The following is a 56814-nucleotide window of genomic DNA, read 5'->3' as shown; positions in this document are numbered from 1 at the left end:
GGATCTCGGACGGCCGCCGTTGCACGAGGGCGCGCTGCGGCGCGCGCTCGTCCGGGAGGGCGGGCTGTGGCGGGAGATCGGGATCGTGGACGAGACCGGCTCCACCAACGCCGACCTCGCGGCGCGGGCCCGGGAGGGCGCCCCGGAGGGGACCGTGCTGGTCACCGAGTGGCAGACGGCCGGCCGGGGCCGCAAGGGCCGGGTGTGGACGGCGCCGCCGCGCTCCGGGCTGGCGTTCTCGATGCTGGTGCGGCCGGCGGTGCCGGTGGAGCGGCTGGGCTGGGCGTCGCTGCTGACGGGCGTCGCCGTCGCCACCGCGATCCGGCGGATGACCGCCTGGTCGCAGAAGGGGGAGCGGTTCCTCGGCGCCGACGCCGCTGCCGACGCGGCCGTGGACGCCCGCCTCAAATGGCCGAACGACGTGCTCGTCGGCGACCGCAAGCTCGCCGGGATCCTCGCCGAGAAGGTCGACGACGGCCTGGTGATCGGGGTCGGGCTGAACGTGGGCCTGCGGGCCGAGGAGCTGCCGGTGCCGACCGCGACGTCGCTGGCGATCGAGGGCGCGCCGCTCAGCGACCGGGCGCCGCTGCTGCGCGCGATCCTGCGCGAGTTCGAGACCTGGTACCGGGAGTGGACGGCGCTCGGCGGCGACCCGGAGACCAGCGGCCTGCGCACCGCCTACCGGGACCTGTGCGTGACGCTCGGCCGCGACGTCCGGGTGGAGCTGCCCGGCGACCAGCGGCTGACCGGACGGGCCCGGGACGTGGACGCGACGGGCCGCCTCGTCGTCGCGGGGCCGGGCGGGGACAGCGCGGTCAGCGCCGGAGATGTGGTGCACGTCCGTTGAACGGGGAACGAGGATCCGCGGTCCGGGCGTTGATCCGAGTGCTGATCTGCAACGATGTGCACGGCGAGTTCCAACTCTTGGGGTTGCTGGTGAGCTGCACCGATATGTCCGGAGATCACATCATGACGCCGTCGCCGCGGCCCCTGGCGGCGGCGGGCTGAGGGGCGGGAGATGGCGGCCGCATTGCCCGATCCGAAGGAGATCGAGGAGCTCCTGCTCGGCGGCGAGCTGCGGTACACCCGCGTCCAGGCCGTCCGGCTGGCCGGGGTCACCCGCGACTTCGCGGGCCGGATCTGGCGGGCCTTCGGGTACCCGTCCATGCCGGACGAGACGATCGCCTACACCCAGGGCGACGTCGCGGCGCTGGACCGGCTCCGCCGGCTGGTCGACGACGGGATCCTGGACGAGGACGGCGTGATCCGGCTGGTCCGCGCGTACGGGCAGACGATGACCCGGCTCGCGGAATGGCAGGTCAACCTGCTGCGCAGCATGCTGACCGGCGACCCGCACGAGACGCCGTCCGCGGAGTCGGTCGACACGGTCGTGGACATCGCCGAGAAGCACATCGACGAGTTCGAGCCGCTGGTCGTGCACGCCTGGCGGCGGCAGCTCGCGGCGGCCGGCACCCGGGCGCTGGCGGCGGCGGCGAGCCGCGACAACGGCGACCCGGTGGGCCGTCCGATGACCACCGTCGGGTTCGCCGACATGGTGTCCTTCACCCAGGTCAGCCGGGAGCTGGAGGAGATCGAGCTGGCCCGGGTGGTGGAGTGGTTCGAGGAGACCGCCGCCGACATCATCGCCTCCTGCGGCGGCCGGCTGGTGAAGACGCTCGGCGACGAGGTGCTGTTCAGCGCGGAGGCGCCGGAGGTCGGCGCGGAGATCGCGCTGACCGTCGCGGCGGCCATCCAGGACGAGACCGAGGTCCCGGACGTCCGGGTCGGCGTGGCCCACGGTCCCGTCCTGCCGCTGATGGGCGACGTGTTCGGGACGACGGTGAACCTCGCCGCCCGGCTCACCTCGCTGGCCCGCCCCGGCTCGGTCGTGATCGACAGCGAGCTGGCGGCGTGCCTGGAGGGCTCGTCCCGGTACGAGGTGACGCGGATCGTGCGGCGCCCGGTCCGGGGCCTCGGCATCGTCCAGCCGTTCGTGCTGCGCCGGAAGGCGGCGTCCGCGGAGACGCCGCGCGGGTAGGCGCGGTCAGTAGGCGCTGGAGCCGCTCTCGGTGGGCGAGTCGGTGAGGCGCTGCAGGTAGTTCTGCTCGCCCAGCGCCTCGACGAGGCTCAGCTCGGTCTCCAGGTAGTCGATGTGCTCCTCCTCGTCGGCGAGGATGTCCTCGAAGATCCGGGCGGACGTGACGTCGCCGCGCGAGCGCATCAGCTCGATGCCGGGGCGGAGCCGGTTCACGGCCTCCATCTCGACCTCGAGGTCGGCCTTGAGCTGCTCGAAGATCGTCTGGCCGATCCGCAGCGTGCCGAGCTTCTGGTAGTTCGGCAGCCCCTCCAGGAACAGGATCCGGTTGGTGAGCCGCTCCGCGTGCCGCATCTCGTCGAACGACTCGTCGCGGGTGTGCTTGGCCATGCGGAGGAAGCCCCAGTTCTCCTGCATCTTGGAGTGCAGGAAGTACTGGTTGATCGCCGTGAGCTCCGCGGTGAGCTGCTCGTTGAGCAGCGCGATGATCTCTCTGTCGCCTTCCATGGCCCCCATGCTTCCATGACCGCCAGGTTGGGGACAGCACTCACCCCCGCACAGCGCGTGTCCGCCTCCTCTGCGGGCCGTGCGGGGCCGCGGGATCTCGCTCAGGCTGCGGTCGGCGGGGCGGCTCCTTCGACGGTCGGCTCGGTGGCGAGTTCCGCGGCGTACTCGGGGGCGAGCTCCGCGGCGATCTCGGCCGGGGCCGGGTCGGCCTGCTCCGGGACGGCGGTGAGGGCGAGCGGGCCGCCGGTCAGGGCGTCCGCCAGCTCGTTGGCCGTCCGGTACTGGCTGACCATGGTGTGGATGCGCTTGGTGCACATGCCGCAGCCGGGCTTGAAGCCGCACGCGGCCTTGACCGCCTTGGCGGTCGTGCAGCCGCTCGCCATGCAGCCGTTGACGTCGTCCTCGGTGACGGCGTTGCAGATGCAGACGTACATGCCGGTGGGAGACCTTCCGTGCGGCTGGAGCTGGCCCGACGCGCCTCACCCCGGGCACTTAGGGCGCCCTTATTGAGGTTAGGCTCCCCTAACGTAGCTCAGGTATGTCCGTTCTGGCCAGTGGACTCCCGATCGGTGTGATCCAAGCCTCAGCGGGAAGGGCTTCCGGCGTGCGCCGCCGGGCCCGCGCGGCAGCCGTGCAGTCGCCATGGCACCGGGGCCCGTCGCGGTCTGGACGGGAGGCTGGGACAAGTGGCACAGGTTTGGCCGGGCGACGCGTATCCCCTCGGCGCCCGGTTCGACGGCGCGGGGACCAACTTCGCCGTGTTCTCCGAGGCCGCCGACCGGGTGGAGCTGTGCCTGTTCGACGGCCCCGCGGGCGACGGCGAGGAGACGCGGCTCACGCTCCCCGAGGTGGACGCGTTCGTCTGGCACGGCTACCTGCCGGGCGTGATGCCGGGCCGGCGGTACGGCTACCGGGTGCACGGGCCCTTCGATCCGCGCCGCGGGCAGCGCTGCAACCCGGCGAAGCTGCTCCTCGACCCGTACGCGCAGGCCGTCGAGGGGGCGATCGACTGGGACGAGTCGTGCTTCGGCTACGAGTTCGGCGACCCGTGGTCGCGCAACGACGCCGACTCGGCCGGCCACACGATGCGGTCGGTGGTGGTCAGCCCGTACTTCGACTGGGGCGACGACCGGCCGCCGCGCATCCCCTACCACGAGACCGTGATCTACGAGGCGCACGTCAAGGGCCTCACCGCCCGGCACCCGGAGATCCCGCCGGCGCTGCGCGGCACCTACGCGGGCCTCGCCCATCCGGTGATCACCGATCATCTGCGCTCGATCGGGGTGACAGCGGTGGAGCTGATGCCCGTCCACCAGTTCGTCCACGACGACGTGCTGGTGCGGCGCGGCCTGCGCAACTACTGGGGCTACAACACGATCGGGTTCTTCGCGCCGCACAACGAGTACTCCTCGTCCGGGCGGCGGGGCGAGCAGGTGCTGGAGTTCAAGGCGATGGTGAAGGCCCTGCACCAGGCCGGGATCGAGGTGATCCTGGACGTCGTCTACAACCACACCGCCGAGGGCAACCACCTGGGGCCGACGCTGTCGTTCCGGGGCATCGACAACGCGTCCTACTACCGGCTCGCCGACGACGACCCGCGCTACTACACCGACACGACGGGCACCGGGAACAGCCTGCTGATGCGCAGCCCGCACGTGCTGCAGATGATCATGGATTCGCTGCGGTACTGGGTGACCGAGATGCACGTGGACGGGTTCCGGTTCGACCTCGCGGCGACGCTGGCCCGTGAGCTGCACGCGGTCGACCGGCTGTCGGCGTTCTTCGACCTCGTCCAGCAGGACCCGGTCGTCTCCCAGGTGAAGCTGATCGCCGAGCCGTGGGACGTCGGCGAGGGCGGCTACCAGGTCGGCAACTTCCCGCCGCTGTGGACGGAGTGGAACGGCCAGTACCGCGACACGATGCGCGACTACTGGCGCGGGCAGCCGGGCGCCATGCCCGACTTCGCGTCCCGGCTGACGGGCTCGTCCGACCTGTACGCCGACGACGGCCGCCGCCCGATCGCCTCGATCAACTTCGTGACCTGCCACGACGGGTTCACGCTGCACGACCTCGTCTCCTACGACCACAAGCACAACGAGGCGAACGGCGAGAACAACCGGGACGGCAGCGACGACAACCGCTCGTGGAACTGCGGCCACGAGGGCCCGACCGACGACCTCGACATCGTCGCGCTGCGCGAACGGCAGAAACGCAACCATCTCACCGCGCTGTTCCTGTCGCAGGGCGTCCCGATGCTGCTGCACGGCGACGAGATAGGCCGCACCCAGGGCGGCAACAACAACGCCTACTGCCAGGACACCAAGATCTCCTGGGTCGACTGGACGGGCCTGCGCGACGACACCTTCTTCGACGAGCGCGGCCCGATGCTCGACTTCGTCCGGCGGCTGTCCAGGCTGCGCACCGCGCATCCCGTCTTCCGGCGCCGCCGGTTCTTCCTCGGCGACCAGCGGACGAAGCGCGCCCGCAAGGCGGCGCGGCGGATGGGCGAGGCCGAGGCGGAGTCCGAGGAGCTGCCCGACCTGGTGTGGTTCACGCCGGGCGGCCGGGAGATGGCCGACCGGGACTGGTCCGCGGGCTTCAACAAGTCGCTGAACGTGTTCCTGAACGGCGACGCGATCAGCGAGCCCGACCCGCGCGGGCGGCCGGTGCGGGACGACTCGTTCCTGCTGCTGTTCAACGCGCACGACGGCGACCTGACGTTCACGCTGCCGCCCGCCGTCTACGGGCAGATGTGGATCAAGATGCTCGACACCGCCGACCCGCTGCTCGCCGAGGAGGAGTCGCCCGTCGTGAAGGCCCGCGAGAACGTCCCGGTCGGGGCCCGCTCCATCCAGGTCCTGCGCCGCGTCTGACCCATGCGCCCCACCGACCCCCCAGAGGAAGCCGTGTCCGAGGACCACAGCACCGAGAAGGACCAGGCCGAAGCCCCTGCCCTCGACCCGCTGACCGCGCCGCCGTCCGGCACCTACCGCCTCCAGCTCCGCGGAACGCCCGAGGAGCGCTTCGGCTTCGCCGAGGCCGCCGCGCTCGCGCCCTACCTGGCGTCCCTCGGCGTGTCCCACGTCTACCTGTCCCCGATCCTGCAGGCCGCGCCGGGCTCCGCGCACGGCTACGACGTCGTCGACCACTCGCGGCTGTCCGAGGAGCTGGGCGGCGCCGAGGCGTTCGGCGCGATGGCGACCCGGTTCCGCGCGCACGGCCTGCGGGTGCTGGTCGACGTCGTCCCGAACCACATGGCTTTCCCGGACCACAGGGCGATCCCGGAGCGCCGCGACCTGAACCTGCCGCTCGCGCAGGTCCTGGAGGACGGGCCGGGCTCGCCGTTCGCGCGGTGGTTCGACGTCGACTGGGACGCGGGCGGCGGCCGGATCGTGCCGCCCGGCGAGGGCGAGCCCAACTACCGGCGCTTCTTCGACATCTCCGGGCTGATCGCACTCCGCCAGGAGGACCCGGAGGTCTTCCAGCGCACGCACGCGCTGCTGCTCGGCCTGGTCGAGCAGGGCCTGGTGGACGGCCTGCGCGTCGACCATCCGGACGGGCTCGCCGACCCGCGCGGCTACCTGCGCCGGCTGGCGGAGGCCGCGCCGGACCGCTGGCTGCTCGTCGAGAAGATCACCGAGGGCGAGGAGCGGCTGCCGCCGGACTGGCCGTGCGCGGGCACCACCGGCTACGACTCGCTCGGCATGGTCGGCGGGCTGTTCGTCGACCCGGCGGGGGAGAAGCCGCTCACCGACTACTACGTGTCGCTGACGGGCAACCCGGCCGACTTCGAGGAGGTCGAGCACGATGCCCGCCTGCACGCCGCCACACACGGGCTCAAGCCGGAGATGGACCGGCTTCTGCGCGTCCTGCACCGGGTCGTGGGCGAGCGTCGTCCCGGCATGGAGCGGGCCCTGGTCGAACTGCTCGTCGCCATGCCGGTGTACCGCGCCTACGTCGTCCCTGGGGAGGACGCTCCACAGCAGGCTGTGGACGTGTTGACAGAGGCCGCAGACCGCGCGAGCACCCACCTCCCGGAGAGCCTCCACGGCGACTTGGAGGCCGTCGTAGACCTCGCTCTGGGACGGGGTGAGCGCACCGATGCCGAGTTCATCGTGCGGTTCCAGCAGACGTCCGCGCCGCTCGCCGCCAAGGGCGTCGAGGACACCGCGTTCTACCGGTGGAACCGGATGGCCGCGCTGAACGAGGTGGGCGGCGCCCCAGGGCGGTTCTCCGTCAGCCCGGAGGACTTCCACGCCTACTGCATCAGGCTCGCCCGCGACTGGCCGCAGACGATGACGACCCTGTCCACGCACGACACCAAGCGCGAGGAGGACGTACGGGCGTGGCTGTCGGTCGTGGCGGAGATCCCGGCGGAGTGGAAGGAGGCCGTGGAGCGCTGGCGGACGTGGGGGCCGACCCCGTCGCCGCTGGAGCCCGACCTTGAATACCTGCTCTGGCAGACCCTCGTCGGCGCCTGGCCCATCACCCAAGGCCGCCTGGAGGAGTTCCTCACCAAGGCGATGCGCGAGGCCAAGACCCGCACGTCCTGGGTCGAGCAGGACGCCGACTACGAGAAGGCCGTGCTCGCTTACGCGCGGGGCGTCCTGTCCGATCCCGACCTCATCACCGACATGACGTCGTTCGTCGCCAGGCTGGCCTCCTACGCGCGCGTGAACACGCTGGGGCAGAAGCTCGTCCAGCTGGCCATGCCGGGCGTCCCGGACGTGTACCAGGGCTGCGAGCTGACCGGCCTGGCGCTGGTCGACCCCGACAACCGGCGCCCGGTCGACTACGGGCGGCGCCGCGAGCACCTCGCCCGGCTCGACACCGGCCGCCGGCCGAAGGAGGTCGACGATGAGAAGCTGCTGGTCACGTCGCGGACGCTGCGGCTGCGCCGTGCCCACCCCGAGTGGTTCGGGCCCGGCTCGCGGCACGAGCCGGTGGCGGCGCGCGGGCCGGCGGCCGAGCATCTGATCGGGTTCGCGCGGGGCGGCGCGGTCGCGCTCGCCACCCGGCTGCCCGTGGGCCTGGAACGGCGCGGCGGCTGGAGCGGGACGCGGGTGGACGTCCGGCACCAGGGCTGGCGGGACGTCCTGACCGGCTGCACGCACATGGGCCCCTTCCTGGACGCGGACCGCGTCTTCGAGCACCTGCCCGTCGCGCTGCTCGTCCCCAGGGAGTTCGGTAGTTGAGCACCAGATTCACCGTGTGGGCACCGGCCGCCGACCGCGTCGAAGTCGTGGTCGGCGGCACCCGCCATCCGATGGAGCCACGGCTGGAGGCCCGGCTGGAGGCACGCCTGGAAGCACGGCCCTCCGGCTGGTGGGAGGCCCGTGTCGCCGAGGCCGGCCATGGGACGGACTACGGCTTCGTCTTGGACGGCTCAGACGAAGTGCTGCCCGACCCTCGCTCGCCCTGGCAGCCCAACGGCGTGCACGGTCAGAGCCGTGTCTACGACCACGGACGGTTCGCATGGACCGACCAGCATTGGCATGGCCGTCCGCTCCCTGGGAGCGTCCTGTACGAGATGCACGTCGGCACGTTCACACCGGAGGGGACGTTCGACGCCGCGACCGACCGCCTCGACCATCTGGTGGCCCTCGGCGTAGACGCGGTGGAGCTGCTGCCCGTCGCGTCCTTCCCCGGCCGTCACGGATGGGGATACGACGGTGTGCACCTCTGGGCGCCCCACGAGCCCTACGGCGGCCCAGACGGCTTGAAGCGCTTCGTAGACGCCGCCCACGCGCGCGGCCTGGCCGTCGTCTTGGACGTCGTCTACAACCACCTGGGCCCGGACGGCAACCGCCTGGGCAGCTTCGGCCCGTACTTCACCAGCGCCCATGCCACGCCCTGGGGCGACGCGGTGAACTTCGACCAGGAGGGCTCGGACGAGGTCCGCGCATTCGTCGTGCAGAACGCGCTGATGTGGCTGCGCGACTACCACTTCGACGGGCTGCGGATCGACGCCGTCCACGCCATCACCGACCACAGCGCCACGCACGTCCTCGAAGAGCTGGGGCGCGCGGTGGCGGCGGAATCCGCCCACCTGGGGCGGCAGCTCTTCCTCATCGCCGAATCCGACCTGAACGACCCGCGCCTGGTGACGTCCAGGGAGGCCGGCGGATACGGCCTGGACGCGCAGTGGAGCGACGACTTCCACCACGCGCTGCACGCCGCGCTCACTGGTGAACGGCAGGGCTACTACTGCGACTTCGGCTCTCTGGAAACGCTGAAGAAGGCCCTTACCAGAGTCTTCGTCCATGACGGGACCATGTCGACCTACCGGGGGCGGCACCACGGGCGGCCGGTGAACGTCCGGGAAACGCCCGCACACCGTTTCCTCGGCTTTCTGCAGAACCACGACCAAGTCGGCAACCGCGCGTCCGGCGACCGCATCGGCGCGCTCTTGCCGTCCCCAGGCCTGCTCAAAGTGGGCGCGGCACTGCTTTTGCTCGCGCCCTTCACGCCGATGCTGTTCATGGGTGAGGAGTGGGGCGCGTCCACCCCCTGGTGCTACTTCACCGACCACCGCGAGCCGGAGCTGGCCCGCGCCGTCAGCGAAGGGCGCCGGCGGGAGTTCGCGCGGCACGGCTGGGCGGGCGGGATTCCCGATCCACAGGCTGTGGACACCTTTCGCCGATCCGTCCTCGACTGGACCGAGCCGGACGACCCGTACCACGCTGACCTGCTCGAATGGCATCGAAGCCTGATCGCGCTGCGCCGCTCCGAACCCGACCTGAACGACCCCCGGCTGACCGCGGTGCAGGTCGAGACGGACGAGAACGGGGCGCGCTGGCTGGTGATGCGGCGCGGCCGGATCGGGGTGGCGGCGAACCTCGGGGACGTGCCCGTCGTCCTGCCGGCGGGGCCGTCCGGCGGGCTCCCGCGGCTGCTGCTCGCGTCGGATCCGGCGATTCACCTGGACCCCGGCGCTCTCGGCGATTCCGGAAGTGCCGCCGTGGAGCTGCCCGCGGCCTCCATCGCGATTTTTCGCTGACCCGTGGACGCGTCTATTGCGGCGAAGATACGGGTACCGCCGGAAATGTCGTGTTCGACAATGTACTACGAGTGGCAAACCGCAGGTCAAGAGCGCGGCGGCAGCCCGGTAATGGTCAAGAATGGTCATACGATCGGTTCATGACCTCAGTACTGCTCGCCGAGGACGACACGTCCATCTCCGAGCCTCTCGCCCGCGCGCTGCGTCGCGAGGGGTACACCGTCGAAGTAAGCCCGGACGGCCCGCAGGCGCTGGAGCGGGCGCTCGGCGGCGGGGTTGACCTGATCGTCCTCGATCTCGGCCTGCCCGAACTGGACGGCCTTGAGGTGGCCCGCAGGGTGCGGGCCGAGGGGCACGGCGTGCCCATCCTGATCCTGACCGCCCGCGCCGACGAGGTCGACACCGTCGTCGGGCTCGACGCGGGCGCCGACGACTACGTGACCAAGCCGTTCCGGCTGGCCGAGCTGCTCGCGCGGGTGCGCGCGCTGCTGCGCCGGGGCAGCACCGAGACCCCGATCGTCCAGGGGGTGCGGATCGACGCCGAGTCGCGCCGCGCCTGGATGGGCGACCAGGAGCTCCAGCTGACCACCAAGGAGTTCGACCTGCTGCGCGTGCTCGTCCGCGACGCCGGCAAGGTCGTGACCCGCGAACAGATCATGCGCGAGGTGTGGGACACCAACTGGTGGGGTTCCACGAAGACCCTCGACATGCACATTTCCTGGCTGCGCCGCAAGCTCGGCGACGACGCCGGCAGTCCCCGCTACATCACCACGGTGCGGGGCGTCGGCTTCCGGTTCGAGCGCGGCGACTAGCACCGGCCGCCGCGGCCGGGCGGGACGACCGGGGGCCTTCCCGAGAGGCCCCCGGCAGCGTGCTGTGCCGTCCGCGGCCCCACCCCTAAGGAGCCCTGATGAGGCGCCGACTCCTCCTGTCGACGCTCGCGGTGGCGGTGGTCGCGATCCTCCTGCTCGGCATACCCCTCGCCTACGCGGCCCACAAGCTCGTCTACGAGGAGGCCGGCCGGTCGCTCGACCGGGAGGCGTCCTCCATCGCGGGCGGCGTCGGCTACAGCCTGCAGAAACCGCAGCCCGTCACCGGCGCGATCATCGCCCGCGAGTACCCCGGCCGGCAGATCACCGTCACGCTGCCGGACGGCCGCACCCTGAACGCCGGGCCGCCGCGCCGCGGCCCCGCCCTCAGCGCCACCGCCTCGCACGGCGCGGTCCGGGTCCGGGTGTCGCGCCCGGAGGCGGAGGTCCGCGACGCCGCGCTCCGGCTGATCCTGCTGATCGGCAGCCTGGCGCTGCTCGGCGTCGCCGTCACCGTCGGGCTGGCGATGGTGCAGGCCCGCAAGTTCATGCTGCCGCTGCGCGAGCTGGCCGAGACCGCCGACCGGCTCGGCAGCGGCAACGCCCGGCCCCGGCCCCGCCGCTACGGCATCCCGGAGATCGACCAGGTCGCCGAGGTGCTGGACCGCAGCGCCGTCCGCATCACCGACCTCGTCGTCGCCGGCCGCCAGTTCGCCACCGACGCCAGCCACCAGCTCCGCACGCCGCTCACCGCGCTGTCGATGCGGCTGGAGGAGATGATCGAGGCCGCCGAGTACCCCGACGTCGTCCGCGAGGAGGGCGCCGCGGCGGTCGCGCAGGCCGAGCGGCTCGTCGCGGTCGTCGAGCAGCTGCTCGCCCGCGCCCGGCACGACCCGACCGGTGGCGCCGTCCCGTCCCCGATCGACGAGATCATCACCCAGCAGGTCAAGGAGTGGCGGCCGAGCTTCCGCAAGGCGGGCCGGGACGTGCGGATCGTCGGCGAGCAGGGCCTCGTCGGCCTGACCAACCCCGAGGGCCTCTCGCAGATCCTCGCGACCCTGCTGGAGAACTCGCTCACCCACGGCGCCGGGACCGTCACCATCCACACCAAGCCGGGCGCCGGGTCGGTGATGGTCGAGATCGGCGACGAGGGCCCCGGGATCCCGGCCGAGCTGGAGCCCCGCATCTTCGACCGCAGCGTCAGCGGCGGCCACGGCACCGGCCTCGGCCTCTACCTGGCCCGCTCGCTCGCCGTGGTGGACGGCGGCCGCCTCGAACTGATCCAGTCGCGCCCCGCCGTCTTCGGGGTCTTCCTCCGCCAGCCCGCCGAGGCCCGGCTGGCCGCCGAGCGGGTGGTCATGGGCCCCGCCTGACCGGCAGGGGCCTGGGACGGCCCCGCTCAGATCTCGGCGTAGTCCTCGGTGTGGGCGTCGAGGGGGTGGCCCAGGCGGGGCGCGCGGTGGACGCCCGGCGCCTCCGGGCCGGCGGGGCCCTCGGAGTCGGCGGCGGGGGCCTCCGGCAGGCCGGACGCGGGGTCGACCGCCGGCGCGCTCGACGGCAGGAACACCCACTTCTTGTACGACCAGAAGCGGAACAGCGTCGCCACACCGGTGCCGACGACCAGCGCGATGTTGTAGAAGACGGCCCCGTCCAGCTTCAGGACGTAGTGCGAGAAGCCGATGAACAGCTCGGTGATGACCAGCCCGACGCCGTTCAGCGCGAAGAACAGCACGTACTCGCGGCCGAGCCCGGTGCGGTCGCGGTGCCGGAACGTCCAGTACCGGTTCGCCAGGTAGGAGAACGTCGTCGCGATGATCGTCGCGACGCCGTTGGAGGTCAGCGGGCCGACGCCCATCCCCGTGTGCAGGCCGTTGCCGATCGCGACCGTGATGACGAACGCGATCGCGCCCACACTGCCGAACTTGGCGAGCTCGTGCACGAGGTGCGCGAACCGCCGATGGAGTTTGGCGACCAGGCTCACGAAGGGGAACCGTCCTTCCGGACTTCGTCGAACGCCACGGCCGACGGCGCGGCGGCTGATGCGGAGGCACCACGAGAATAGACGCCTGTTGCCCCGGAGACGTCGGAACATGAACGTTTCACGCTGTCCAGGCGTTCCCTGCCCATTGTCGCGACCTCCACACACCTGTGACGCCCGCCGCCGGGGATTCGTTCGCCCCGAGCGCCCGATAGCCTTCTGACGTGAGTGTTCCACCGCATTCCTCGAGGGGGGACGACCCCCCGCGCCCCCCGGCCCGGCTCCGCCGGGGTGATATGCCCATAGTGGGCATGGCGGGCGGCGGGCAGCTCGCCCGGATGACCCAGCAGGCCGCGATCGCGCTCGGCGTGTCGCTGCGCGTCCTCGCCGGGGCGCCGGACGAGTCGGCGGCCAAGGCCGTGTCCGACGTCCGGGTGGGCGACGACCGGTCCCGCGACGACCTGCTGGCGTTCGCCAAGGGCTGCGACGTGGTCACGTTCGACCACGAGCACGTCCCGGGCCCGCACATCCGGGCGGTGGAGGAGACGGGCGTCCCGTGCCGGCCGGGCGCGGCGGCCCTCGCCCACGCCCAGGACAAGCTCGTCATGCGCGAGCGGCTCAGCGCCCTCGGCGTCCCGTGCCCCGCGTACGCGCCGGTGCCGGCGTCGGAGCCCGCCGCGTTCCTGGCGGAGTTCGGCCGCGAGCACGGCTGGCCGCTGGTCCTCAAGGCGACCCGCGGCGGCTACGACGGCAAGGGCGTCTGGGTCGTGGACGAGCCGTCCGGCCAGGTGGAGCGGCTGCTCGCGGAGGGCGTCGACCTGATGGTCGAGCAGCACGTCCCGTTCCGGCGGGAGCTGGCCGCCCTCGTCGCGCGCTCCGCCTACGGGCAGGGCGCCGCGTACCCGATCGTGGAGACCGTCCAGGAGGGCGGCATCTGCACCGAGGTGATCGCGCCCGCCCCGGGCCTGTCCGACGACCTGGCCGCCGAGGCGCAGCGCCTCGCCCTGCGCGTCGCCGACGAGCTCGGCGTCGTCGGGCTGCTCGCGGTCGAGCTGTTCGAGACGGGCGCCGGGCTGCTGGTGAACGAGCTGGCCATGCGCCCGCACAACTCCGGCCACTGGACGATCGAGGGCGCCCGGACATCGCAGTTCGAGCAGCACCTGCGGGCCGTCCTCGACCTGCCGCTCGGCTCCACCGAGCCGACCGCGCCGTACACGGTCATGGCGAACGTGCTCGGCGGCGACGACCCGGACGTCTACTCCCGCTACATCCACGTGATGGCCCACGACCCGGCCGTCAAGGTGCACATGTACGGCAAGGAGTCGCGTCCCGGCCGCAAGATCGGCCATGTGACGGCGCTCGGCGCCGATCTCGACGACGTCCGGGAACGGGCCCGGCACGCCGCCGACTACCTGCGGTGGGGGACCAAGATGGGGGAAAAGCGGAAATGAGCGAGCCGGTCGTCGGGGTGGTGATGGGCAGCGACTCCGACTGGCCCGTCATGGAGGGCGCCGCGCAGGCGCTGGCGGAGTTCGGCGTCCCCTACGAGGCCGACGTCGTGTCCGCGCACCGGATGCCGCACGACATGATCGCCTACGGCGAGCAGGCCGCCGGCCGCGGCCTCCGCGTGATCATCGCGGGGGCGGGCGGGGCCGCGCACCTGCCCGGCATGCTGGCGTCGGTGACGCCGCTGCCGGTGATCGGCGTCCCGGTGCCGCTGAAGTACCTCGACGGCATGGACTCGCTGCTGTCGATCGTGCAGATGCCCGCGGGCGTCCCCGTCGCGACGGTCGCGGTGGGCGCGGCGCGCAACGCCGGGCTGCTGGCCGTCCGCATCCTGGCCGCGTCCGACGAGGGGCTGCGGGCCAAGATGGAGGTCTTCCAGCAGGACCTCTACGGCCAGGCCAAGGCGAAGGGCGCGCGGCTCCGCGAGAGGATCTAGCGGCGCAGCGCCCACTCCACGGCGGGGCAGCGGTTCATGACGACGTCGAGCCCGGCGTCCTTCGCGCGCCGGGCCGCCGCCTCGTCGATCACGTCGAGCGGCAGCCACACGGCCTTCGCGCCCGCCGCGATCGCCGCGTCCACGGCCTCCCCGGCGTGCTCGGCGCGCCGGTAGACGCCGACCACGTCCACCTTCTCCGGGACGTCGGCGAGCGACGCGTAGCCCCGCTCGCCGAGCACCTCCCGCCCCGCCGGGTGGACGGGGACGATCCGCTTCCCGCGCTCCTGCATCAGCCGCGCCTGGGTGTAGACCTCGCGGTCGGGGTTGTCGCCGAGCCCGACGAAGGCCCACGTCCCGGTCTCGTTCAGCAGCCGCCGGATCACGTCCTGGTCGGCGAATTCGTCTGCCATGTCCACGACAACAGCGCCCGCGATCCTTTGCTTCCCCGCGGCGTTCAGGGGCGTCCGAGGGCGCGGTAGTTCCAGCCCGCCGCGCGCCACCGCTCGGGGTCGAGGGCGTTGCGGCCGTCCACGATGTTGCGTTCGGCGACGGCCTCGGCGAGCGCGTGCGGGTCCATGCCGCGGAACTCCGGCCACTCGGTCAGCAGCAGGACGACGTGCGCGTCCCGGGCCGCCGACAGGGCCGAGTCGCCGTACTCCAGGGTCGGCTGGGCGCGGCGCGCGTTCCGCATGGCCTGCGGGTCGTACACGGTCACCTTGGCGCCCTGCGCCCGGATGGACGCGGCCACGTCCAGCGCGGGGGAGTCGCGGACGTCGTCGGAGTTCGGTTTGAACGCGGCGCCGAGGACGCCGACCGTCCGGCCGGCGAACGAGCCGCCGAGCAGCTGCCGGGCGAGGTCCACCATCCGGATCCGGCGCCGGATGTTGATCTCGTCGACCTCGCGCAGGAACGTCAGCGCCTGGTCGGCGCCCAGTTCGCCCGCGCGGGCCATGAACGCCCGGATGTCCTTGGGCAGGCAGCCGCCGCCGAAGCCGAGCCCGGGGCCGAGGAACTTGCCGCCGATCCGGTCGTCGTAGGACAGCGCCTCGGAGAGCTTCGTCACATCGGCGTGCGCGGCCTCGCAGACCTCCGCCATCGCGTTGATGAACGAGATCTTGGTGGCGAGGAAGGCGTTGGCGGACACCTTCACGAGTTCGGCCGTGGGGAAGTCGGCGGTGATGAACGGGGTGCCCTCGGCGATCATCGTGCGGTAGACCTCGCGGAGTACCTTCTCGGCGTGCTCGGCCGCGCCCTGCTCGCCGGGCAGCCCCGCCACGATCCGGTCGGGGTGCAGGGTGTCCTGGACGGCGAACCCCTCGCGCAGGAACTCGGGGTTCCACGCCAGCACGGCGTCACCGCCGACCGGCGCGACCCGGGCGAGCGTCTCGGCCAGCCGCGCGGCCGTCCCGACCGGCACGGTCGACTTGCCGACGATCAGGCAGGGCCGGTTCAGCAGCGGCGCGAGCGACGCGACGGCGTCGTCCACGTAGCTCATGTCGGCGGCGTACTCGCCGGCCTTCTGCGGGGTCCCTACGCACAGGAAGTGGACGTCCCCGAACTCGGCGGCCTCCTGGTAGGACGTCGTGAACCGCAGCCGCCCGGTCTCCAGGCCGCGGCGCAGCACCGGTTCCAGGCCGGGTTCGTAGAACGGCAGGTCACCGGCGGCGAGCCGGGCGATCCGCTCGGCGTCCACGTCCAGCCCGAGGACCTCGAAGCCCAGGTCGGCCATGCAGGCCGCGTGGGTGGCGCCCAGATAGCCCGTTCCGATGACCGTCAGCCGGTGGGTCAAGACCCGCTCCCTTCGATTCGCCGTCGCCGACTAGCGGCCTCTCCTGACACGTGCCCACTGCGGGCCCGTACCTGCCTTCCCCGCCAGTCCCTACTGGCGGGTAGCATCTGCGGCATGAGTTCTGACTTTCCCACGTATGCGCCGTCGGAGGAGCATGAGCTGCTGCGGCGCACGGTGCGTGAGCTGGCCGAGGCCAAGATCGCTCCTTTCGCGGCGGAGGTGGACGAGGAGTCCCGGTTCCCGCAGGAGGCCTTGGACGCGCTGGTCGCCAACGATCTGCATGCGGTGCACGTGCCCGAATCGTACGGGGGTGCGGGAGCGGACGCGCTGGCCACGGTGATCGTGATCGAGGAGGTCGCGCGGGTGTGCGGCTCGTCGTCGCTGATCCCGGCGGTGAACAAGCTGGGCACGGTCCCGGTGCTGCTGGCCGGCGGCGAGGAGCTCAAGAAGAAGTACCTGGCGCCGGTGGCGCGTGGTGAGGGGATGTTCTCCTACGCGCTGTCGGAGGCGGACGCGGGGTCGGACGCGGCGGGGATGAAGACCCGCGCGGTGCGCGAGGGCGACACCTGGGTGCTCAACGGCGCGAAGATGTGGATCACCAACGCGGGGGTGTCGGAGTTCTACACGGTGATGGCGGTCACCGACCCGGCGGCGGGCGCGCGGGGGATCTCGGCGTTCGTGGTGGAGAAGTCGGATCCGGGGGTGTCGTTCGGTCCGAAGGAGCGCAAGCTGGGGATCAAGGGGTCGCCGACCCGGCAGGTGCTCTTGGAGGACACCCGCATCCCCGCCGACCGGCTGATCGGCGCGGAGGGCACGGGTTTCAAGACGGCGCTGGCCACGCTGGACCACACCCGCATCACTATCGCCGCCCAAGCGCTGGGCATCGCGCAGGGGGCGCTGGACTTCGCGTTGAACTACGTCAAGGAGCGGCGGCAGTTCGGCAAGCCGGTCGCCGATTTCCAGGGTGTGCAGTTCATGCTGGCCGACATGGCGATGCGGCTGGAGGGTGCGCGGCAGCTGACCTACCACGCGGCGATCAAGTCCGAGCGGGCGATGAGCGGGGAGAAGGTCCCGGATCTGACGTTCGTCTCCTCGGCGTGCAAGGCGCTGGCCTCGGATGTGGCGATGGACGTCACCACTGACGCCGTCCAGCTGCTGGGGGGCTACGGCTACACGCGCGATTTCCCGGTGGAGCGGATGATGCGCGACGCCAAGATCACCCAGATCTACGAGGGCACCAACCAGATCCAGCGCATGGTGATGGCCCGCCAGCTCCTCAAGTAGCCGGGTCACGCGACCCACGACGGGACGATCCGCGCCAGCCGGGCCGGATCGGTCAGGCCGCGGATCGCGGTGACGGCACCGTCCACGACTGTGAAGGCGAGGACGGTGACCGGCCGTCCGTTGACCGTGATGAGCACGCCGGGGACGCCGTCCAGGAGAGCCGGATGTGCCTGCGCGCCCGGCGTCGAGAAACTCGCGGCCTGGGCGGCGACCTTCTGCGCACCGTGAACGAGGACGGTCCCCTGTGGCCCCTGGCCTCGCAGCTCGACGTCGGGGGCGAGGACGGCGAGCAGCCGACCCACGTCCCCCTCGCCGACCGCCGTCAGGAACGCGTCGATGACGTCCCGCGCCGCAGCATGGGCGTCGGCCGCCGGAGGACCGAGCCGCAGCCGACCCCGGGCGCGGCTGGCGAGCATCTTGGCGGCCGGTGTGCTCCGCCCGAGGATCGCCGCGATCCCGTCGAACGGCACCTCGAAGACATCGTGAAGCACGAAGGCCACCCGCTCGGCCGGGGTGAGCGCGTCCATGACGACGTACAAGGCGAGCCCGACGGAGTCGGCGAGCAGAACGTCCTGCTCGGGGTCGCCCTCGCCGGCCAGGCCGACGTCGAGTTCGAGCGGCTGCTCGCCCCGCACCTTGCGCCTGCGGAGCAGGTCCAGGCAGATCCGCCCGGTCACCGTGGTCAGCCAGCCGCGCAGGTCGTCGATGCCGCCGCCGGCCCGCGCGAGCCGCAGCCACGCCTCCTGAACGGCGTCGTCCGCGTCGGCATGGGAGCCGAGCACACGAAACGCGATCGCATGCAGGTAGGCCCTCTGCGCCTCGAACTCCGCGGCGAACTGCTCTTCTTCGGTCACGATCCTCCTCGGCGTACAACGGTGTCACCACCAGGACGCACCGAACACCGCTGAGGTAACGCGTTACCTTGCCCCGCTCCCGGACGTCGTAGTGCCGTCCAACAACCCTTGGAGGGGAAATGACGGCACGCATCCAGAACACGGCGAACCAGCCCGGCATCATGACGGGCGTCGAGCATCTGTTCAAGGAGGTGTACAGCGGCGGCGTACCGAGCCAGACGCTCGAACTGGTCCATCTGCGGGCCAGCCAGATCAACGGCTGCAGCGCCTGCGTCGACGCCGGCGGCAAGAGCGGGGCCAAGGCGGGCGTCAGTCCCGAGAAGCTGCTCGCAGTGGCCGCCTGGTACGAGAACCCGCTCTTCGACGACGCCGAGCGCGCGGCCCTGGCACTGACCGAGGCCGCGACCCGCCTCGCCGACCGACCGGGCGCGGTCACCGACGAGATCTGGGCCGAAGCAGCCCGCCACTACAACGAGCGCCAACTGGGCGCCCTGGTCTTGATGGTGGCCATCACCAACTTCTTTAACCGCATCAACACGACCTTCCGCATCCCCGCCGGCGCCACCTGGGACTAACCCGCAACCCACCGGCCGACGCGCCCCCGCGAGTCACTCCGGGGCGCCCCGGCCAGTGCTGAAGACCAGGGCGGCGGCGCGGTCGAGGACGGCCGCCCGGTCGCGGCCCTCGTGGTCGGCCGCGAGGGAGTGGTGTCCGATCGCCACGCAGAAGGCGATGAGGGAGCGGGCCTCGATCTCGTCCGGATCGGAGCAGAAGGTGCCGATCACTTCGCGCAGGAGGCCCATGCGCCGGTTGTCCACCCGCCGCAGGCGTTCGGCCACCGCCGCGTCCCGCCGGGCCCAGTCCCGGACGGCGAGGTCGATGGGGAGCAGCCGCTCGCTGGAGAAGGTGAGCATGCCCGCCCGCCGCGCCTTGGCCGCCGGGGCGCCGCCCTCCTTCTCGACGCGGTCGAGCACTTCGTCGACGCTCTCCCGCTCCCAGGCGTCCAGCATGGCCTCCAGCAGCGCGTCGCGATCGGCGAAGTAGCCGTAGAACCCGCCCTTGGTGACGCCGAGCCGCTTGGCCAGCGCCTCGACGCGCACGGCGTCCGGGCCGCCCGTGGCCAGCACCCGCAGCCCCTCCTCGACCCAGTGCTCCCGCGGTGTCCGAGGAACGCCCATCGTGTGCCTCACCTCACATATACGCCACCGTATAAACAAGTTACGTTGCTATACGTCACCGTATAAGACGACCGCCGGCGCCAATGCCCGCACCCCCGACGAGGTGAAGATGCGGCTTTCCAAGTCAGCCCACATGCAGCAGCCCTGGCGAATCCACGCCATCGCGCCCGACTTCCAACTGCTGGATGTGTGGTCCTACCGCGCCCCCGGCGCCGGACCGGACGACTTCCCCGTGATCCTTGAGCTGTTGCGGAACGCCGGCGGATTCAGCAAGCAGCCCGCTCCGGTCAAGTTCCTGTTCGCGGTGCGCTGGAAACTCGGCCGCCTCCTCGGATGGGACGAGCCCGGCACGGGACTCGGTGCGAGAGTCGAATCGGTGCGCGACCGCCTACCGGACGACCTCGCAGAGACCACCGTCCCGGATCCGGGCGACTCACCGTTCTCACCCGTGTACCGGCTCGCCAACGAGGACGTCCGCGAACTGGCGAACAAGACCGTCCACGGCATCATGCACCTGGGCTGGGCCCCGGCCGCGACCGGTGACTACGAGCTGCGAATGGCCGTCCTGGTCAAGACAAACGGCTTGTTGGGCCGCCTCTACATGGCCCTCATCGCACCCTTCCGCCACCTGATCGTCTACCCACTACTGACCCGCCAATGGGAACACGCCTGGCAAACCCGCCCCCCGACCACCAAGGCCCCCGGCCTTGATGCCGAGGCCGCCTGTAGATGAAACTGCCGCAGCAAATCAGAGGTCGTGGCGGCCCCGCTTGATGGCGTCGATCAAGGTCTGTGCCGTGGCGGCGCTGACGACGAGGTGAGGTCCGGCCGGGTCCTTGGAGTCGCGGATGGCGATGGCGGGGAGCATGGCTGCCATCTCCACGCAGTCGCCGCCCTGGCCGGTGCTGCGGCTGCTCTTACGCCACGAGGCTGCGGACGGGTGGTCCGTGGTGCTCACGTGTAGCTCTCCTGAATCCTCTTGATCGTCTTGTGGGAATCCTCCGTCGGGAGAGATTCTCCCATGACCAAGTCGAAACGTACTCTGTACTCCGCGACGGCTGTTCCGTTTTCGATCAGATGGCTGATCTCGGGACCCTCGTGGTAGGCGAGGTCGACTCCTCCGGGAAGGCTGAGGACCTTGAACGAACCGTCCAAAGCGGCGTAGGTGACGGATGTGAAGGGCAGTACCCGGATTTCTACTCGTGGGTTTGTCGTCGCCGCCTCGATCAGCTTGGTGAGCTGCTCGTCCATCACCTTGGGGCCGCCGACGGGGCGACGGAGCGCGGATTCGTCCAGGACGAACCACATGCGGGGTGCGTTGTCGCGGGTGAGGAGTTCCTGGCGTGCCATGCGGGCGGCGACGCGCTCTTCAAGCGCGTCCAGGGGAAGGCCGGAGCTCATGACGGCACGTGCGTAGGCCGGAGTCTGGAGCAGGCCGGGCACTGTCGAGGCCTCGAAGGAGCGCATCGCGACGCATCCTGTCTCGATCTCGGTGTACCGGGAGAAGCCGGGTGGCGCGGCCAGGTGCTTGCCCTCCCGCTTGATCTCTCGCCACATGTGCCAGAACGCGCGGGCCGACGTCTCGAAGAAGACGTCCAAGTCCTCGGCCGTCTGCTCGGAAGGCGGCTTCTGGGCGGTCTCCAGTTTCTCGATCCAGCCCGCCTGGCATCCGAGCGCTTGAGCCAGCCGAGCGCGGGACAGGCCGGCGGCCTCTCGGTGGGCGCGCAGGACCGCGCCGAAGCTGCGAAGGAGCGGGTCCCGCGTGTAACCGTCTTGGTCGTTGGGCATTGGGGGGCCTCTACCTGGGGGTGGGGGTGACTTCTGGGATGTATTGGGGTCGTAGCACAGAGTAACTCTGCCTGTGATGGTGGTCACCGGAATTCGGTCATCGAACCTTTCGGCTCTCCGAGATGGGCAGGCGTTCGCGGGGCAATTCGTGGCGCATGTTCTGATTCGCCCGGATGGTGTGGCGGCTCGTCGGGGTCCGATTCGTTCGCGGCGAAGATACGTGCATGTCGCGCATCTGTGGTCGGTGACTTAGCCCCCGGAAACGAAGGAGACGATGATGTCGGTGTCTGTTGGCGCCGTGGTTGGGGCGCGGCCGCCGGTGGGTGGTGGGGCGGTTCGGGTGGAGGCGCTCGGTGTGGCCTCCCTACCGTCCGCGGTGCCCGTCGCGCGGTACTTCGCTCGTGCGCTGCTCGGGTCGTGGGAGGTGGACGAAGCCCGCCGGTGGGCCTGCCAGCAGGTTCTCTCCGAGTTGGTCAGCAATGCGCTGGAGGCGACGGGCGAGCCGGGCGGGACGGACATCGAGGCGCGCGGTATCGCGATGATGCTCGTGCGGTTCCGGTTGTGCGCCGCGCATCTCGTCGTCGAGGTGCGGGATGACAGTGCGGCGCTGCCTCAGGTCGGTGACGCCGCTCTGCTCGACGAGGGCGGGCGGGGCCTCATGCTGGCGGAGTCGCTCGCGTCCGGCTGGGGGCTGTACACGCTCGCCGTCGGCAAGGTGGTGTGGGCGGCGTGGGACGTCGCGTAATGGTTTTCAGGCGCGTTCTGTCGCGGGCGGCCTCTGGTGAGCGGCGGGCGGTTGCTGCTGCTCTGGTCGAGTTGCGGGACGAGTTGGCCTGCCAGTCGCGGTACTGGACGAGTCTCGCCGGGGTGGAAGGGCGGGACCTGCTTCCCCGGACGTGCATGGCGGCCAAAGCCCATGCGTTCGCCCAGGCCGCCGCACGGGCGGATGAAGCCCTTGGCCGGGTGGCGCGATCGGCCTCTTGACTTTCGCACATTGGGGATGTTCGATCTCACGTGTGGAGAGTTCGGAGCGGGTGGCTGTGCTCATTGAGCGGTTGCGGACCACCGAGCGGGTGTCGGTGGGGGAGTTGGCCGAGGAGACCGGGGCGTCCGAGATGACGATCCGGCGCGACCTCGACCAGCTCGCCGAGCGCGGGGTGCTGCGGCGGGTGCGGGGCGGGGCGGTGAGCCTGCTGCTGCGCGGTGAGGCGATGCCGTTCGCCGTCCGGGAGCAGGAGGCGGTCGACGCCAAGGAGCGGATCGCCGCCGAGGTGGACGGGCTGCTCGCCGATGGGGAGGCCGTCATCCTGGACGGGGGCACCACCACCCTTACCGTCGCCCGTGCGATCGTCGGGCGGCGGCTCACCGTCGTGCCGCTCGATCTGCACGCGGCCAACGCGCTCAGTGGCGCGCCGCAGGTGCGGTTGCTGGTCCCCGGTGGGCGGACCGCGCCGGGTGCGCTGGCGTTCACCGGACCGCTGACCGAGGCATCGCTGGGCTCGCTGCGTGTCGACACCGCCGTCCTCGGGGTCTGCGGGCTGTCGGCCGAGCACGGGCTCACCGCGCACGAACTCGACGAGGTGCCGGTCAAGCGGGCCGCGATCGCCTCCGCCCGGCGCGTCGTCGCCGTGTGCGACGGGGCCAAGTTCGGACGCACCGGCCTCGGGCTCGTCTGCCCCGCCGCCACGCTCGACATGGTGGTGACAGACCGCTCGGCACCCGCGGCGGCGGTGTCCCGGCTTCGCGACGCCGGTGTGGACGTCCGCCTTGTCTGACGAGCGGAGGAAGTTGCGGGCGGGACGGGCGGCCACCTTCGCCTACTTCGGGCTGAACGGTTTCGTGCTCGGCATGTGGATCGTCCACATCCCGGTCATCGAGGACCGGGTGGGAGTGGGGCACGCCGTCTTCGGCTGGCTCCTGCTGCTGCTCGGCGCGGGGGCCGTTGCCGGGATGCAGGGCGCCGGTCGGTTCATCGATCGTGTCGGTGCCCGCGTCATGGTGCCGCTGAGTGCGGTGTTGTGCAGCGCTGCGTTGATCCTGCCTGCCCTTGCCGTGAACGCCTGGACGCTGGGTGCGGCGCTACTGGTGCTCGGCGTCGGCAACGGCACCCTGGACGTCTCCATGAACTCCCACGCCGTGCAGGTGGAGCGGGGTTATCGGCGGCCCGTCATGTCCGCGTTCCATGCGACGTTCTCGCTCGGGGGCGTTCTGGCTGCGTTGGTCGGTGCTCGCACACTCGGGTGGGGCTGGTCTCCGGCGGTGTCCCTGGGGGCAGCGGCGGTGTTCGGGGTTGTTGCGGCTGTGCTGACCGCTCCGGCGCTGCTGCCTGGTGATGCCACTCACGGGACCGCTGCCGGGGGTAAGGCACGCACCCGGACGCCCAGGCGGATTTGGATGATGGCCGCCCTCGCACTGATGGTCATGTTGTCGGAGGGCGTGGCCAACGACTGGAGCACCCTGCATCTGCGTGACGCCTTGGACGCTTCCGCCGCTACGGCCGCCTTTGCTTATGGGGCCTTCTCCACTGCCATGACCATCGGCCGTCTGCTGGCCGATCGGGTGGCGGCGCGTTTCGGGCCGGTCGCCGTCCTGCGGTACGGCGCTGCTCTGGGTGCGTTCGGGCTGGCGGTGGCGGCGCTGTCGCCGTGGGTCCCGTCGGCGCTCGTGGGCTGGGCCTTGGCCGGGGCCGGGTTGTCCGGGTGCGTGCCTCAGTTGTTCAGCGCAGCCGGTCACCACGATCCGGACGCCATCGGCGCCAACGTTTCGCGTGTCGCCGGGCTGGGTTATCTGGGCATGCTCGCCGGGCCCGCCGTCATCGGCCCGCTGACGCACGTTATGCCGCTGAATCTGACGTTCTTCCTGCCGGTGGTGCTGTGCGCCGTTGCCGCCGCCACAGCGGGCATCTTGCGCACGCCCCAGAGGGCGCCGGACGCCGTCCACCCCGTGGAGGAGGCACCGAACAGACTCGGCTGACATTTCCGGTGAACTCCGAAGTGACCGATAGCGTCACAGCGGCTGGTGATCAAGCACTGGTGACGTGACGGACGGAGTGATCGGATGCCGGATCCGCTGGAGCCGGGGGACCCCGAACGGATCGGGGAGTTCTGGCCGGCCGGGCGGTTGGGCGCCGGCGGGCAGGGGGTCGTCTACGACGCCTACGCCCCCGACGGGACACGGGTGGCGGTCAAGGTGCTGCACGGGGCGCAGGAGTCGCCCAAGGAGCTGCAGGCGATGGCGGCCGAGGCCCGGGCGGCGCAGCGGGTCGCCTCGTTCTGCACGGCGCGGATCCTTCAGGTGCGGCTGGAGCCGCCGCGTCCCTACATCGTCAGCGAGTACATCGACGGGCTGAGCCTCCAGGCGGTCGTGCGGGGGACCGCCGACCGGGACGGGCGGCTGTTCGCCGGGGACGACCTGCACCGGCTCGGCATCGGGATCGCGACCGCGCTGACCGCCATCCACCGGGCCAAGGTCGTCCACCGGGACCTGAAGCCGGGCAACGTGCTGCTCGGCCCGGACGGGCCCCGGCTGATCGACTTCGGGATCGCGCGGGTGCTGGACACCCGCTCGGCCGACGCCGGCACGTTCGCCGGGACGCTGCCCTACATGGCCCCCGAGGTGTACGCGGGACGGCAGGCCGGGGCGGAGGCCGACGTGTTCGCCTGGGGCGCGATCATGCTGTTCGCCGCGACCGGCGAGCACGCCTTCAAGGGCCTCGCGCTGCCGGAGATCGCGCACCGCGTGCGCACGCACGAGCCCGACCTGGACGTGCTGCCCGAGACGCTGCGCCCGCTGGTCGGGGCCGCGCTGGCGAAGGAGCCGCTGGCCAGGCCGTCCGCGGCGGAGATCCTCACCGCGCTGACCGGCGACCCGCGCGACGGCTCCGACCTGGTCGCCGCAGGTGCCGCGCAAGCCGTCCTGGAGGCCCGGTGGGAGCCGGGCGACCCCGCCCTCGGCAAGGTCGCCGAGGACGCCTACGCCGCCCTGCACCCCGCAGCGCAGCGGCTCGTCCCCGAGCTGTTCCTGCGGTTCGTGGTGCCGGGCGAGGACGGCGGCCTGACCACGCGCCCGATCCCGGAAGACGAGCTGTTCGACCGCCAGGACGACGCCGAGGCGCAGGCGCTGCGCCAGGTGGTGCAGGCGTTCGGGCGGCTGCTGCTGGTGTCCGGCGGCCAGTTCGTGCTGACCCGCCCGGCGCTGCTGCGGGCCTGGCCTCGGCTGCGGGGCTGGGTCGAGGCCGAGCGCGACGGCCTGCGCACGCACCACCGCATCCGGCAGGCCGCCCGCACCTGGGCCGAGCACGGCCGCCGCCGCGCCGACGTCCTGACCGGGGCGCACATGGACGAGGCCGTCCGCTGGGCCACCTCGGGCGCGCGGCGGCCCGCGCTGAGCCGGCTCGAACGGGCCCTCATGGACGCCAGCGCCCGCGCCCGGTACGCCCACAAGCGCCGCAACCGGGTGATCGCCGGCGTCCTGGCCGTGGCCGCGGTGGCGGCGCTGGGCGCGACGGGGTGGGCGATCCAGGCGCAGCGGTCGGGGAGCGAGGAGCGCGACATCGCGGCCTCGCAGCAGCTCGCCGCGCAGAGCCGCCAGTTCGCGGGCACCCCGGAGACGGCGGCGCTGCTGGCCGTCGCCGCGCAGCGCGTCCACGAGACGCCGGAGAGCCGCGCCGCCCTCCTCGACGTCGTCACGCGGTCCGGCCGGGGCGCCGTCAGCGGGTACGGGCCGAACCCGATCACGGTCTCGGCGGGCGGCGGGCGGCTCGCGTTCGGCAACGACGACGGCACGGTCGCGGTCTGGGACGTGAAGGCCCGCAAGCAGCTCGGACCGCCGCTGCGCCTGCTGCCCGACGCCGACTACCGCGACGATCTCACCCTCCCCGTGGCGCTGAGCCCCGACGGCCGGGTGCTGGCCGCCGCCGGCAGCAGGGGCAACCCCTCGGAGAAGCCCGGGGCGGCCGGGGACGTGATCAAGGGCACCGTCCGGCTGTGGGACGTGGCCACGAGCAAGCCGCTCGGCGACCTGCCCATCGCCCACGCCTCCTCGGTGGCCTTCTCCCCGGACGGCAGGACACTGACCGTCATCGGCGCCGACGGAGTCACCGTCTGGGACGCGCAGACCCGGCAGCGCACCCGCAGCATGCCCTTCCCTTCGTCCTTCAGCTACCTGCCCCGCTCCTACCAAGGCAGCAAGGCGGTGCTAAGCGCGGACACGGCAACAGCCGTCTTCGCCCTGCCAGGCGCACTGGAGGTATGGGACGTGCCTACGGGCCGCCGCAAAGGGACCATCCCCGGCGCGGTCGACGAGGTCGCGCTAAGCCGGGACGGCCAGACCATCGCTGCACGGCACGACAAGACCATCCGCCTGCTGGACTCAGGCAGCGGCAGGACGCTCGGCACGCGCATCCCGATGAAGACGGAGTACGTCCAGAGGCCCCTGTTCACGCCCGACGGCAAGACCCTGCTCGTCGGCGCCGACATGTGGGACGTCGCGCGGGGCGTGCGCGCAGGGGCCATCAGCGACACCGGCCAGGAGCAGGTCCTCGCCGGGGCCTTCACCGACGAGCGGACGCTGGTCACCGTCAGCGGTGTGCCCGGCCTGTCCGACAGGAAGAACGCCGTGCGGATGTGGGACGTGAAGGTCCACCAGCCGCTCCCCGGCCCCTTCGTCCCCGTCAAGAAGGCCGACGAGGTGGTCCTGCCCGCGACGAGCGGCGATGGGCGGGCCCTCGCCGTGGCCCACGCGCCCGGCAGGGTCGGCGTCGCCTACTCGTCCTACAGCACCGCGACCAACGGGCGCCTGGCCGGGCCCATCGGCCCGCCGCCGAACCTCGCCGACAACCTGGCGACGGCCCTGGCCGTCAGCGCCGACGGGAAGAGCATCGCCTCGGGCAACACCTACGGCCAGATCTCCGTGTGGTCCGGCGGGCGCTGGGCGGGGCCGTTCGAGGGCGGCCCGGGGTCCATGCTCAACGCGATGGCGCTCAGCCCGGACGGCCGGATGCTCGCCACCGGAGGCGGCGCGCAGACCCAGATCGCGACGCCGGTCGTCGACGGCAAGGTGCAGCTCTGGGACGCCCGGACCGGCCGCATGCTCGCCGTGCTGGGCGATTCGTCCCAGCAGGTGGCCTCGCTGGCCTTCAGCCCGGACGGCCGCACGCTGGCGGCCGGGATGGGGGCGGCGGTGCACCTGTTCGACATCGCGAGCCGCCGCGACCTCGGCGTGCTCGACAACCCCTCCGGCTCGGCCACCGCGCTCGCCTTCAGCCCCGACGGCCGGACCCTCGCCACCGGCGGGAACGGGGCGGTCTCGCTCTGGGACGTCCGCACCCGGCAGTCGCGCGGCGCCCCCGTCAGCGGCCACAAGGGCCAGGTCACCGCGGTGGCCTTCGACGCCTCCGGCCGGACCCTCGCCACCGGCGGCGCCGACGGCAGCGCCCTGCTCTGGGACGTCGCCAGCCACCGCCAGCTGGGCTCGCCCCTCACCGGCCACACCGAAGCGGTGACCGCCGTGGCCTTCGACGCCGGGGACAAGACCCTCACGACGACCGACGGCGCCGCCGTCCTCCGCCGCTGGAACATCGCCATGCCCGCGAACGCCACCGGCGCCGCCTGCGCCATTGCCGGCCGCTCCCTGACTCGCAAGGAATGGACGAAGTACGTCCCCTCCGGCGTCCCCTACCGAACCATCTGCCCGGACCCGCAGTAGTGAGCGCTGGGGGACGGGCGCGTTGCCCGTCCCCCAGTGGCGCAGGTCAGTCGTCGTGGGAGACCTTCATGGTGATCGAGCCGTCCCTGTTCAGCCTGGGGCTGAACGTGATGCCGTTGTAGGTCACGCTGGAGCTGGAGCGCGTGGCGTTCATCGTGCTCTCCATCGCGGTGCCCTGGCCCCGGCTGGTGAAGGTGATCCGGTTTCCCTCGACCCTGATGCGGATCGGGGCCATGTTGTACTTCTTGGCGAACTTGATCACCTGGCCGTCGCGGATCTTCACTTCGCAGTCGGCGTCCGCGCACTCCTTGAGTTCCTTGCCCTTCTTGGTGTCCTCGGCGTCCTTGGTGGACGGCTTGGACTCCGGCTGGGCGGCCTGCGGCGGTTGCTCCGCGGCGGGCGGGGCCGCCTGCGACGGCGCCTCCGCCTCGGACGGCTTGTCCGCGGCGGGCTTGTCCGCGGCGGGCTGATCCGCCGCCGGTGGTTGGGCCGCCGGTGGTTGGGCCACCGCGGGCGGGGCCGGATCGGGTGCGGGCGGCGGCGCCGCGGCCGCGGCGGCGGCGATGCCGGCGGTGAGCGCCACCGAGGCGGCGGCGGTCGTGGTGAGCAGGCCGAGAATCCTTGTCGACATCCTCTGGTCTCCTGGATAGGTGACTTCGATCTGTCACTGATCCACTACCCAGAGTGATCAAGAGCGGAAACCTGGTCAGCGGCGCTCGTCCACCAGGAGGGTCTGCAGGGCCCGGCCGATCTCGCCGGAGCGGTCCGCGAGGGTGGCCTGGCAGAGGGCGCTGCCGCCGGCGCTGGCGTCCAGGGACGCGGCCATGCACAGCCACTCGCCGACCGGGTCGCGGTGCAGTGCGACGGTCAGGTCCGTGTTGATGATCAGCCACTTGGCGAGGTCGAGCTGGCTGCCGATGCCGGACGCGCTGTCGGCCAGCGTGAGCGCCCGGACGAGCGGCGTGTCGGGCTCGCCGGCGACCAGCGGGACGCGGGCGCGGGCCCACGTCGTGCCGGGGCCCGGCTGCCCGAAGTTGCCGTCGACCGGCCGCCACTCCATCGCGGACAGGTAGCCGCCCATGTGCAGGTCGCGCCATGGCTCGAACGGCGGCGTCGTGCCGGGGAGGGGCGGCGGGGCGGGGGCGTGCGCGACCGAGTCCAGGTGGGCCGGGGCCGCCATGATCCGCCAGGCGGCGGCGCGGACGACCGTCCGCCCCTCGTGCGCGATCTCGCCTTCGAGCAGGGTGATCCGCTTACCGGGCCGGACGGTCCGGACGCGCACGTCCAGTTCGGCGACCGGCACGGGGCTCAGGATCTCGACCGTCACGCGGGCCACCCGGGTGCCGGGGACGGGGTCGTGCCGCTCGAACGCCCGGCCGATCAGGCCCGACACCGGCCCGCCGTGCTGGAGGCCCGGCGACCATGGGCCGGCCGTGGCGACCGTGCCGGCGAACCGGCCCTCGCCCAGCGGCTCGTAGAACGCCTCGGCGGGCACGTCCTCGGTCATGCGGCTCCCTCCCACGTCCACTAGAATATTATTCTAGTGACGGGGGCGTCAGGCGCAAAGCTTGGAGGTGGCCGTACCCGTCTCCACCTCGGGGGATGCCGACGGCGACGTGCTCGGCGACACCTTCACCTTCTCCACGCCGTCCCAGTCCGCGCCGACCATGACCTGCACGCGGGAGCCGAGCGAGCTCACCTTCTTCAGCTTGGCGCCCGGGATCGCCGCGGCCAGCGTCTTCGCCGAGTCGGCCCGGTCGGGGCCGTACTGGATCTGCGTCGTCTGCAGCCCGCGCCGCGCGACGCCCGGCGCGACCGTCACCTTGAAGCCGACGTCGCGCAGCTGCCCGCCCGCCTTCGTCGCCAGGCCCCGGGTGCCGATCGCGTTCAGCACGCGGACGGAGATCTCCTCCGGCGGCACCGTCAGCTCCTCCTCGGGCTTCTTCGTCGGCGTGGCGCTCGGCTTCGGGGTCTCCTTGGCCAGCGGCTGGTCGCGCCTGATCCGGGTGAACAGGTCCTGCGCCTCGCCCCGGTCCCACTGGACGGTCGACTGGGTGGTCGGCGCGTTCCACAGGACGGTGTTGTAGTCCGGGTTGGCGAGCGGCACCTTCGCGAACGTGAGGTCGTCGGTCGACAGGTTCTTCATCTGGTCGGCGAGCTTCGGCAGGTCGTCGGCCAGCTTCTCGTCCACGCGCAGCGACTTCAGCGCCGCGTTCAGGAACTTCGTCGACTTCACCGGGTCGCCGAGCGTCTTCGTCGACAGCGCCTGCTTCATCATCGCGGCCATGAACTGCTGCTGCCGCTCGATGCGGCCGAGGTCGCTGCCACCGGTCAGCGTGTAGCGGGCGCGGGCGAACGCGAGCGCCTTCAGGCCGTCCACGTGGGACTTGCCGGCGGGCAGCTTCAGCCCGCTCTTCGGGTCGTTCACGGCCTCCTCGGTGCACACGTCCACGCCGCCGAGCGCGTCCACCATGTGCACGAAGCCGAAGAAGTTCACCTCGACGTAGTGGTCGATGGACACGCCCGTCGCCTGCTTGATCGTGCTGACCGTGAGGTCGGGCCCGCCGAACTGGTACGCCCAGGTCAGCTTGCCCGGACGGGCCGGCACCCGCGCCCCCTTCGCGCCCTCCGCCCCGTTCGACTTGTGCGCCGGGATCGTGACGTAGGAGTCGCGCGGCAGGCTGACGACCGACACCCGGTCGTGGTCGCGGGACACGTGCACCAGCAGCATCGTGTCGGAGCGCTCGCCCTGGTCGTGCCCGAGCTTGGCCGCCTTCTGCTGCTCCTTCGTCAGCCCCTCGCGCCGGTCGACGCCCGCGACGAGGATCGTCATCGCGCCCTTGGGGCCGTCCGCGCCCTTGCCGAGCCCGTTCACCGACACCTTGTCGATCATGCCGGTGACGTAGTTCTGGAACGCCCACGCGCCGCCCGAGGTCAGCAGCACGAACACCGACATCGTGCCGGTCAGGGTGAGGAAGCGCTTCTGCCGGCGGGCGCTCATCGCGGCGCGCGGGCTCAGCCCCCGGCCGGGCCGGCGCGGGCCGCGCGGGCCGTCGACCGCCACCCGCGGCGCGGGCATCCCGTCGATCGTGACGCCCTCGATGTCGTCGCCGCCGTCGCCGTCCGGCGCCGCGTGGGAGCCCGGCCGCGGCCGGAAGTAGCGCTCCAGCGGGTCGGGCTCCGGCGAGCGAGGGCCGCCGCGACCCGAATCGTGCCCGTCTGCCATGCCGGCCGCCGCCTCCCGAAGATCACGTTCCGCCGTGCGTCCCCACCACTCTAAAGTGGGCGACACCCGTCCGTTCGCTACCTGGACCTCGTGTCCTTGCAGTAACGTGGCGCCGTCTTGACCACACCCCGGCGGCCCGCACGCGAACCTGGGTGGCGTGGGCTGCGTCAGGCAAGCGAGCAAGAGAGAGGAAGGGGCGCCCGCCTCCGGCTTCCGGACGGCGCGCGTCCGCGAGCCCACATGAATTCGTCTCCCCGTGCACATCGCGCCACGAACCAGGAAACCCGCTACGCCGTGAAGACCCGTCCCGACTCCGGTGAACGCACCTGGCCCGCGGTATCGGTGGTGATGCCCGTCCTCAACGAGGAGCGGCATCTCGCCGACGCCGTGGGCGGCATCCTGACCCAGGAGTACCCCGGCGAGCTGGAGCTCGTGCTCGCGATCGGGCCGTCCCGCGACCGCACCGAGGAGATCGCCCGGAAGCTGGCCGCCGAGGACCCGCGGGTGCTCGTCGTCGCCAACCCGACCGGGCGCACCCCGCAGGGCCTCAACATCGCGATCAAGGCCTCGCAGTACTCGATCATCGTCCGGGTGGACGGGCACTCGCTGCTGCCCGCCGACTACGTCCGCGCCGCCGTCGAGACGATGGAGGAGACCGGCGCCGACAACGTCGGCGGCATCATGGCGGCGGAGGGCGTCACGCCCTTCGAGAAGGCCGTGGCGCGCGCGATGACGTCCAAGCTCGGCGTCGGCAACGCCCGGTTCCACACCGGCGGCGAGGCCGGCGAGGTCGAGACCGTCTACCTCGGCACGTTCCGCCGCAGCGCGCTGGAGCGGGTCGGCGGCTACGACGAGACGTTCGTCCGCGCGCAGGACTGGGAGATGAACCACCGCATCCGGGAGACCGGCGGCCGGATCTTCTTCACCCCGCGGATGCGGGTCACCTACCGGCCCCGCCCGAACCTGCGGGCCCTCGCCAAGCAGTACTTCCACACCGGGCGCTGGCGGCGCGTCGTCGGGCGCGAGCACCAGGGGACGCTGAACCTGCGCTACCTCGCGCCGCCGATCGCGGTGGTCGCGATGGCGGCGGGCGTGATCGCCGGCGCCTTCGGGTTCTGGCCCGGCTGGCTGCTGCCCGGCGGCTACGCGGCCGCGATGATCGCGGGTGCGGCCGTGGAGGGGCGCGGGCTGCCGCTCGCGGCCTGGGTGCGGCTGCCGCTGGTGTTCGCGACGATGCACGTGACCTGGGGCGTCGGGTTCCTGACGAGCCCGCCGCGGCTCGGCCAGCCCGCCCCGGTGAAACCCGGCGAAAGCGTCCAGTAGCGGGCAGAAGGTATATCCACCACCGAACTGACGTGCAATGCTGTGCGTCTCAGGGTTAGGTTCGACGGGATCTCGCCCGCGAACCTCGGGCCCTGGAGGGTGGACATGTCCAACGGAGCACGCCACGGCCTCGGCGTGTTGGTCGGCCTCATCGTGGCACCGGCGGTCGCCGCGTGCCTGATGTACGGGGCGAACAAGCTGCGCCTGGTCCTCACCTTCGGCTTCGCGAGGTTCCAGAGCTACCACGGCAAGGAGATGTGGATCGGCGCCGGGCTGGTCCTGCTGGTCGGCATCATGCTCGGCCTGGTGACCGGCAGCCGGCTGTCGCCGCTCGCCTCGCTCATCCCCGGCGCCGTCTTCACAGCCATCGGCCTGGTCTGGTTCGCGTCCCCCCGCTGGGCCGTGGACCACCCCGGCCGAGACGTGCTGCCGCGCGACATGGACCTCGGCTACACGACGCTCGGCTCGCTCGGCATCTTCTTCCTGCTCGGCGTGATGCTCCTCGTGGCGTCGCTGGCGCCGTCCCGCTGGAAGGCCCGCACCCCCGCGGGCGCCGCGCCGCGCTTCGCCGGCCCGCCGCCCGCGCCGATGGGCCCGCCCCCCATGCCGGGCGCCGCGCACCCCATGCCCGGCGCTCCGGCGCCCCTGGGGGCACCGGCGCCGATGGGCGCCCCGGCGCAGAGCCCGTCCTGGCAGGGGACGCCTCAGCCCCAGTACGGCCAGCCGCCCGCGCAGCCCGCCTCGTCCGGCCCGCCGCCGCTCCCGCCGTCGTCCCCGACGCCGCCCGCGCAGGAGAAGAAGGCGGAGCCGTCCGCCGACGACGAGGACGACGGCCCCGGCGAGTGGACCCGCATGTACGGCGGCAACCGCCCGAAGTGATCGAGACCGGGACGTGATCATCCCGGTATGCGGCCTCTGTACCGTGAGCGGGCCCTGACACCCCCACGGAACGGGAGCCGGCGATGAACAACGCCGCCCGGCACGGAATCGGCGCGCTCGCCGGGGTCGTCGCCACCCCGCTGATCGTCGGCTGCCTGGCGTACAGCGTCGACAGGCTGCGCCTGACGGTGGCCCTCGGCCTCAACGCGAGCCTCGACGGCACGTCGGTGCCGTCCGACTGGACGTCGTTCGGCGTCCTGCTGGCGGGCGCCGTGGTGATCGGCCTGGTGGTGTACGCGCGGCTGTCCGCGCTCGCCTCGCTCATCCCCGGCGCGCTCATGGCCGCCGTCGGGCTCCTGTGGGTCCTGGAGCCGCGCTGGATGGTGGACCAGTCCACACCGGAGCTCGTGCCGGAGGACTTCTTCATGGGCTACACGAACATGGCCGCCAACGGGACCTTCCTGCTCATCGGCGCCGCTCTCATCGTGGCGTCGGTGTCGCCCCAGCGGTGGCGCGGCGCCCGCGCCGAGCCGTCCGCGCCTCCGGCGGCCGAGCCGCCCGCGCCCCCGGTGGCCAAGATGCCCGGACCGGACGACGACGTGATCGCGTCCTAGTCAGACGGCCGCGAGGACGCCGGGGATGTCGTTGACGACCATCGCGTCGAACCCGGCCTCCGCGTAGGTCGGCGCCGCCTCGGCGGACGGGCACCAGGCGACCGTCTCCAGGCCCGCCTTGTGCGCGACGTCCACGCAGTGCTCCAGCGGGCGCAGGCGCGTGTCCGGGTGCTCGATCCCGCACGACCCGGTGTGGACGGCGACGACGTCCAGCCCGAGCCCCGCGGCGGCCGGGACGGCGTGCCACAGCGGGAAGCGCAGCCACGTCAGCAGCCCCAGCGGGACGCCCGGCAGCTCCTCCCGCAGGAACATCAGCAGCGACGGGTCGAACGAGGTGACGAGCAGCCGCCGCCGCTTGGCCTCCCGGCGCAGGACCGGGGCCAGCAGCGCGCCGGTGCGGCGGGACGGCTCGTCCAGCGCGTCCTCCAGGACGGTCTTGACGTCCACGTCCACCGCGACGTCGGCCGGGAGGGCGTCGAGGATCTCGGTGAGCAGCGGCAGCCCGCTGTCCGTGGCGGGCAGGTCGACCAGGTGGTCGCCCTCCACGGTCGTCGGGTCGTGCCGCAGCACGAGGTGGTCGTCGGCGGTGCGGGTCACGTCGATCTCGACCCAGGCCCCGCCGGGCGTGTCGCGGAGCGCGTCCGCGGCGGCGAGCAGCGACGGCAGCGTGTTCTCGGCGACCGGCATGGCCGCGCCGGGCGGGAGCAGGTCGCCCGACCCGTAGCCGCGGTGCCCGATGACGGTGGGGGATTTCTCGAAGATCAAGAGTTCACCTGCCTTCTGGGGTGGAGGCCCCGTCTTTGGGGGTGAGGAGGCGACATTTGCAGACGGCCATGTTCTGTCGGCCCTCCCCGCTAGCTTGGTGCGCATGCCTCGTTACCATCTGCAGCCGACGCCAGCCCAGGAGGCCGGGCTGCTGGAGCATTGCGGGCATGCCAGGTTCGTGTGGAACCTCGCCGTCGAGCAGCATGCCTGCTGGCGGCGGGGTCGCGGGGGTGCGCCGGGGTTCGCCGAGCAGTGCCGCCAGCTCACCGAGGCCCGCGCCGCGTTCGCGTGGTTGCGGGCCGGGTCGGTGATCGTCCAGCAGCAGGCCCTCAAGGACTTCGCTCAGGCCATGGCGAACTTCTTCGCCAGTACCCACCGCCGGCCGACCTGGCGCAAGGCCGGGCGGCACGAAGGGTTCCGGATCGTCGGGGAGCGCGGCCGACACTGGGACGTGCGGCGCATGTCGCGCAAGACCGGTGAGGTGCGGATCCCGAAGGTGGGGTGGGTGCGGTTCCGCTGGTCCCGGCCCGTCCCCAGCGGGGTCAAGTCGTTCCGGGTGACCCGTGACCGTGCCGGCCGCTGGCATGTGGCGTTCGCGCACGTCCCCGCCCCGATCCCGGCACCGGGCAATGGGCAGGCGGTGGGTGTGGACCGGGGCGTGACCGTGTCGGCGGCGCTGTCCACCGGCGAACTCCTGCACGGTCCTTCCCTCACCGCCGGGGAGGCAGAGCGGTTGCGTCGGCTGCAGCGCAAGCTCGCGCGCGCGAAACGGGGTTCGAACCGACGCGCGCACCTCAGAGCCCTCATTGCGCGGCTCAGAGCGCGGGAGGCCGACCGGCGCCGCGACTGGGTGGAGAAGACCACCACCGGCCTGGCCGCCGGCTTCGATCTGATCGCGGTCGAGGACTTGGACGTGCGCGGGATGACCCGGTCCGCCAAGGGCACCGTCGATGCGCCCGGCACGGGCGTGCGGGCCAAGGCCGGTCTCAACCGGGCGATCCTTGCCGCCGGGTGGGGGCGGCTCGTCCAGCGGCTGGAGCACAAAGCCCCCGGCCGCCTCATCAAGGTCGATCCACGCTACACCTCGCAGACCTGCCACGCCTGCGGGCACCGCGCCCCGGAAAACCGCGAGAGCCAAGCGGTGTTCCGGTGCGTGGCCTGCGGGCACCGGGCCAACTCCGACATCAACGCCGCCCGCAACATCCAGACCATCGCACGCAACATCCAAGACACCGCCGTGGGACGCACGGTGGCAGCGCGGGGAGCCCTCCAGCCACCAGGCGGGGCAACGAACCGCGAACCTCAACCCGACCTCCTCTCAGCGTGAGGAACGGTTGGAATCCTCCGCCTTCCGGCTGGAGGAGGACGTCAACTCGGTGGCGAGATGTTCGGCGACGACGGCGTCGAGGGGCTGGGTGACCTTGAGGTTGCGCTCGCTGCCCGCGACCACGCGGATGGGGACGTCCGGCAGGTAGCGGTGCACGATGCCGCAGTCGTCGGTGGCGCGCAGCGCGGGGTCGGCGAGCGCCAGCTCGTACGCCTTGCGGATGGTGCCGAGCCGGAAGCCCTGCGGGGTCTGGAACCGGCTCAGCGTCTCGCGGGGCGGCATGGAGGCGACCACGCCGTCCGCCACCACCACGACCGTGTCGGACGACGGCACCCCGACGGCGACGGCCTCGTGGTCGTCCAGGGCGGCCAGGACGCGGTCGATGACGGGAGGGTCGACGAACGGGCGGGCGGCGTCGTGGAACAGCACACGGACGTCGCCGGGGCGGCCGTCCAGCACGCGCAGCGCCGCGACCGTCGACGCGGTGCGGGTGTCGCCGCCCTCGATCACGGCGGCGGTCTTGCGGAACGGCGCGGCGATCGCGGCGGCGTCGCGCAGGTGGCCGGCCGCCATCACGACGACGACCTCGTCGACGCCGGGATGGGCGTCGAAGGCGCCGACCGCGTGCGCCAGGATGGGCCGCCCGCCGACCTCGATGAGCTGCTTGGGGCGCCCCGCGCCCATGCGCTCGCCGACCCCGCCGGCGAGCACCACCGCAACCGTCCGCGCCGCCATGTCCTTCGATCCTCCGACAGCTCTCCCCGGCACCCGTTCCCGGCATCGCCGGCCATGCTCAACGTACCGGACGGCCCACGGGGGCAGGGCGGAAGAAGCGGCCCGCCCTCCCGCTCGCGCCGGATCGAGTATGGTTACCTCGCCGTGCAGGGCTCAGTGCAGGCGGTACCGGCACCGCCGCTCCGCCACGGCGGCGCCCGCGCGCCGCGCTCCCGCCGAGGGCCCGGCCCCGTTCGCGCACGCCGCGCCGACCGCCTACTTTGGCGTCCTGACCCGGCGGCGGGAACGCCGCCGCGCGCGGACCCGTTCGACCTGTGAGGAAAGAGGAAGCATGATCGGCATGGTGCTGGCGGCGGGTGCGGGCCGGAGGCTGCGGCCCTACACCGACACCCTCCCCAAGGCCCTGGTCCCGGTGGACGGCGAGACCACCATCCTGGACATCGCCCTCCGCAACCTCGCCGAGGTCGGGCTGACGGACGTCGTCATCGTCGTGGGCTACTGCGCGAGCGCCGTCGAGGAGCGCAAGGCGGCTCTCGAGGAGCGGTACGGCGTGAGCATCACGCTGGTTCACAACGACAAGGCCGAGGAGTGGAACAACGCCTACTCCATGTGGCTGGCTCGGGAGCACTTCTCCAAGGGCGTCCTCATGGTCAACGGCGACACGGTCCATCCGGTGAGCGTCGAGAAGACGCTACTGGCGAACCGCGGCCCGGACATCCTCCTCGCGGTGGACGATGTGAAAACTCTCGCCGACGAGGAGATGAAGGTCATCCTCGACGGTGCGGGCCACCTGAAGACCATCACCAAGCTGATGGACCCGTCCGCCGCCGGCGGCGAGTACATCGGCGCCACCCTGATCGAGCCGGCCGCCGCCGAGCCGCTGGCCGACGCGCTCAAGGCCACCTGGGAGCGCGACCCCGACCTCTACTACGAGGACGGCTACCAGGAGCACGTGAACCGCGGCGGCGTCATCGGCGTCGCGCCGATCGGCGAGGTCGCGTGGGTCGAGGTCGACAACCACGACGACCTGGAGAAGGCCCGCCGCATCGCCAAGGGCTACTGACCCGCGCCACCCCGGACGCGGAACAAGGCGCCCACCCCGAGCGAGGAGGCTCATGCCCCTGCTGACGCGGATGCTCAACGCGCCGCTCTCCATCGACGTGCGGCGCGGTGCCGTCGCGGCCCTCGGCGAACTGCTCGCCGACCGGCGGATCGCCACCGAGGGACGGGTGGCGATCGCCGTCGGCCCCGGCCAGGGCGACCAGATCGCCGAGCAGGTCCGGCCGTCCCTGTCGTCCTGCGACGTGTTCCAGGTCGAGGGCGGCACGGTGGACGCGGCGGTCGCGCTGGCGTCCAAGCTGCGCGCCGGCTCCTACGAGGCCGTCGTCGGCATCGGCGGCGGCCGGACGATCGACGCCACCAAGTACGCGGCGACGCTGTCGGGCATCCCGATGGTGTCGGTCGCGACGAACCTGTCCCACGACGGCATCTGCTCGCCGGTCGCCTCGCTCGTCCACGACGGCGGCAAGGGCTCGTTCGGCGTGGTGATGCCGCTCGCGATGGTCGTCGACCTCGACTACGTGCACGCCGCGCCCGCCCGGCTGATCCGCGCCGGGATCGGCGACGTGGTGAGCAACTTCTCCGCGGTGGACGACTGGCTGCTCGCCGCCGAGCAGTGCGGCGAGCGGGTCGACCGGATGGCGCTGACCGTGGCGCGCACCGCCGCCGAGGCGCTGCTGCACCAGCCCGGCTCGATCGAGGACGACCGGTTCCTCACCGTCCTCGCCGAGAGCCTGGTCCTGTCCGGGATGTCGATGGCGTTCGCCGGCGACTCCCGGCCGGCGAGCGGCGGCGACCACGAGATCCTGCACGCCGTCGACCAGTTGTTCCCCGACACCGCGAACCACGGGGAGCTCGCCGGGATCGGCACGGCGTTCTGCTACCACCTGCGCTCCACCCGCCTCGGCATGGGCGGGGAGCGGCTGCACGAGATCCTCGACTGCCTCGGCCGGCACGGGCTGCCCCGGGTGCCGGGCGACATCGGGCTGAGCGTCGAGCAGTTCAGCGAGGCCGTGCGGCTCGCGCCGCAGACCCGGCCCGGCCGCTACACCATCTTGGAATACCTCGATCTCGACGAGGGCGAGACCCGCAAGGCGGTGGAAGAGTATGTCGAGGCCCATGGAGGCTGAGCTCCCGGGGCAGCACGACTCCGCGGCCCCGCCCGGCGACGGCGACCAGCGGCCGCACCGCAAAGGAGCCAGGGTCGCCGACGTCCGCCGGTACGGGCAGCCTCCCGGCCTGAAGGACCGGCGCAACGAGGAGCACTGGGCGGGCCGCCTCTACATGCGGGACGTGTCGCCCTACTTCGGGTGGCTCGCGCTGCGGCTCGGCTTCAGCCCGAACCAGCTCACGTACATGATGATGGCGAGCGGCGTCATCGCCGGCGCCGTCGTGTCGCTGCCCGCGCCCGAGCTGTGGACGGCGATCGGCGGCGCCGTCCTCATCCAGGTGTACCTGCTGCTCGACTGCGTGGACGGCGAGGTCGCCCGCTACCTGCGGCAGACCTCGGTCGCCGGGGTGTTCCTCGACCGCATCGGGCACTACCTGTCGGAGATCTCGCTGCTCGTCGGGCTCGGCTTCATGGCGCAGGGCGGCTGGAAGAACGGCGGCTGGGTGGAGCTCGGCCTCGTCGCCGCGCTCGGCGCCGCGCTGATCAAGGCCGAGACCGACAACGTCGTCGTCGCGCGGGCGAAGTCGGGCCTGGCCGCCGACCCGACCGGCGGCGACCGGGCGCTGCGGCCCCGCTCCACCGGCATCGCGCTCGCCCGGCAGGCCGCGTCGATGCTGCGCTTCCACCGGATCATCGGGGCGGTCGAGCTGTCGCTGCTGATCCTCGCGGCGGCCGTGCTCGACACCGTGCTCGGCACCGAGACCCCCGCCGCGGTGCGCGTCCTCACGGTCGCGGTGGCCGCCGTCGCGGTGCTGCAGACCCTGCTCCACCTCGTCAGCATCCTGGCCTCCCGGAGGCTGAAGTGAAACTCAGCGTCGTCGTCCTGACGATGGGCAACCGGCCGGTGGAGCTGGCCCGCGCCATCAGCAGCGCCCTGGAGCAGGAGCACGTGGACGTCGAGGTCGTCCTCGTCGGCAACGGCGTCGACCCGGTCGGCGACCGCGCGGGCGAGGCGCCGTTCGACGACGAGCGCGTCAAGACCCTCACCCTCCCGACGAACCTCGGCATCCCGGGCGGACGCAACCGGGGCGTGGAGGCGTCTTGCGGCGACGTCGTCCTGTTCCTGGACGACGACGGCTGGTACCGCTCCACCCGCCTCGGCGCGCACCTGCGCGACCGGTTCTCCGCCGAGCCCGACCTCGGCGTGGTGTCGTTCCGGGTCCGCGACCCGGAGGGCGGGCGCGGCGAGCGGCGGCACGTGCCGCGGCTGCGCGCCGGCGACCCGGAGCGCTCGTCCCCGGTCACGACGTTCCTCGGCGGCGCCTGCGCGATCCGGCGGGCGGCGTTCGACGCGGGCGGCGGCCTCCCCGAGGACTTCTTCTACGCCCACGAGGAGACCGACCTCGCCTGGCAGATCCTCAACGCGGGCTACCGCATCGTCTACGACGCGTCCGCGGTGATGTTCCACCCGGCGGTGCTGCCGACGCGGCACGACATGTTCTACCGGTACAACGCCCGCAACCGGGTCTGGCTGGCCCGGCGCAACCTGCCGTGGCCGCTGGCGCTCACCTACCTGTCCGTGTGGGTCGGAATGACCGTGCTGCGCGAGCGCAAGCCGAGCGCGCTCAAGCCGTGGTTCAAGGGCTTCCTGGAGGGCTGGCGCAAGTCCGCCGGGCCGCGCCGGCCGATCTCCTACCGCACCGCCTGGCGGATGACGAGGACGGGCCGCCCGCCCATCATCTAGGCGCGGCTCATCTGGGCGCGGCTCATCTGGGGGCCGTGACCGCGGCCAGGATCAGGTGCGTGAGTTCGGCGGTGACGGCGTCGAGCGGGACGTCCTGGTCGCGGGCCGACCAGTGGTGGACGAGGTTGTTGACCGCCCCGATCACGGCGATCATCGTGAGCCGGTGGTCGCGGTCGGCGGCCTCGCCGCGCTCGGCCGCCTCCCGGGCCATCGTGAGCAGGGTGTCCTCCCACCGGCCGCGCCAGCCGAAGCGGTGCCGCTCCAGGTCCGCCCTGACGCCGATGACCTCGACGAACGCGATGCGGGCCCAGCGCGGGTCGCTGGCGGTGACGGTGACGAACGCGCGGACGGCCCGCTCGACCCGGGTGGCGAGGTCGGCTCCGGCCGCGGCGGCGTAGGCGTCGGCGAGGGCCCGCGCGGCACGCTCGTTGATGGCGGTGTGCAGCGCGGTGAGGAGTTCCTCGCGCCCGGAGAACTCCTCGTAGAAGTTGCGGGTCGACACGCTCGCGGTCGCGCACAGCCGCTCGATGGAGGTCGCCGCGTAGCCGCGGCTGCCGAACAGTTCGAGCCCGGCGGCGAGCAGGCGCTCCCGCCGCTCGGCGCGGCGCTCCTCCGCCGACCGGCCGCCGTAGCTTCGCCTGGGTGCGGGATTCCGGCCGCTCATTGGTCTCCGTTCACCCGTGCGTGCGAAAGGGGGCAGCGTCAGCCTAACCCGCACGCACGGGCCGATATCACCATCGCGCGGGCCCGGTGCGGGCCTGCTGAGCGGGTCAGCCGCTCAGCAGGGTGTCGCGCCATTCCGGGTCGGCGGTGAGGACGGTCAGCCGCTGCGTCGCACGGGACACCGCCACATACAGGACGCGCAGGCCGCGCGGCGACTGGGCGGCGACGGTCTCCGGCGCCACGATCACGGCGGCGTCGAACTCCAGGCCCTTGGCCTCCAGGACGTCCAGCACCTGCACCCGCTCGGGGAGGCCGTCGCCGAGCCGCTCCCGGTCGGCCTCCGTCCAGGCCACCGCACCAGCGGCGCGAGCGGGCTCGGCCGGGGCGTCGAAGAGGGACGCCTGCGCGGGTTCGGGGGCGGGTTCCGGGGCGGGGGCCGCGCGGTCGGCGTCGCCGGCGGGCATGGGGACGATCACGCCGATCGTGCCCTCGACCTGGCCGAGGAGTTCCTCGGTGGCGGCGCGGGCGGCGGCGGGCAGGCCGGGCTCGGGCACGACCTCCACGACCGGGTCGATCCCGGACGTGCGGACGGCGCGGGCCGGACGGGCGTCGGGCAGCGCGCGCGCCAGCACCCGCGCGGACACCGCCGCGATCTCGGTGGAGTTGCGGTAGTTCGTCGTCAGCTCGTACTCGTGCCGCGTGCGCGGCGCGGGCTTGCGCGGGCGACGGCGGCCCCGCGCGGGCTTCTCGCCGCCGAGCGCGGCCTCCATGGCGCGGCGGGCGGCGTCGAGGTCCTCCCAGGCGCTCTGGGCCGGGTCCTCCACGATGGTCCAGCTGGCCTGGCGGCCGCGCCTGCCGAGCATCCGCCACTGCATGGGGGACAGGTCCTGCGCCTCGTCCACGACGATGTGCGCGTACTCGGGACGCTCCTCCACCACGCCGTCGTCGACGCGGCGGGACCGTTCGAGCCGCTCCATGGACGTGGTCAGCTCCTGCATCTCCGGCTCCCACGTCTCGTCCGCGACCTCCTCGCCGGTGAGGATGTTGACGCCGTCCACCACGAACGGGTCGTCCTCGGACGGGGCCTTGCGGCGGCGGGACGGGCGGGGCGGCGAGCCGAGCAGCGCGTCGAGCTCGTCCAGCAGCGCGACGTCCTGGTAGCTGAGCGGGGCGCCCTCCCCGGCCCAGGACGCGGCGAGCGGCTCGACGTCGGCGCGGTCGAGGTCGCGGCCGGCGGCGCGGCGCAGCCGCTCGGGGTCGCCGAGGGAGCGCAGCACGTCCAGCGGGCGGCGGAGCGGCCACCAGGCGACGAGGAAGTCGGTGAACGTGCGCTGCTCGCGGACGCGGGCGTCGAACTGGGCGCGCTTGGGGTCGCCGTTCTGCCGGCCCCGGGCCGCCGGCTCGTCGTCGAGGGAGGCGAGGCCGTCGGCGGCCAGGATGGCGTTCCACAGGCCGGTCTCGGCGTCCTCCTCGGCCTCGGCCGCCTCCGGCCCGCCGAGGTCGGTGAAGCGGCGCCACAGGGCGTCCAGGAGCGCCTCGGCGGCCCGGCCGCGCGCCGCGTTGACGCTGCCGCGGCTGCGCCGGTGGAGGTCGTTGCGGAGCCGGTCGAGCCGGGCCCGGTCGAGGGTGACGACGATGCCCTTGAACACGACGCGCAGCTCGTCCGGCGCGCCGGGGGCGTGGTCGGCGACGGCGCGGCGCAGCACGGCCCCCATCGCGTCGCCGCCCTTGACGCGGGCGAGGCGCGGCGGGTCGTGGACGGTCGCGGCGGCCCCCTCGACGAGGTCGCCGAGCGAGCGCAGCGTCGCCGAGCCCTCGCCGAGCGACGGCAGCACCCGCTCGATGTAGGCGGTGAAGCGGCGGTTCGGGCCGATCACGAGGACGCCCCGCGACCCGAACCGGCGCCGGTGGCGGAACAGCAGATAGGCGACGCGGTGCAGGGCGACGGCCGTCTTGCCGGTGCCGGGGGCGCCGCGCACCAGCACGGTGCCGTCGGCGGGCGCGCGGATGACCTCGTCCTGCTCGCGCTGGATCGTCGCGACGATGTCGCGCATCGCGCCCTCGCGGGCGCGGGCGAGCGAGGCGAGGAACGCGCCGTCGCCGACGATCGTCATGCCGTCGGCCGCGTCCGGGTCGAGGAGGTCGTCCTCCAGGTCGACGACGGTGTGGCCGCGCGAGTGCAGGACGCGGCGGCGGACGACGCCGCGCGGGTCCTCGGGGGTGGCGCGGTAGAAGTCCTCGGCGGCGGGCGCCCGCCAGTCGATCACCAGGGAGTCGTGCTCGCCGGTGCGCACCCCGATGCGGCCGATGTAGCGGACCTCGCGGTCCCCCTGCTCGGCGGGGGCGAGGTCGAGCCGGCCGAACACCAGGCCGTCGTCGGCGATGTCGAGGGCCTGGGCGCGCAGCGACGCCTGGTGGACCATGGCGTCCCGGTCCACGAGCGAGCCCTTGGTGCCGGCCAGCGACTGCCGGTAGCCCTCGCGGATCATGGCCTGGGCGGCGGCGCGCATCTCCTCCAGCCGGGTGTAGGCGATGTCGACATAGCGCTGCTCGGCGGCGATCTCTTGATCCTTGACCGTGCCGCCGGGACCGGTCGGCCGCCCGGTGACCTGGGACGACATGCAGGCTGCTCCTCGCACGTGTGTCGTGCCGGGGACGTCCCCCGGCCCGCCTAAGGGGCGAAGGAGACAGCTTATTCGGTCGGCCCTCGGTTCAGTGCGGAGCGGGCGTCCGGGTGCGGACCGGGCGGCGTGCCGCGCGGCCCCGCCCGAGCAGTGCCGCACGGCCCTGACCAGGCCGCACGTGCAGGTCGCCGGGCGGGCGCGCGAACGAGCGGTCCAGCGCGTCGAGGACGCGGCGCGGCGCCGTCTCGCCGTCCAGCCGGACGCACCGGAACACCACGCCCTGCCCGCCGTACTCGTGGTACAGCGTCTCGGTGTAGGCGGCCACCGCCCCGGACGCGGCGGCGGTCGCGCCGGCCGCCGGGGGCGGCGCGCAGAGGACCAGCTCGCCGGAGCCGCGCTCCAGCATGCCCGGCAGCGTGGCCCGCGCGATGTGCACCGCGCCGAGCACATCGGTGCGGAGAACGTGTTCTACCTCGGTGAGCGGCTGGGTCAGCGGGGGCGCGGCGGGGGAGAGGGCGGCGGCGTGCACGACCCGGTGGACGGGACCGGTCACCGCCAGCAGGTCGGCGACGGCGCCGGAGTCGCCGACGTCGCAGGCCCGCACGTGCATGTTGGGGGAGCGCAGCGCCGTCTTCGCCAGGCCGACCTCGTCGACGTCGACCGCGACGACGTCCCAGGCCGCCGCCGCGAGCCGCCGCGCGGCCAGCGCGCCGAGGCCGTGGGCCGCGCCGGTGACCAGTGCCGTCCGCCTCATGCGCGCACCTCCTCGGCGCCGTCGAAGACCATCTCCAGGTGGCCGACGCTGCTGGTGCTCAGCGCGCGCGCCCGATCCAGCCCGAGACCGCGCAGTTCCTCCGCCACCGGGTGGTCGCCCAGGACGAGCTTGGCCCCGCCCGGACGGGTCCGGACCTCGGACGGTGTGAGCGTCCACGGCGTGCGGCGCGTGACCCCGTCCAGGCACGAGTACGCGTCGACCTTGGGCGCGGCGGTGCTCCCCGGCATCGGCACGCCGGGCTTCACGGCCAGCTCGATCGCCGTGCGTCCGCCGAACCGCACCGCGCACCGCTTGATACGCCCGGACAGGTCCATGGGCATGTCGGCGATCTCCTTGGGGAAGCCCCAGATCGTCCGTCCGGCCTCCAGGGTGAACTCCTGGTTGACCGGCAGCCAGTGGATGAACGCGCCGATGCCGCGCAGCCCGCCGAGGAGCCCGGGCGCGGGCGCGCCGGGCGGGCGCACCAGGAACGCGACGGCGAACTCGTGGTAGGGCCCGAGGTCGCCGTCGGCGTACCGGACGAACGCCAGCGAGCAGATCGCCCGGCCGGGCAGCGGCTCGGCGACCTCCAGCCCGGAGTAGGCGATGACGGCCTGGGCGGCGCGGGCGGGCACGGCGAACATCGCCGACGCCACCGCGGCGTCGCGGATCCGCACCGGGAGGGTGACCCGCTCGCCCTGGATGGCATGCGCTTGCACGGTGCTTGTCACACCGCTTAGTAGAACAGGTTCTCGTTTTGCTGCCAAGGACCGGCCGGGGCCTCAACCCCGCTCGACGGCCGTCCGGATGCGGTCGAGCGTGGCACGCATGCCCGCGCGGTTCACGGCGGCGCGCCGCTCCGCCGGGACGCCGGTGAAGACCTTGCCGAGCAGCGAGACGAACGCCGCGCCCCGGCCGTCGCGGCGCAGATCCTCCCAGTACTCGGTGAGCCGGGTCCGGGGCTCCGCCGCGTCGCCGGAGACGTCCTCGAAGCGGTATCCCCACAGCGCGACCGGCATGCCGAAGCTCGACACGCGGAACGCGAACGCCTCGCCTGGCACCGCCGCCGTCACCTGGCATGTGGTGAACCACACACGCCACCCGATCCGGTTGAACCCGACGAACCGCGCGCCCGGCGCGATCGACCGCCCGCGCAGCCAGACGGCGAACACCTCGGGGCTCCAGTCGCCCATGCGGCGCAGGTCGGCGACGGCCGCGTAGACGTCCCGGACCCCGGCCGCGACGGCCGTGCTCTCCTCGACCACCCACTCGCGTTCCATGGCGGAATCCTCCCACCTCATGACCATCTGGTCATAGGGGCGCGGTCGCAGCGGTGGTCACAGCAGGTGGGCGTACGCGGTCCGCCAGGAGGCGTACCAGCTCTTGAACCACGGCTCGGCCTCGGCCAGCGGGACGATGTAGGTGATCGTCTCGGCGTAGTAGCGGCGCTGGAAGTCGGGCGGCATCCGGTCGAGGGTCTGGACGTTGCTGACCCGGTCGGCGAGCTTCACCCGGACGGCCTCGGGCGGGGCGTCACCGAGGCGGCGCAGGTAGGCGGCCTTGGCGGCGCGCTTGGCCTGCCGTCCGGCCCCGCCCGCCGGCGGCTTGGTGACCCAGTCGACCAGCTCGGTGACCTCCGGGCCGAACTCGTCCTCCACGTCCCGCAGCGTCGCCGGAGTGTCCTCGACGACGTCGTGCAGCACCGCGGCCGACAGCACCGGCGGCGCGGTCACCCGGGCCCCGCGCACGAGCACTTCGAGGGCTTCGAGCAGATGCTCGACATAGGGTGCGCCCGTGGGGCGCTTCTGGTCGCCGTGCCAGCGCTCCGCGGCGGACACGGCCTTCCCCAGGGCGTCCACGTCGATCGGGGCGCCGGACGCCTCGATGTCCGCACGGGCCGTGTCCCAGGTGTGCCAGCGAGTGAAGACCTCCATGGTTCAACTCCGTTCTGTCGCGCCGGACGCCCTGCACACGGCATGGTGGGTGTCGTCCCAAGACACAGTAATCAGCAGTGGGGGGAGGCGGCGCGGTCGTGGTCGGGAGCCGGCAGCGGCCTGGTGGCCGACCGGAGACCGTGGGCAGGCTCCGCGTCGCGCTCGGCCTGGTCTCCGCCGCGGTCTCCGTCGTGCTGTGCGTCGTGCTCGTCGAGAAGTACGTGCTGCGCGCCGAGTGGTGGCAGGTGCGGCACACGGTGACCGGCGAGCCCGTCACGCCGCAGCGCGAGGTCGGGCCGCCGCCGGGGCCGCTCGCGGTGAGCTGGGAGCGGACGACCCCGACGCACCACGGCGCCGTCGCGGGCTACGACGGCGTCTCCTACCAGGTCGCGCTCGGCCAGGTCGTGACCGCGTCCGGGAACGGGATCGAGGTGCGGGACGCGCGGACCGGCGCCGACCGCTGGAGCTACCGCCGGTCCGGCTGGACGATGCTCGGCTGGACGTCCACCCGGTCCCGGCTGGTCGCCTACTTCGAGCGCGACGGCGAGCGCGCCGACCGGGTGATGGTGGCGTTCGACGCGCTGTCGGGCGGGCTGCTGTGGCGGCGGGAGGGCGAGCGCCCCGCCGCGGTGTCCCGCTCGACGCTGCGCTGGCCCGGCGGCTCGGACATCGTGCTGACCACCGACGACGCGGACCGCACGCTGTTCGGCGTCTCGGCCGTGACCGGCAAGCGGGTGTGGCGGCTGGCGCTGCCGCGCGGCTGCCGGCTGTTCGAGGGCGGCGCGCACCCCGCCGACGGCCGGGAGGCCCTCGCCGCGTTCGGCCTGGACTGCCGGGAGGACGGGCGGCGGCGCAGCCGGCTGCTCGCGGTCGACCCGGCGAAGGGCACCGTCGCCTGGGACGAGCGGCTCGGCTCCAAGGAGTCGCCCGAGGTCTCCATGCTGGACGGGATCACGCTCGTCTCGGACGGCACGGCGCTGCGCGCGTTCGACGGCGAGGGCGACCAGTTCGGGATGTGGAAGGGCGACGGGGTCTGCGGCGACCTGATGTGCCCGGGGGTGCTGGCGGCGGGCCGGCTCCTGGTCGTCTACCACCCGGAGGGGTCCCGGTCCGACGCGACCCGCATGGAGGCGGTGGACGTGCCGTCCGGGCGGGTCGCCTGGGGCCGCGACGTCCCCGCGTACGTGGCGCTCGCGCAGGCCGGCGGGCAGGTCTTCGCGCTGCGCCCGCGGCTGTCGGAGGGGCTGCTGCCCGCCGGGGTCGACATCGTCGAGCCGTCCGGCGGCGGGACGGCCACCGCACCGGCGCCGTTCTCGATGGACCCGGACCTGCCCGGCGCGCGGCCGTGGCTGGCGGCGGCGGGCGGGCTGCTGTACGCGGCCGTCCCGCAGGCGGCGCCGCGCCCGGACGGCGCGGCGCGGCTGGTCGCGCTGCGCGGCGGGCTCACCGGCGCCGGCCCGGCCGAGCTCGGCGGCGTCCCGGCGGCGGACTGGCCGGACGCGTGCTCGCTGCTGACCGCGCCCGACCTGGCGGCGGCGCGGATGACCGGCTACGCCGCCGAGCCGCACCGCGAGTCGGCCGGGACCGTCCGGCTGCCGCGCCCGGTGTCGTGCAGCTACGAGCGGCGCGGCGACGGGCGGCGCGGCGACGGGCGCGACGAGCCCAAGTCGAAGGGCGACCGGAAGGGCGAGAAGAGCGCCTCGCCGACGACGAAGCCGGAACCGAAGCCGACGTCGAGCCCGAGCCCGAGCGCGTCGGGATCGAGCCGGCCGAAGCCGTCCGCGAGCACGAGCGAGGACGCCGAGCCGCCGGTGCGGGGCCTCACCGTGAGCGTCCGCTGGGTGGGCGAGACCGACGAGGCCGCCGCGCGGATGCTGGACGCGCTGCAGGCCGCGCAGTCGCAGGCCAGGAAGCGCCGCGACATCGGCGGGGACGAGGCGTACGAGATCGGCCCGACCGCCGGGATGATCGCGCTGCGCGTCGGCCGGTACGTCGTGGTGGTGGAGGCGAGCCGGCCGCCGGGTGCGGCGGCGCGCATCGCCCGGTCGGTCGCGTACCGCCTGCACCACCCGGCCTGACCCCGGCGCCGCGCCCGGCCGGGTCAGTACTCGGGAACGGGCTCCGGCTCGGCGGCGACGTCGGCCGACCGGTTCGCCCACGCCTCCAGCTGCGCGACGAACCGCGCGGCGTGGACGGGCCAGTGGAACCGGGCGCGGGCCGCCTCGTAGCCGCGCCGCCCCTGCTCGGCGCGCTGCTCGGGGTCGTCCCGCAGCCGCAGGACGGCCTTCGCGGCGGCCTGCGGGTCGCCGAACGGCACGACGGTCCCGCAGCCGGCGGGCTCGACGATGTCCACGGCGGGCGGGTTCGGCGTGGTGACGACCGGGATGCCGCGGGCCATGTACTCGACGACCTTCGTCGGCATGGAGTGCCGGTAGTTGGGCTCGTCGTGCAGCAGCGCCAGCCCGGCCATCGCGCCCTCGGCGATGCGCAGCGCCCGGTCGTTCGGGACGAACCCGTACCAGCGGACGACGCCCTCGCGCTGCGCCGCCCGCAGCGCGTCGCGGACGTCGGCGTCGGCGGCGCCGATCAGCTCGACCAGGATGCCCTCGGCGGCCAGCGGCCGGGCCATCTCGATCATGTCGAGGGCGCCGCGCGCCCGGGACAGCTGCCCGACGTAGACGGCGCGCCGCCCGTCCGGGGGGCCGGGCGGCCGGTCGGCGACGTAGGTGGTGTTGGGCACGACCGGGTGGTCCCCGCGGAACCGCTCCCGGTAGCCCTCCTCGGCGAGCAGCAGCCGGTGCCGCCGCTCGCTGCGCCGCTCCAGGCGGTGGACGGCCGGGCGCAGCACCGGCCGCGCCGGGCCGGGCAGCCAGCCCTTGGCCGACAGCGCCGCGGCGGTGTCCTCGTGGACGTCCCAGACGACCGTCCGCTGCCGGACCTCGCGGGGCAGCGACACCAGCAGCTCGGGATCGTGCAGCAGGACGACGTCGGCGTAGGCGGCGTGCTCGATGAGCGCCCGGTGGGCGGCGCGCAGCGCCCGGAGGCGGCGCCGCCCCGTGGCGCGCGGGATGTCCACCGGGCTGAGCTCCCGCCACGGGGTCGCATTGCATGCCCGAAATGGGGCGATATAAGTGACCTCATGGCCGGCATCGAGCAGCGCGCGGATCTGCCGGTGCAGAATGCGTGCGTCCTCGGGATGGTGCACCACCGTGCAAACGCAGACCCGCATCACACTCACTCCGTAAGGCGCCGAAATCACTGTCTCAAGGACCATCTCCCGCGAAGGGAAATAACCGATGAATTCCCCCGGGCCGCAACATGGCCGCTGCCGGGCGCCCGGTCGACTTGCGGCGTGTTGCCCTTATCGGCGGCCGCATAGGGGCAACACGCCGCAAGCCGACGGATCGCGGGCCGGTGGGCCGGCGGCGGGTCAGAGGAGTTCGACCGTGTCCCGGCGGGCGTCGCGGGTGCGGCCTCGGGTGTCGAAGAGCAGCCGTGCGTGCCTCGTCAGCGTGCCTGCTTCGTAGGCGGCGTGGGCGGCCAACACGATCGTGAGGTCGGCCTCGGCCAGCGCGGCGGCCAGGTCGCCGCCCGCGTGCCGGACCTGCTCGCCGTCCACCTCCCAGGACTCCACGAACGGGTCGTGGAAGCTCAGGTCCGCGCCGAGCCGGGCCAGCCGCCGCGCCACCGGGCGGGCCGGCGACTCGCGCTGGTCGGCGATGTCGGCCTTGTAGGTGACGCCCAGGAGCAGGACCTTGGCGCCCTTGAGCGCGCGGCCCTCCCGGTTGAGGAGTTGCTGCGCGCGTTCCGCGACGTAGCGGGGCATGCGGTCGTTGATCTCCTGCGCCAGCTCCACGAACCGGAACGGGTAGCCCAGCGACCTGACCTTGTACGACAGGTAGTTCGGGTCGATCGGGATGCAGTGCCCGCCGACGCCCGGCCCCGGGCGGAACGCCTGGAACCCGAACGGCTTGGTGGCGGCGCAGTCGATCGCGTCCCACAGGTCGATGCCCAGCTCGTTGCAGAACACCGCCATCTCGTTGACGAGCGCGATGTTGACGTGCCGGTAGGTGTTCTCCAGCAGCTTCGCCATCTCCGCCTCGCGGGTGCCCTTGGCCTCCACGACGCGGTCGACGAACTTGCCGTAGAACGCCGACGCCGCCGACGCGCACGCCGGGGACAGCCCGCCGACGATCTTCGGCGTGTTGCGCACCCCGTAGACGGGGTTGCCCGGGTCGATCCGCTCCGGCGAGAACGCCAGGTGGAACTCCTCCCCGGCGACCAGGCCGGACGTCTCCAGGATCGGCCGGACGACCTCCTCGGTGGTGCCCGGGTAGGTGGTCGACTCCAGCACCACCAGCGTCCCCGGCACCAGGTGCCGGGCGACCGTCTCGGCGGCGCCGCGCACCGCGGTCAGGTCGGGGCCGCCCTCGGGGGACAGCGGCGTCGGCACGCAGATGACCACGGTACGGGCGCCGTCCAGGACGTCCTCGTCCAGGCTCGGGGCGAACCCGGCCTCCAGCATGTCCCCGATCTCGGCGGGCGAGACGTCGTCGATGTGCGACAGCCCGGCCTTGAGCCCGGCCACCACCCGCGCGTCCCGGTCCAGCCCGCCGACCCGCAGGCCGGCCCGGCACGCCTCGCGCACGAGCGGCAGGCCCACGTAGCCGAGTCCGATGACCACAAGATCCATGCGCCCCGGCTCCCTTCGGTGCTATGTCCGTCGGTAGGCCGCCCGGTATCCCGCGGTCACGGCGCGCCAGGTGCGCTCCGCCGCGACCCATTCCCGGGCCGACCGCCCGATTTTTCGTCTCAGCTCGGGAGCGTAAGCCAGGTCTTCCAGGCAATTCGCCCATGCTTCCGGGTCTTCCGGAAGTGTTAACGTCCCCGTCACGCCCGGTTCCACGATTTCGCGAAGAGCCTTGACATCACTGGCTATTACAGGGATTCCCCCTGCCATCGCCTCGATCGGCTTCAGGGGCGTCACCAATTGGCACACCCGGTCCGCCCGGCGCGGAACCGCGAACACATCGAGGACGGCGTGGTACCGGCGAACGGACTCCATCGGCACCCGGCCGGTGAACACGGCGTGCACGCCGTGCCCGGCGGCGCGCCGCTCCAGCGCACCGCGCTCCGGGCCGTCGCCGACAAGCAGCAGCGTGACGGGCGTGCCGCGGTCGCGCAGCAGCGCGGCGGCGTCGATGAGCGTGTCGATGCCCTCGTAGCCGTAGAACGACGATGTCAGGCCGACGACCGTGGCACCGCCCGGGATGCCGAGGCGCGCGCGCAGATCGCCGGGGTCGGGGAGCGGCTCCAGGAACGCCTCGTCCACTCCGTTCGGCACCGTGAAGATCTTCTCCTCCGGGACGCCCCGGGACGCGATCTCCGCCCGCATCGCCTCGCCGAGCGTCACGACCGCGTCCGCCTCGGCCATCCGGCGCGTCTCCAGCTCGCGCGTCAGCCGGTAGAAGTCGTCGGTCTCGCGGTGCGCCGGGTCGCGGGAGAGCCAGGAGTCCTCCAGGAACCCGCGCACCTCGTAGACGACCGGGATCCCGTGCCGGCGCCCCAGCTCCAGCGCGACGGCCGCGTTGAGGTGGTTGCTGACCGCGTGCAGGACGGCCGGGCGCAGCTCCTCGACGAGCCGTCCGGCCAGGTCGGCGCTCGTCGCGACGGCGTCCCGCGGGTCCGCCGGCGGCCGCCACGGCAGCAGCCGGTGGTACGGGACGCCGTCGACGTCCACCCGCGCCCGCGCGTCGCCGACGCCCTGGCTGAGCGGGTAGCCCAGCCTGGTGACCACGTGGGTGTCGAGGCCCGCCTCCCGCTGGGCGAGCGCGATCCGGTGCGTCCGCACGGTGTAGCCGGCGTTCGTGCAGGGCAGCGCGTTGGTGACGAACTGGAGCACGCCGTCGCCGGGCCGGGGCTCGCCCTGAACCGGGCGCACCGGCTGCGCCAGCAGGGCACGCAGGTCGGCGGTCTCGCGCCGGACGTCCCGGGGCTTCGGCACGGCCAGCGGGGAGCCCCGCAGCCGCGTGCCGAGCGGGGTCCGCGCGGCGAGCCGGACCGCCAGCCGCGGCGCCCGCCCGGGATCGTCCCGCAGCTGCCGCCAGGCCAGCCCGGCCAGGTAGACGGGCTTCTTCACCACGGGTTTCTTCACCACTGCTTCTTCACCACGAGGCCGGACGTTAGGCGGCCCCGATGAACAGAAGGGAAATTGTGTTGGCACCCATCGTGCACGTCCTGGGGGCGCGGCCGAACTTCGTCAAGGCGGCCCCGGTGATCTCCGCCCTGCGCGCCGCCGGTGCCGAGCAGGCGGTCGTCCACACCGGGCAGCACTACGACGCCCGGATGTCGGAGATCTTCTTCGACGAACTGGGGCTCCCCGAGCCGGACGTGAACCTCGGCGTCGGCTCCGGCGGCCACGCCGCGCAGACCGCGGCCCTCATGATCGGGCTGGAGGGGGAGTTCACGAGCCGTTCACCCGCGCTGGTCATCGTGTACGGCGACGTGAACTCCACCATCGCCGCCGCCCTCGTCGCGGCCAAACTGCACATCCCGGTCGCCCACGTGGAGGCCGGGCTGCGCAGCTTCGACATGACCATGCCGGAGGAGGTCAACCGGCGGGTCACCGACCAGCTCTCCGCGCTGTGCCTGGTCACGAGCCCCGAGGGGATCGGGCACCTGGCCGCCGAGGGCGTCCCGGTGTCCCGCACGCACCTCGTCGGCAACCCGATGATCGACACGCTGCTGGGGAACCTCGACTCCTTCGACACCGGCCGGGTGCGCGCCGAGCACGGCCTCCCCGACCGGTACGTCCTCGCGACCGTGCACCGGCCCGCGAACGTGGACGCCCCGGAGACGGCCGCCGCGCTCGTCCGGCACCTGCACGGCGTCGCCGACCTCGCCGACCTGGTCATCCCCGTGCACCCGCGCGGCCGGGCGAACCTGCTGGCCGCCGGGCTGGACGACCACGCCGGCGTGCACATCCTGGAGCCGCTCGGGTACATCGACTTCATCGCGGCGGTCCGGGGCGCGGCGGCGGTCGTCACCGACTCGGGCGGCCTCCAGGAGGAGACGACGATCCTCGGCGTGCCGTGCCTGACCGTCCGGCCGAACACCGAGCGGCCCATCACCATCACGCACGGCACGAACCGGCTCGTCACCTTCGAGGAGCTGGTGCCCGCCGCCCGCAAGGCGCTGGAGTCGGGCCCGCCGGACAGCACCCGGACCCCGCCCCTGTGGGACGGCAAGGCCGGCCCCCGCATCGCCGAAGTGATCATGGAGTATCTGGGTGAGTGACGCCAAGGACGCCAAGGACGCCGGAGATGCCAGGGACGCGAAGGCGTACCAGCAGCTCGGGCGGCTGAAGTCGGCGCTGCGCGAGCGCGAGGCGCGCGTCGCGGAGCTGGAGAAGCGGATCGCCGCGCTGGAGGCGTCCACCGCCGTCCAGTTCGGGCGGCTCGTCGCCGGCGCCGCGCGGAACCCGAAGCGCGGCAAGCGGCTGCCGAGGGAGCTGTACCGGCTGTGGCGCAAGCGGAACGCGCCCGTGGCGGCGGGCTCCGGCGCGAGCCGGGGCGGCGTCCAGCCCGACCGCGTCGACCGGCCCGAGGACCGCCTCCTCGTCGCGAACCCCTGCGACGGGCTGATCATCGCGGGCGTGCTGGGCCCCGCCGCGGCGGCACTGCTCGCCGAGCACGCCAAGGTCATCCCGCTCTACCCGCACGACGCGGCGATCGCGCTCGGCTCCGCCGACGCCGACCTGCTCGTCGTGGACGCGGAGGCCGGCGAACCCGGCGGCCCCTGGGCGTACCTGGGCGTGCCCGGCATGTACGACCGGGACCTCGCGCTGCACGAGATCCGCGAGATCGCCGCCGCCCGCGGGCTCCCGCGCGTCCTGTGGGGGCCGGCGCCGCCCGCGACCCTGGCGGCGCTGACCTGGGACGCCACCGCCACCGCCCCCGGCCGCCTCGCCGAGGTCGCCGAATCCTCCGAGACCTCCCCGGCGCCGGCCCGTTGAAAGGAACCACCGTGCGACCACGTGCCCTCGTCTACGGCGACGTCGACCTGAACATCATCGACGGATCGGCGATCTGGGCTCAGGGCATCGTCCAGGCACTCTCCCGCGCCGGCTGCGAGGTGACCCTGGTCCTCAAGGCCCCCGTGCGCACCGGGCGGCTCGTCGACCCGCTGCGCGGCCTGCCCGGCGTCACCGTCCGCAGCCCGCACGCCGAGGGCCTCGCCGACGCGCCGATGGCCCCGCGCCAGGCGGCCGAGGTCCTCGCGCGGCTCGATGAGGAGGCCCCGCACGACCTGGTCGTGGTCCGGGGCCGCCGGCTCGCCGGCAAGCTCGCCGCCGGCCCCCTCGCCGGACGCCTCTGGACGTACCTCACCGACGTCCCGCAGTCGGCGGGCGAGTTCGACGCCGCCGCCAAGGCCGACCTGCGCCGCATCGCGGACGCCTCCCGCGTCCTGCTCTGCCAGACCGAGGAGCTGCGCGGCTTCCTGGAGAGCGCCGTCCCCGCGACGGCGGGCAAGAGCGTCCTGTTCCCGCCGGTCGTCGTCCTTCCGGAGGGCCTGGAGACCCGCGCGCCCGGCGCGCCCGAGGGGCCGCTCCGGCTCGTCTACACGGGCAAGTTCGCGCCGCGCTGGAACACCTACGAGATGACGTCGCTGCCGCGCCTGCTCGCCATGCGCGGCGTGCACGCCGAACTCCACATGGTCGGCGACAAGGTCCACGACGACCCCGCCGACCCCGGCTTCGCGACCCGGATGCGGACCGCGCTGGAGACCGGCGAGGGCGTCGTCTGGCACGGCGGCCACCCCCGCGCCGAGGCGATGCGCCTCACCGCGGGCTGCGACGTCGGGCTGTCGTGGCGCGACGCGTCCATGGACGCGAGCCTGGAACTGTCCACAAAGGTGCTGGAATGCGGCACGCTCGGGGTGCCGGTCGTCCTGAACCGGACGCCCATGCACGAGCGGCTCCTCGGTACCGACTACCCGCTGTTCGCCGCCACCGAAGACGACGTCCTGGACGCCCTCACCCTCATCGGCAAGAACCCGGACGTCTACACCCTCGCCGGAGACCGCTGCCGCACGGCCGCCACCGGGTTCACGCTCGACGCCGCCGCCGAACGGCTGCGCGGCTACCTCGCGCAGGCGTTCCCGGAGCCGTCCGAGAGCGTCCTTGCGGTGAAGGAGCGCCCGCTCCGGGTGGGCGTGGCGGGCCACGACCTGAAGTTCTTCACCCGCCTGCTCGACTACCTGCGCTCCCGCTCCGACATGGAGGTCCGCGTCGACCACTGGGCGGCGCTCAAGGCGCACGACGAGAAGCGCAGCCAGGACCTCGTCGACTGGGCGGACGTCGTCATCTGCGAATGGTGCGGCCCCAACGCGCTGTGGTTCGCGAGCCACAAGCGCCCCGACCAGCGCCTGGTCGTCCGCCTGCACCGCTTCGAGCTGTACGCGGCCTGGCCGAAGCAGCTCGACATCGACGCGGTCGACCAGGTCATCTGCGTCAGCCCCCACTACAGCGACCTCACCCGCGAGATCACCGGCTGGCCGGCCGCGAAGGTCGTCACGATCCCGAACTGGGTGGACGAGGCCCAGCTCGACCGCGCCAAGCTCCCCGGCGCCGAGCACCACCTCGGGATGATCGGCATCGCCCCGTCCCGCAAGCGCCTGGACCTGGCGCTGGACGTCCTCGAAGAGCTCCGCCGCGACGACCCGCGCTTCACGCTCTTCGTCAAGTCCAAGCTCCCCTGGGAGTACTGGTGGATCTGGCAGAAGCAGGAGGAGCGGGACCACTACGAGAAGGCGTTCCGCCGGATCCGCCGGTCGCGGCTGCTCTCCGGCGGCGTCGTCTTCGACAGCTACGGCCGCGACGTGGCGTCCTGGCTACGCCGCATCGGCTTCGTCCTGTCGACCAGCGACGACGAGAGCTTCCACCTGGCCCCGGCCGAGGGCATGGCGTCCGGCGCCGTCCCGGCGCTGCTGAACTGGCCGGGCGCCGACACCATCTACGACGCCCGCTGGATCCACGACAGCCCGTCGGCGATGGCCGCGTCCATCGCGACGACCGTCTCCCTCGGCCGCTGGCGGCAGGACGCCGATCTGGCGAGGGAGCAGCTGAAGGCCGCCTACGCCCTCCCCGAGGTCTGCCGCCAGTGGACAGACCTCCTGGCCAGGCGCCA

The 56814-nt window shown here is 72.9% G+C and carries 51 protein-coding genes (2 of these 51 only partly in view); 28 read left to right on the top strand and 23 right to left on the bottom strand.

Translation table 11 applies throughout. The features are described from left to right. On the top strand, positions 1–847 hold the 3' portion of the coding sequence (locus tag HUT06_RS37870; RefSeq protein WP_254715600.1) for a biotin--[acetyl-CoA-carboxylase] ligase. The gene continues 17 nt to the left of window position 1, outside the view; the window shows 847 of its 864 coding nt (coding positions 18–864); its start codon lies beyond the left edge, outside the window; its stop codon occupies positions 845–847. 171 nt (positions 848–1018) lie between these two features. Further along, positions 1019–2038 carry an adenylate/guanylate cyclase domain-containing protein gene (locus tag HUT06_RS37865; RefSeq protein WP_176200109.1) on the top strand — a complete coding sequence of 340 codons (1020 nt, stop codon included), beginning with the start codon at positions 1019–1021 and terminating at the stop codon, positions 2036–2038. A gap of 6 nt (positions 2039–2044) precedes the next feature. On the opposite strand, the gene bfr is transcribed toward HUT06_RS37865, so the two are convergent. Together bfr and HUT06_RS37855 are read right to left on the bottom strand one after the other, a co-directional pair. Then, positions 2045–2542 carry a bacterioferritin gene (bfr, locus tag HUT06_RS37860; RefSeq protein ID WP_176200108.1) on the bottom strand — a complete coding sequence of 166 codons (498 nt, stop codon included), beginning with the start codon at positions 2540–2542 and terminating at the stop codon, positions 2045–2047. A gap of 101 nt (positions 2543–2643) precedes the next feature. Beyond that, a complete protein-coding gene (locus HUT06_RS37855) occupies positions 2644–2976 on the bottom strand; it encodes a bacterioferritin-associated ferredoxin (protein WP_176200107.1) in 333 nt (110 codons plus the stop codon). 252 nt (positions 2977–3228) lie between these two features. On the opposite strand from HUT06_RS37855, the gene glgX reads away from it, so the two are divergent. The 5 genes from glgX to HUT06_RS37830 all read left to right on the top strand — a co-directional run bounded on the left by glgX (position 3229) and on the right by HUT06_RS37830 (position 11724). Then, positions 3229–5415 carry a glycogen debranching protein GlgX gene (gene glgX / locus HUT06_RS37850; protein ID WP_176200106.1) on the top strand — a complete coding sequence of 729 codons (2187 nt, stop codon included), beginning with the start codon at positions 3229–3231 and terminating at the stop codon, positions 5413–5415. 33 nt (positions 5416–5448) lie between these two features. Further along, positions 5449–7737 carry a malto-oligosyltrehalose synthase gene (gene treY / locus HUT06_RS37845; RefSeq protein ID WP_254715599.1) on the top strand — a complete coding sequence of 763 codons (2289 nt, stop codon included), beginning with the start codon at positions 5449–5451 and terminating at the stop codon, positions 7735–7737. After that, positions 7734–9542, top strand: coding sequence for a malto-oligosyltrehalose trehalohydrolase (gene treZ / locus HUT06_RS37840; protein WP_176200104.1), 1809 nt, complete (start codon positions 7734–7736; stop codon positions 9540–9542). Before treY ends, treZ begins: the two co-directional genes overlap by 4 nt. A gap of 140 nt (positions 9543–9682) precedes the next feature. Then, positions 9683–10354, top strand: a complete 672-nt coding sequence (locus HUT06_RS37835) for a response regulator transcription factor (RefSeq protein ID WP_019629095.1) — start codon at positions 9683–9685, stop codon at positions 10352–10354. Positions 10355–10452: 98 nt separating this feature from the next. Beyond that, complete coding sequence (locus HUT06_RS37830; protein ID WP_176200103.1) at positions 10453–11724, top strand: ATP-binding protein; 1272 nt, start codon at positions 10453–10455, stop codon at positions 11722–11724. A gap of 26 nt (positions 11725–11750) precedes the next feature. On the opposite strand, the gene HUT06_RS37825 is transcribed toward HUT06_RS37830, so the two are convergent. After that, on the bottom strand, positions 11751–12332 hold the full coding sequence (locus HUT06_RS37825; RefSeq protein WP_254715598.1) for a GtrA family protein: 582 nt from the start codon (positions 12330–12332) through the stop codon (positions 11751–11753). Between the two features lie 293 nt (positions 12333–12625). Between HUT06_RS37825 and HUT06_RS37820 the strand changes: the two genes are divergently transcribed. Together HUT06_RS37820 and purE are read left to right on the top strand one after the other, a co-directional pair. Further along, positions 12626–13780 carry a 5-(carboxyamino)imidazole ribonucleotide synthase gene (locus HUT06_RS37820; RefSeq protein WP_176200101.1) on the top strand — a complete coding sequence of 385 codons (1155 nt, stop codon included), beginning with the start codon at positions 12626–12628 and terminating at the stop codon, positions 13778–13780. Continuing rightward, on the top strand, positions 13777–14271 hold the full coding sequence (purE, locus tag HUT06_RS37815; protein ID WP_176200100.1) for a 5-(carboxyamino)imidazole ribonucleotide mutase: 495 nt from the start codon (positions 13777–13779) through the stop codon (positions 14269–14271). The genes HUT06_RS37820 and purE overlap by 4 nt, the downstream gene beginning before the upstream one ends. Here the strand turns inward: purE and HUT06_RS37810 are convergent. Together HUT06_RS37810 and HUT06_RS37805 are read right to left on the bottom strand one after the other, a co-directional pair. Continuing rightward, the gene (locus HUT06_RS37810) at positions 14268–14681 is read right to left on the bottom strand and encodes a CoA-binding protein (protein ID WP_176200099.1); all 414 of its coding nucleotides are present in this window, start codon (positions 14679–14681) and stop codon (positions 14268–14270) included. The two genes, purE and HUT06_RS37810, sit on opposite strands and share 4 nt — an antisense overlap. 44 nt (positions 14682–14725) lie before the next feature. Beyond that, positions 14726–16060: a UDP-glucose/GDP-mannose dehydrogenase family protein gene (locus tag HUT06_RS37805; protein WP_176200098.1), complete on the bottom strand. Its 1335-nt coding sequence runs from the start codon at positions 16058–16060 to the stop codon at positions 14726–14728. A 114-nt stretch (positions 16061–16174) separates the two neighbouring features. On the opposite strand from HUT06_RS37805, the gene HUT06_RS37800 reads away from it, so the two are divergent. Next, positions 16175–17344, top strand: a complete 1170-nt coding sequence (locus tag HUT06_RS37800; protein ID WP_176200097.1) for an acyl-CoA dehydrogenase family protein — start codon at positions 16175–16177, stop codon at positions 17342–17344. 5 nt (positions 17345–17349) lie between these two features. Here HUT06_RS37800 and HUT06_RS37795 read toward each other — a convergent pair whose 3' ends face one another. Beyond that, a complete protein-coding gene (locus tag HUT06_RS37795) occupies positions 17350–18198 on the bottom strand; it encodes a sigma-70 family RNA polymerase sigma factor (RefSeq protein WP_176200096.1) in 849 nt (282 codons plus the stop codon). Positions 18199–18317: 119 nt separating this feature from the next. On the opposite strand from HUT06_RS37795, the gene HUT06_RS37790 reads away from it, so the two are divergent. Next, on the top strand, positions 18318–18773 hold the full coding sequence (locus HUT06_RS37790) for a carboxymuconolactone decarboxylase family protein (RefSeq protein WP_176200095.1): 456 nt from the start codon (positions 18318–18320) through the stop codon (positions 18771–18773). Positions 18774–18806: 33 nt separating this feature from the next. Here the strand turns inward: HUT06_RS37790 and HUT06_RS37785 are convergent, their stop codons facing one another. Further along, the gene (locus tag HUT06_RS37785; protein WP_176200094.1) at positions 18807–19376 is read right to left on the bottom strand and encodes a TetR/AcrR family transcriptional regulator; all 570 of its coding nucleotides are present in this window, start codon (positions 19374–19376) and stop codon (positions 18807–18809) included. A gap of 109 nt (positions 19377–19485) precedes the next feature. Between HUT06_RS37785 and HUT06_RS37780 the strand changes: the two genes are divergently transcribed. After that, on the top strand, positions 19486–20109 hold the full coding sequence (locus HUT06_RS37780) for a DUF2867 domain-containing protein (protein ID WP_176200093.1): 624 nt from the start codon (positions 19486–19488) through the stop codon (positions 20107–20109). 15 nt (positions 20110–20124) lie between these two features. Here the strand turns inward: HUT06_RS37780 and HUT06_RS37775 are convergent, their stop codons facing one another. Both HUT06_RS37775 and HUT06_RS37770 read right to left on the bottom strand, forming a co-directional pair. Then, positions 20125–20334 (bottom strand): DUF397 domain-containing protein, encoded by a 210-nt coding sequence (locus tag HUT06_RS37775; protein ID WP_176200092.1) that lies wholly within the window; start codon positions 20332–20334, stop codon positions 20125–20127. Next, positions 20331–21164 (bottom strand): helix-turn-helix transcriptional regulator, encoded by an 834-nt coding sequence (locus tag HUT06_RS37770; RefSeq protein ID WP_176200091.1) that lies wholly within the window; start codon positions 21162–21164, stop codon positions 20331–20333. The genes HUT06_RS37775 and HUT06_RS37770 overlap by 4 nt, the downstream gene beginning before the upstream one ends. A 355-nt stretch (positions 21165–21519) precedes the next feature. Between HUT06_RS37770 and HUT06_RS37765 the strand changes: the two genes are divergently transcribed. From HUT06_RS37765 to HUT06_RS37750, 4 genes are all read left to right on the top strand, one after another. After that, entirely contained in the window at positions 21520–21909 is a 390-nt protein-coding gene (locus tag HUT06_RS37765; RefSeq protein WP_176200090.1) for an ATP-binding protein, read from the top strand. Between the two features lie 289 nt (positions 21910–22198). After that, positions 22199–22939, top strand: coding sequence for a DeoR/GlpR family DNA-binding transcription regulator (locus HUT06_RS37760; RefSeq protein ID WP_254715597.1), 741 nt, complete (start codon positions 22199–22201; stop codon positions 22937–22939). After that, positions 22932–24137 (top strand): MFS transporter, encoded by a 1206-nt coding sequence (locus HUT06_RS37755; RefSeq protein ID WP_217711612.1) that lies wholly within the window; start codon positions 22932–22934, stop codon positions 24135–24137. The genes HUT06_RS37760 and HUT06_RS37755 overlap by 8 nt, the downstream gene beginning before the upstream one ends. 84 nt (positions 24138–24221) lie before the next feature. Then, positions 24222–27869 (top strand): protein kinase, encoded by a 3648-nt coding sequence (locus tag HUT06_RS37750; RefSeq protein ID WP_176200088.1) that lies wholly within the window; start codon positions 24222–24224, stop codon positions 27867–27869. Positions 27870–27915: 46 nt separating this feature from the next. Here the strand turns inward: HUT06_RS37750 and HUT06_RS37745 are convergent, their stop codons facing one another. From HUT06_RS37745 to HUT06_RS37735, 3 genes are all read right to left on the bottom strand, one after another. Next, on the bottom strand, positions 27916–28500 hold the full coding sequence (locus tag HUT06_RS37745; protein ID WP_176200087.1) for a hypothetical protein: 585 nt from the start codon (positions 28498–28500) through the stop codon (positions 27916–27918). A gap of 75 nt (positions 28501–28575) precedes the next feature. Continuing rightward, positions 28576–29376 (bottom strand): thioesterase family protein, encoded by an 801-nt coding sequence (locus tag HUT06_RS37740; protein WP_176200086.1) that lies wholly within the window; start codon positions 29374–29376, stop codon positions 28576–28578. Positions 29377–29424: 48 nt separating this feature from the next. Beyond that, entirely contained in the window at positions 29425–31095 is a 1671-nt protein-coding gene (locus HUT06_RS37735; RefSeq protein WP_176200085.1) for an LCP family protein, read from the bottom strand. A 294-nt stretch (positions 31096–31389) separates the two neighbouring features. On the opposite strand from HUT06_RS37735, the gene HUT06_RS37730 reads away from it, so the two are divergent. The 3 genes from HUT06_RS37730 (at position 31390) to HUT06_RS37720 (ending at position 33911) form a co-directional block, all read left to right on the top strand. After that, entirely contained in the window at positions 31390–32418 is a 1029-nt protein-coding gene (locus HUT06_RS37730; protein ID WP_176200084.1) for a glycosyltransferase family 2 protein, read from the top strand. A gap of 105 nt (positions 32419–32523) precedes the next feature. Further along, entirely contained in the window at positions 32524–33297 is a 774-nt protein-coding gene (locus HUT06_RS37725) for a hypothetical protein (protein WP_176200083.1), read from the top strand. 83 nt (positions 33298–33380) lie between these two features. Next, complete coding sequence (locus HUT06_RS37720; protein ID WP_176200082.1) at positions 33381–33911, top strand: hypothetical protein; 531 nt, start codon at positions 33381–33383, stop codon at positions 33909–33911. Here the strand turns inward: HUT06_RS37720 and HUT06_RS37715 are convergent, their stop codons facing one another. Further along, the gene (locus HUT06_RS37715; protein WP_176200081.1) at positions 33912–34676 is read right to left on the bottom strand and encodes a glycerophosphodiester phosphodiesterase; all 765 of its coding nucleotides are present in this window, start codon (positions 34674–34676) and stop codon (positions 33912–33914) included. Between the two features lie 103 nt (positions 34677–34779). Between HUT06_RS37715 and HUT06_RS37710 the strand changes: the two genes are divergently transcribed. After that, the gene (locus HUT06_RS37710; protein WP_176200080.1) at positions 34780–36003 is read left to right on the top strand and encodes an RNA-guided endonuclease TnpB family protein; all 1224 of its coding nucleotides are present in this window, start codon (positions 34780–34782) and stop codon (positions 36001–36003) included. Here HUT06_RS37710 and ispD read toward each other — a convergent pair. Beyond that, on the bottom strand, positions 35995–36738 hold the full coding sequence (gene ispD / locus HUT06_RS37705) for a 2-C-methyl-D-erythritol 4-phosphate cytidylyltransferase (RefSeq protein WP_176200079.1): 744 nt from the start codon (positions 36736–36738) through the stop codon (positions 35995–35997). The two genes, HUT06_RS37710 and ispD, sit on opposite strands and share 9 nt — an antisense overlap. 331 nt (positions 36739–37069) lie before the next feature. Between ispD and HUT06_RS37700 the strand changes: the two genes are divergently transcribed. The 4 genes from HUT06_RS37700 to HUT06_RS37685 all read left to right on the top strand — a co-directional run bounded on the left by HUT06_RS37700 (position 37070) and on the right by HUT06_RS37685 (position 40652). Next, entirely contained in the window at positions 37070–37801 is a 732-nt protein-coding gene (locus HUT06_RS37700) for a sugar phosphate nucleotidyltransferase (protein ID WP_176200078.1), read from the top strand. A gap of 70 nt (positions 37802–37871) precedes the next feature. Further along, positions 37872–38927 carry an iron-containing alcohol dehydrogenase family protein gene (locus HUT06_RS37695; protein WP_176201876.1) on the top strand — a complete coding sequence of 352 codons (1056 nt, stop codon included), beginning with the start codon at positions 37872–37874 and terminating at the stop codon, positions 38925–38927. After that, on the top strand, positions 38917–39774 hold the full coding sequence (locus HUT06_RS37690; protein WP_176200077.1) for a CDP-alcohol phosphatidyltransferase family protein: 858 nt from the start codon (positions 38917–38919) through the stop codon (positions 39772–39774). The genes HUT06_RS37695 and HUT06_RS37690 overlap by 11 nt, the downstream gene beginning before the upstream one ends. Positions 39775–39797: 23 nt before the next feature. Continuing rightward, the gene (locus tag HUT06_RS37685) at positions 39798–40652 is read left to right on the top strand and encodes a glycosyltransferase family 2 protein (RefSeq protein WP_176201877.1); all 855 of its coding nucleotides are present in this window, start codon (positions 39798–39800) and stop codon (positions 40650–40652) included. Positions 40653–40674: 22 nt separating this feature from the next. Here HUT06_RS37685 and HUT06_RS37680 read toward each other — a convergent pair whose 3' ends face one another. From HUT06_RS37680 to HUT06_RS37655, 6 genes are all read right to left on the bottom strand, one after another. Next, positions 40675–41316: a TetR/AcrR family transcriptional regulator gene (locus tag HUT06_RS37680; protein WP_176200076.1), complete on the bottom strand. Its 642-nt coding sequence runs from the start codon at positions 41314–41316 to the stop codon at positions 40675–40677. Positions 41317–41422: 106 nt separating this feature from the next. Then, positions 41423–43936, bottom strand: a complete 2514-nt coding sequence (locus HUT06_RS37675) for an AAA family ATPase (protein WP_176200075.1) — start codon at positions 43934–43936, stop codon at positions 41423–41425. Between the two features lie 91 nt (positions 43937–44027). After that, the gene (locus HUT06_RS37670; protein WP_176200074.1) at positions 44028–44693 is read right to left on the bottom strand and encodes an SDR family NAD(P)-dependent oxidoreductase; all 666 of its coding nucleotides are present in this window, start codon (positions 44691–44693) and stop codon (positions 44028–44030) included. Beyond that, entirely contained in the window at positions 44690–45424 is a 735-nt protein-coding gene (locus HUT06_RS37665) for an acetoacetate decarboxylase family protein (RefSeq protein WP_254715596.1), read from the bottom strand. Before HUT06_RS37665 ends, HUT06_RS37670 begins: the two co-directional genes overlap by 4 nt. Positions 45425–45475: 51 nt before the next feature. Then, positions 45476–45973: an SRPBCC family protein gene (locus HUT06_RS37660; RefSeq protein ID WP_176200073.1), complete on the bottom strand. Its 498-nt coding sequence runs from the start codon at positions 45971–45973 to the stop codon at positions 45476–45478. Positions 45974–46030: 57 nt separating this feature from the next. Beyond that, a complete protein-coding gene (locus HUT06_RS37655) occupies positions 46031–46627 on the bottom strand; it encodes an HD domain-containing protein (protein ID WP_176200072.1) in 597 nt (198 codons plus the stop codon). A 140-nt stretch (positions 46628–46767) separates the two neighbouring features. Between HUT06_RS37655 and HUT06_RS37650 the strand changes: the two genes are divergently transcribed. Continuing rightward, a complete protein-coding gene (locus tag HUT06_RS37650) occupies positions 46768–48705 on the top strand; it encodes a PQQ-binding-like beta-propeller repeat protein (protein ID WP_176200071.1) in 1938 nt (645 codons plus the stop codon). A 23-nt stretch (positions 48706–48728) separates the two neighbouring features. Here the strand turns inward: HUT06_RS37650 and HUT06_RS37645 are convergent, their stop codons facing one another. The 3 genes from HUT06_RS37645 to HUT06_RS37635 all read right to left on the bottom strand — a co-directional run bounded on the left by HUT06_RS37645 (position 48729) and on the right by HUT06_RS37635 (position 52781). Further along, positions 48729–49856, bottom strand: coding sequence for a glycosyltransferase family 4 protein (locus HUT06_RS37645; protein ID WP_176200070.1), 1128 nt, complete (start codon positions 49854–49856; stop codon positions 48729–48731). Between the two features lie 201 nt (positions 49857–50057). Then, positions 50058–51320 (bottom strand): nucleotide sugar dehydrogenase, encoded by a 1263-nt coding sequence (locus HUT06_RS37640; protein ID WP_176200069.1) that lies wholly within the window; start codon positions 51318–51320, stop codon positions 50058–50060. Between the two features lie 21 nt (positions 51321–51341). After that, positions 51342–52781, bottom strand: coding sequence for a glycosyltransferase family 4 protein (locus tag HUT06_RS37635; protein WP_254715595.1), 1440 nt, complete (start codon positions 52779–52781; stop codon positions 51342–51344). A gap of 71 nt (positions 52782–52852) precedes the next feature. Between HUT06_RS37635 and wecB the strand changes: the two genes are divergently transcribed. The 3 genes in view from wecB to HUT06_RS37620 are tightly spaced (at most 11 nt apart) and all read left to right on the top strand, a layout consistent with a single transcriptional unit that may run on beyond the window. After that, positions 52853–53923 (top strand): non-hydrolyzing UDP-N-acetylglucosamine 2-epimerase, encoded by a 1071-nt coding sequence (gene wecB / locus HUT06_RS37630; RefSeq protein WP_254715832.1) that lies wholly within the window; start codon positions 52853–52855, stop codon positions 53921–53923. Further along, positions 53916–54641, top strand: a complete 726-nt coding sequence (locus tag HUT06_RS37625; protein ID WP_176200067.1) for a hypothetical protein — start codon at positions 53916–53918, stop codon at positions 54639–54641. Before wecB ends, HUT06_RS37625 begins: the two co-directional genes overlap by 8 nt. 11 nt (positions 54642–54652) lie before the next feature. Continuing rightward, positions 54653–56814, top strand: partial view of a glycosyltransferase family 1 protein gene (locus tag HUT06_RS37620; RefSeq protein ID WP_254715594.1) — the 5' portion only. 4 nt of this gene lie beyond the right edge of the window; 2162 of the gene's 2166 nt are visible here — the first part of the coding sequence; the start codon lies at positions 54653–54655; its stop codon lies beyond the right edge, outside the window.

Origin of the sequence: Actinomadura sp. NAK00032 (assembly GCF_013364275.1) — a bacterium.
In the GTDB taxonomy this organism is placed as follows: Bacteria; Actinomycetota; Actinomycetes; order Streptosporangiales; family Streptosporangiaceae; genus Spirillospora.
This window is presented reverse-complemented; position numbering and strand designations above follow the sequence as displayed.

Coding starts and splice junctions, on each gene's coding strand:
- HUT06_RS37725 (WP_176200083.1), top strand. CDS start 32,524: ATGTCCAACGGAGCACGCCACGGCCTCGGCGTGTTGGTCGGCCTCATC.
- ispD (WP_176200079.1), bottom strand. CDS start 36,738: ATGGCGGCGCGGACGGTTGCGGTGGTGCTCGCCGGCGGGGTCGGCGAG.
- HUT06_RS37830 (WP_176200103.1), top strand. CDS start 10,453: ATGAGGCGCCGACTCCTCCTGTCGACGCTCGCGGTGGCGGTGGTCGCG.
- HUT06_RS37790 (WP_176200095.1), top strand. CDS start 18,318: ATGACGGCACGCATCCAGAACACGGCGAACCAGCCCGGCATCATGACG.
- HUT06_RS37820 (WP_176200101.1), top strand. CDS start 12,626: ATGCCCATAGTGGGCATGGCGGGCGGCGGGCAGCTCGCCCGGATGACC.
- bfr (WP_176200108.1), bottom strand. CDS start 2,542: ATGGAAGGCGACAGAGAGATCATCGCGCTGCTCAACGAGCAGCTCACC.
- HUT06_RS37695 (WP_176201876.1), top strand. CDS start 37,872: ATGCTCAACGCGCCGCTCTCCATCGACGTGCGGCGCGGTGCCGTCGCG.
- HUT06_RS37855 (WP_176200107.1), bottom strand. CDS start 2,976: ATGTACGTCTGCATCTGCAACGCCGTCACCGAGGACGACGTCAACGGC.
- HUT06_RS37660 (WP_176200073.1), bottom strand. CDS start 45,973: ATGGAACGCGAGTGGGTGGTCGAGGAGAGCACGGCCGTCGCGGCCGGG.
- purE (WP_176200100.1), top strand. CDS start 13,777: ATGAGCGAGCCGGTCGTCGGGGTGGTGATGGGCAGCGACTCCGACTGG.
- HUT06_RS37865 (WP_176200109.1), top strand. CDS start 1,019: ATGGCGGCCGCATTGCCCGATCCGAAGGAGATCGAGGAGCTCCTGCTC.
- HUT06_RS37645 (WP_176200070.1), bottom strand. CDS start 49,856: ATGCGGGTCTGCGTTTGCACGGTGGTGCACCATCCCGAGGACGCACGC.
- HUT06_RS37780 (WP_176200093.1), top strand. CDS start 19,486: ATGCGGCTTTCCAAGTCAGCCCACATGCAGCAGCCCTGGCGAATCCAC.
- HUT06_RS37810 (WP_176200099.1), bottom strand. CDS start 14,681: ATGGCAGACGAATTCGCCGACCAGGACGTGATCCGGCGGCTGCTGAAC.
- HUT06_RS37640 (WP_176200069.1), bottom strand. CDS start 51,320: ATGGATCTTGTGGTCATCGGACTCGGCTACGTGGGCCTGCCGCTCGTG.
- HUT06_RS37690 (WP_176200077.1), top strand. CDS start 38,917: ATGGAGGCTGAGCTCCCGGGGCAGCACGACTCCGCGGCCCCGCCCGGC.
- HUT06_RS37700 (WP_176200078.1), top strand. CDS start 37,070: ATGATCGGCATGGTGCTGGCGGCGGGTGCGGGCCGGAGGCTGCGGCCC.
- HUT06_RS37785 (WP_176200094.1), bottom strand. CDS start 19,376: ATGGGCGTTCCTCGGACACCGCGGGAGCACTGGGTCGAGGAGGGGCTG.
- HUT06_RS37800 (WP_176200097.1), top strand. CDS start 16,175: ATGAGTTCTGACTTTCCCACGTATGCGCCGTCGGAGGAGCATGAGCTG.
- HUT06_RS37685 (WP_176201877.1), top strand. CDS start 39,798: ATGGGCAACCGGCCGGTGGAGCTGGCCCGCGCCATCAGCAGCGCCCTG.
- HUT06_RS37745 (WP_176200087.1), bottom strand. CDS start 28,500: ATGTCGACAAGGATTCTCGGCCTGCTCACCACGACCGCCGCCGCCTCG.
- HUT06_RS37710 (WP_176200080.1), top strand. CDS start 34,780: ATGCCTCGTTACCATCTGCAGCCGACGCCAGCCCAGGAGGCCGGGCTG.
- HUT06_RS37675 (WP_176200075.1), bottom strand. CDS start 43,936: ATGTCGTCCCAGGTCACCGGGCGGCCGACCGGTCCCGGCGGCACGGTC.
- HUT06_RS37680 (WP_176200076.1), bottom strand. CDS start 41,316: ATGAGCGGCCGGAATCCCGCACCCAGGCGAAGCTACGGCGGCCGGTCG.
- HUT06_RS37720 (WP_176200082.1), top strand. CDS start 33,381: ATGAACAACGCCGCCCGGCACGGAATCGGCGCGCTCGCCGGGGTCGTC.
- HUT06_RS37655 (WP_176200072.1), bottom strand. CDS start 46,627: ATGGAGGTCTTCACTCGCTGGCACACCTGGGACACGGCCCGTGCGGAC.
- HUT06_RS37740 (WP_176200086.1), bottom strand. CDS start 29,376: ATGACCGAGGACGTGCCCGCCGAGGCGTTCTACGAGCCGCTGGGCGAG.
- HUT06_RS37835 (WP_019629095.1), top strand. CDS start 9,683: ATGACCTCAGTACTGCTCGCCGAGGACGACACGTCCATCTCCGAGCCT.
- HUT06_RS37735 (WP_176200085.1), bottom strand. CDS start 31,095: ATGGCAGACGGGCACGATTCGGGTCGCGGCGGCCCTCGCTCGCCGGAG.
- HUT06_RS37770 (WP_176200091.1), bottom strand. CDS start 21,164: ATGCCCAACGACCAAGACGGTTACACGCGGGACCCGCTCCTTCGCAGC.
- HUT06_RS37670 (WP_176200074.1), bottom strand. CDS start 44,693: ATGAGGCGGACGGCACTGGTCACCGGCGCGGCCCACGGCCTCGGCGCG.
- HUT06_RS37750 (WP_176200088.1), top strand. CDS start 24,222: ATGCCGGATCCGCTGGAGCCGGGGGACCCCGAACGGATCGGGGAGTTC.